Annotated in this window: 49 protein-coding genes and 2 pseudogenes (2 of these 51 cut by a window edge); 27 read left to right on the top strand and 24 right to left on the bottom strand. The window is 68.1% G+C overall.

The features are described from left to right. From L0966_RS01620 to L0966_RS01585, 8 genes are all read right to left on the bottom strand, one after another. Window positions 1-448, bottom strand: partial view of an ABC transporter ATP-binding protein gene (locus L0966_RS01620; RefSeq protein ID WP_234050105.1) — the 5' end (the start) only. It extends 1340 nt beyond the left edge of the window; the window shows 448 of its 1788 coding nt (coding positions 1-448); it begins with the start codon at window positions 446-448; its stop codon lies off the left edge, out of view. A 10-nt stretch (window positions 449-458) separates the two neighbouring features. Beyond that, on the bottom strand, window positions 459-1541 hold the full coding sequence (locus tag L0966_RS01615; protein ID WP_234050103.1) for an ABC transporter permease: 1083 nt from the start codon (window positions 1539-1541) through the stop codon (window positions 459-461). A 54-nt stretch (window positions 1542-1595) separates the two neighbouring features. Continuing rightward, entirely contained in the window at window positions 1596-2981 is a 1386-nt protein-coding gene (locus L0966_RS01610; protein WP_234050102.1) for a CmpA/NrtA family ABC transporter substrate-binding protein, read from the bottom strand. A gap of 282 nt (window positions 2982-3263) precedes the next feature. Beyond that, window positions 3264-4502, bottom strand: coding sequence for a CmpA/NrtA family ABC transporter substrate-binding protein (locus L0966_RS01605; RefSeq protein ID WP_234050101.1), 1239 nt, complete (start codon window positions 4500-4502; stop codon window positions 3264-3266). Between the two features lie 2 nt (window positions 4503-4504). Further along, the gene (locus L0966_RS01600; RefSeq protein WP_234050794.1) at window positions 4505-5095 is read right to left on the bottom strand and encodes an ANTAR domain-containing response regulator; all 591 of its coding nucleotides are present in this window, start codon (window positions 5093-5095) and stop codon (window positions 4505-4507) included. A gap of 60 nt (window positions 5096-5155) precedes the next feature. Then, the gene (locus L0966_RS01595; RefSeq protein ID WP_234050100.1) at window positions 5156-9208 is read right to left on the bottom strand and encodes a bifunctional nitrate reductase/sulfite reductase flavoprotein subunit alpha; all 4053 of its coding nucleotides are present in this window, start codon (window positions 9206-9208) and stop codon (window positions 5156-5158) included. A 181-nt stretch (window positions 9209-9389) separates the two neighbouring features. Further along, window positions 9390-10034, bottom strand: coding sequence for a response regulator transcription factor (locus L0966_RS01590; RefSeq protein ID WP_234050099.1), 645 nt, complete (start codon window positions 10032-10034; stop codon window positions 9390-9392). Continuing rightward, window positions 10031-11524, bottom strand: a complete 1494-nt coding sequence (locus tag L0966_RS01585) for a histidine kinase (RefSeq protein ID WP_234050098.1) — start codon at window positions 11522-11524, stop codon at window positions 10031-10033. Before L0966_RS01585 ends, L0966_RS01590 begins: the two co-directional genes overlap by 4 nt. 625 nt (window positions 11525-12149) lie before the next feature. On the opposite strand from L0966_RS01585, the gene L0966_RS01580 reads away from it, so the two are divergent. From L0966_RS01580 to L0966_RS01525, 12 genes are all read left to right on the top strand, one after another. Beyond that, window positions 12150-14036 carry a methanol/ethanol family PQQ-dependent dehydrogenase gene (locus L0966_RS01580; RefSeq protein ID WP_234050097.1) on the top strand — a complete coding sequence of 629 codons (1887 nt, stop codon included), beginning with the start codon at window positions 12150-12152 and terminating at the stop codon, window positions 14034-14036. Between the two features lie 105 nt (window positions 14037-14141). Next, window positions 14142-15047 carry a methanol oxidation system protein MoxJ gene (gene moxJ / locus L0966_RS01575; protein ID WP_234050096.1) on the top strand — a complete coding sequence of 302 codons (906 nt, stop codon included), beginning with the start codon at window positions 14142-14144 and terminating at the stop codon, window positions 15045-15047. A gap of 43 nt (window positions 15048-15090) precedes the next feature. Then, the gene (gene moxG / locus L0966_RS01570; RefSeq protein WP_234050095.1) at window positions 15091-15720 is read left to right on the top strand and encodes a cytochrome c(L), periplasmic; all 630 of its coding nucleotides are present in this window, start codon (window positions 15091-15093) and stop codon (window positions 15718-15720) included. Continuing rightward, window positions 15717-16043, top strand: coding sequence for a methanol dehydrogenase [cytochrome c] subunit (locus L0966_RS01565; RefSeq protein ID WP_234050094.1), 327 nt, complete (start codon window positions 15717-15719; stop codon window positions 16041-16043). The genes moxG and L0966_RS01565 overlap by 4 nt, the downstream gene beginning before the upstream one ends. Window positions 16044-16226: 183 nt before the next feature. After that, the gene (locus L0966_RS01560) at window positions 16227-17258 is read left to right on the top strand and encodes a MoxR family ATPase (RefSeq protein WP_234050093.1); all 1032 of its coding nucleotides are present in this window, start codon (window positions 16227-16229) and stop codon (window positions 17256-17258) included. Beyond that, entirely contained in the window at window positions 17255-18139 is an 885-nt protein-coding gene (locus L0966_RS01555) for a hypothetical protein (RefSeq protein ID WP_234050092.1), read from the top strand. The genes L0966_RS01560 and L0966_RS01555 overlap by 4 nt, the downstream gene beginning before the upstream one ends. A gap of 4 nt (window positions 18140-18143) precedes the next feature. Beyond that, window positions 18144-19124 (top strand): nonribosomal peptide synthetase MxaA, encoded by a 981-nt coding sequence (locus tag L0966_RS01550; RefSeq protein ID WP_234050091.1) that lies wholly within the window; start codon window positions 18144-18146, stop codon window positions 19122-19124. After that, entirely contained in the window at window positions 19121-20197 is a 1077-nt protein-coding gene (locus L0966_RS01545) for a vWA domain-containing protein (RefSeq protein ID WP_234050090.1), read from the top strand. Before L0966_RS01550 ends, L0966_RS01545 begins: the two co-directional genes overlap by 4 nt. Next, window positions 20194-20784 (top strand): hypothetical protein, encoded by a 591-nt coding sequence (locus L0966_RS01540; RefSeq protein ID WP_234050089.1) that lies wholly within the window; start codon window positions 20194-20196, stop codon window positions 20782-20784. The genes L0966_RS01545 and L0966_RS01540 overlap by 4 nt, the downstream gene beginning before the upstream one ends. A 2-nt stretch (window positions 20785-20786) precedes the next feature. Further along, on the top strand, window positions 20787-21785 hold the full coding sequence (locus L0966_RS01535; protein WP_370640593.1) for a vWA domain-containing protein: 999 nt from the start codon (window positions 20787-20789) through the stop codon (window positions 21783-21785). Continuing rightward, window positions 21782-22354: an SRPBCC family protein gene (locus L0966_RS01530; RefSeq protein ID WP_234050087.1), complete on the top strand. Its 573-nt coding sequence runs from the start codon at window positions 21782-21784 to the stop codon at window positions 22352-22354. Before L0966_RS01535 ends, L0966_RS01530 begins: the two co-directional genes overlap by 4 nt. Beyond that, window positions 22351-23292, top strand: a complete 942-nt coding sequence (locus L0966_RS01525) for a YncE family protein (protein ID WP_234050086.1) — start codon at window positions 22351-22353, stop codon at window positions 23290-23292. Before L0966_RS01530 ends, L0966_RS01525 begins: the two co-directional genes overlap by 4 nt. A gap of 399 nt (window positions 23293-23691) precedes the next feature. Here the strand turns inward: L0966_RS01525 and L0966_RS01520 are convergent, their stop codons facing one another. The 6 genes and pseudogenes from L0966_RS01520 to L0966_RS01495 all read right to left on the bottom strand — a co-directional run bounded on the left by L0966_RS01520 (window position 23692) and on the right by L0966_RS01495 (window position 29383). After that, window positions 23692-23982 carry a chorismate mutase gene (locus L0966_RS01520; protein ID WP_234050085.1) on the bottom strand — a complete coding sequence of 97 codons (291 nt, stop codon included), beginning with the start codon at window positions 23980-23982 and terminating at the stop codon, window positions 23692-23694. Beyond that, complete coding sequence (gene gatA, locus L0966_RS01515; protein WP_234050084.1) at window positions 23970-25454, bottom strand: Asp-tRNA(Asn)/Glu-tRNA(Gln) amidotransferase subunit GatA; 1485 nt, start codon at window positions 25452-25454, stop codon at window positions 23970-23972. Before gatA ends, L0966_RS01520 begins: the two co-directional genes overlap by 13 nt. Continuing rightward, on the bottom strand, window positions 25451-25738 hold the full coding sequence (gene gatC / locus L0966_RS01510) for an Asp-tRNA(Asn)/Glu-tRNA(Gln) amidotransferase subunit GatC (protein WP_234050082.1): 288 nt from the start codon (window positions 25736-25738) through the stop codon (window positions 25451-25453). The genes gatA and gatC overlap by 4 nt, the downstream gene beginning before the upstream one ends. Before the next feature lie 26 nt (window positions 25739-25764). After that, a pseudogene (locus tag L0966_RS01505) lies at window positions 25765-26076 on the bottom strand (type II toxin-antitoxin system RelE/ParE family toxin); the annotation flags it as partial. 467 nt (window positions 26077-26543) lie between these two features. Next, entirely contained in the window at window positions 26544-28385 is a 1842-nt protein-coding gene (gene recQ / locus L0966_RS01500) for a DNA helicase RecQ (RefSeq protein WP_234050081.1), read from the bottom strand. Between the two features lie 281 nt (window positions 28386-28666). Beyond that, window positions 28667-29383: a metal-dependent hydrolase gene (locus L0966_RS01495; protein WP_234050080.1), complete on the bottom strand. Its 717-nt coding sequence runs from the start codon at window positions 29381-29383 to the stop codon at window positions 28667-28669. A gap of 181 nt (window positions 29384-29564) precedes the next feature. Between L0966_RS01495 and ruvX the strand changes: the two genes are divergently transcribed. Then, window positions 29565-30089 (top strand): Holliday junction resolvase RuvX, encoded by a 525-nt coding sequence (ruvX, locus tag L0966_RS01490; protein ID WP_234050078.1) that lies wholly within the window; start codon window positions 29565-29567, stop codon window positions 30087-30089. Between the two features lie 81 nt (window positions 30090-30170). Here ruvX and L0966_RS01485 read toward each other — a convergent pair whose 3' ends face one another. Continuing rightward, the gene (locus L0966_RS01485) at window positions 30171-31643 is read right to left on the bottom strand and encodes a methyl-accepting chemotaxis protein (protein WP_234050077.1); all 1473 of its coding nucleotides are present in this window, start codon (window positions 31641-31643) and stop codon (window positions 30171-30173) included. Window positions 31644-31940: 297 nt separating this feature from the next. On the opposite strand from L0966_RS01485, the gene L0966_RS01480 reads away from it, so the two are divergent. Continuing rightward, on the top strand, window positions 31941-32879 hold the full coding sequence (locus L0966_RS01480; protein ID WP_234050075.1) for an AEC family transporter: 939 nt from the start codon (window positions 31941-31943) through the stop codon (window positions 32877-32879). Window positions 32880-32919: 40 nt separating this feature from the next. On the opposite strand, the gene L0966_RS01475 is transcribed toward L0966_RS01480, so the two are convergent. Then, window positions 32920-33339: a hypothetical protein gene (locus tag L0966_RS01475; protein WP_234050073.1), complete on the bottom strand. Its 420-nt coding sequence runs from the start codon at window positions 33337-33339 to the stop codon at window positions 32920-32922. Window positions 33340-33611: 272 nt separating this feature from the next. Between L0966_RS01475 and L0966_RS01470 the strand changes: the two genes are divergently transcribed. The 4 genes and pseudogenes from L0966_RS01470 (at window position 33612) to dprA (ending at window position 37708) form a co-directional block, all read left to right on the top strand. Further along, complete coding sequence (locus L0966_RS01470; protein ID WP_234050072.1) at window positions 33612-34574, top strand: aspartate carbamoyltransferase catalytic subunit; 963 nt, start codon at window positions 33612-33614, stop codon at window positions 34572-34574. Then, the gene (locus tag L0966_RS01465; protein WP_234050071.1) at window positions 34567-35883 is read left to right on the top strand and encodes a dihydroorotase; all 1317 of its coding nucleotides are present in this window, start codon (window positions 34567-34569) and stop codon (window positions 35881-35883) included. The genes L0966_RS01470 and L0966_RS01465 overlap by 8 nt, the downstream gene beginning before the upstream one ends. A 54-nt stretch (window positions 35884-35937) precedes the next feature. Then, complete coding sequence (plsY, locus tag L0966_RS01460) at window positions 35938-36546, top strand: glycerol-3-phosphate 1-O-acyltransferase PlsY (protein ID WP_234050070.1); 609 nt, start codon at window positions 35938-35940, stop codon at window positions 36544-36546. 8 nt (window positions 36547-36554) lie between these two features. Continuing rightward, window positions 36555-37708, top strand: a pseudogene (gene dprA / locus L0966_RS01455) (DNA-processing protein DprA). Between the two features lie 10 nt (window positions 37709-37718). Here the strand turns inward: dprA and L0966_RS01450 are convergent. Beyond that, window positions 37719-37958, bottom strand: a complete 240-nt coding sequence (locus L0966_RS01450; protein WP_234050069.1) for a hypothetical protein — start codon at window positions 37956-37958, stop codon at window positions 37719-37721. A gap of 377 nt (window positions 37959-38335) precedes the next feature. On the opposite strand from L0966_RS01450, the gene topA reads away from it, so the two are divergent. Beyond that, on the top strand, window positions 38336-41104 hold the full coding sequence (topA, locus tag L0966_RS01445) for a type I DNA topoisomerase (RefSeq protein ID WP_234050068.1): 2769 nt from the start codon (window positions 38336-38338) through the stop codon (window positions 41102-41104). A gap of 120 nt (window positions 41105-41224) precedes the next feature. Here the strand turns inward: topA and L0966_RS01440 are convergent, their stop codons facing one another. After that, a complete protein-coding gene (locus tag L0966_RS01440) occupies window positions 41225-42418 on the bottom strand; it encodes a putative zinc-binding metallopeptidase (protein ID WP_234050067.1) in 1194 nt (397 codons plus the stop codon). 213 nt (window positions 42419-42631) lie between these two features. On the opposite strand from L0966_RS01440, the gene L0966_RS01435 reads away from it, so the two are divergent. Continuing rightward, window positions 42632-43090, top strand: coding sequence for a DUF488 family protein (locus L0966_RS01435; protein ID WP_234050066.1), 459 nt, complete (start codon window positions 42632-42634; stop codon window positions 43088-43090). Between the two features lie 1087 nt (window positions 43091-44177). On the opposite strand, the gene L0966_RS01430 is transcribed toward L0966_RS01435, so the two are convergent. The 3 genes from L0966_RS01430 to L0966_RS01420 all read right to left on the bottom strand — a co-directional run bounded on the left by L0966_RS01430 (window position 44178) and on the right by L0966_RS01420 (window position 46974). Then, window positions 44178-45830: a molybdopterin-binding/glycosyltransferase family 2 protein gene (locus tag L0966_RS01430; RefSeq protein ID WP_234050065.1), complete on the bottom strand. Its 1653-nt coding sequence runs from the start codon at window positions 45828-45830 to the stop codon at window positions 44178-44180. Beyond that, a complete protein-coding gene (locus L0966_RS01425) occupies window positions 45827-46528 on the bottom strand; it encodes an XdhC family protein (protein ID WP_234050064.1) in 702 nt (233 codons plus the stop codon). The genes L0966_RS01430 and L0966_RS01425 overlap by 4 nt, the downstream gene beginning before the upstream one ends. Window positions 46529-46650: 122 nt before the next feature. Continuing rightward, a complete protein-coding gene (locus L0966_RS01420; protein ID WP_234050063.1) occupies window positions 46651-46974 on the bottom strand; it encodes an XdhC family protein in 324 nt (107 codons plus the stop codon). A gap of 161 nt (window positions 46975-47135) precedes the next feature. On the opposite strand from L0966_RS01420, the gene L0966_RS01415 reads away from it, so the two are divergent. The 6 genes from L0966_RS01415 (at window position 47136) to L0966_RS01390 (ending at window position 54291) form a co-directional block, all read left to right on the top strand. Then, window positions 47136-48281 (top strand): lysine-2,3-aminomutase-like protein, encoded by a 1146-nt coding sequence (locus L0966_RS01415; RefSeq protein ID WP_234050062.1) that lies wholly within the window; start codon window positions 47136-47138, stop codon window positions 48279-48281. Between the two features lie 138 nt (window positions 48282-48419). After that, window positions 48420-49547, top strand: a complete 1128-nt coding sequence (locus L0966_RS01410; protein ID WP_234050061.1) for an NAD(P)-dependent alcohol dehydrogenase — start codon at window positions 48420-48422, stop codon at window positions 49545-49547. A 224-nt stretch (window positions 49548-49771) separates the two neighbouring features. Continuing rightward, the gene (locus L0966_RS01405; RefSeq protein WP_234050060.1) at window positions 49772-50656 is read left to right on the top strand and encodes a hypothetical protein; all 885 of its coding nucleotides are present in this window, start codon (window positions 49772-49774) and stop codon (window positions 50654-50656) included. Window positions 50657-50663: 7 nt separating this feature from the next. Continuing rightward, complete coding sequence (locus tag L0966_RS01400; protein ID WP_234050059.1) at window positions 50664-51137, top strand: hypothetical protein; 474 nt, start codon at window positions 50664-50666, stop codon at window positions 51135-51137. Between the two features lie 167 nt (window positions 51138-51304). Further along, window positions 51305-52915 carry an AAA family ATPase gene (locus L0966_RS01395; protein ID WP_234050058.1) on the top strand — a complete coding sequence of 537 codons (1611 nt, stop codon included), beginning with the start codon at window positions 51305-51307 and terminating at the stop codon, window positions 52913-52915. Window positions 52916-53541: 626 nt separating this feature from the next. After that, window positions 53542-54291, top strand: coding sequence for a tetratricopeptide repeat protein (locus L0966_RS01390; RefSeq protein WP_370640630.1), 750 nt, complete (start codon window positions 53542-53544; stop codon window positions 54289-54291). Between the two features lie 672 nt (window positions 54292-54963). Here the strand turns inward: L0966_RS01390 and L0966_RS01385 are convergent. From L0966_RS01385 to L0966_RS01375, 3 genes are all read right to left on the bottom strand, one after another. Beyond that, window positions 54964-55869, bottom strand: coding sequence for a group III truncated hemoglobin (locus L0966_RS01385; protein ID WP_234050056.1), 906 nt, complete (start codon window positions 55867-55869; stop codon window positions 54964-54966). 29 nt (window positions 55870-55898) lie between these two features. Further along, window positions 55899-56069, bottom strand: coding sequence for a hypothetical protein (locus L0966_RS01380; RefSeq protein WP_234050055.1), 171 nt, complete (start codon window positions 56067-56069; stop codon window positions 55899-55901). A 233-nt stretch (window positions 56070-56302) separates the two neighbouring features. Next, window positions 56303-56689, bottom strand: coding sequence for a hypothetical protein (locus L0966_RS01375; protein ID WP_234050054.1), 387 nt, complete (start codon window positions 56687-56689; stop codon window positions 56303-56305). A gap of 249 nt (window positions 56690-56938) precedes the next feature. On the opposite strand from L0966_RS01375, the gene L0966_RS01370 reads away from it, so the two are divergent. Beyond that, window positions 56939-57521, top strand: the 5' portion of a protein-coding gene (locus L0966_RS01370; protein ID WP_234050053.1) for a cytochrome b/b6 domain-containing protein. 146 nt of this gene lie beyond the right edge of the window; 583 of the gene's 729 nt are visible here — the first part of the coding sequence; the start codon lies at window positions 56939-56941; its stop codon lies beyond the right edge, outside the window.

Genomic DNA, 57521 nt, shown 5'->3' with positions numbered 1-57521 from the left:
TGCCGCCGGAAAGCTCCGCCGGCTTGCGCTCCTTGGCGTGGGAGAGGCCCACCATGTCGATGGTGCTCGCGACGATGTCGCGCCGCTGCGCCTTGGGCAGGCTCTTATGCACGGCGTCCACCGCCAGCGACACATTAGCTTCCACCGAGAGCCACGGCATGAGCGCGTAATTCTGGAACACCACGCCGCGCTCCGGGGCGGGACCCGTCACGCGCTCGCCCTTGAAGCGCACCTCGCCGGCATCCGGCTGGGACAGGCCGCTCAAAAGGGAGATGAGCGTCGACTTGCCCGAGCCGGAGAAGCCCACGATGGCGATGAACTCGCCCTCGTGCACATCGAGATCGATCTGGCCCAGCACCGCATTGCGGGCCTCCCCCATTCCGAACCCCTTGGCAACGCCGCGGGCTTCCAGAATAGGCGTGTTGGGACGGGGCTGAAGCGCGCTCATGACCCTGCCCTCAACGGTTCGTGGAGAAGGTGAAGGCGGACTGGAGGGCGAACATCACCCGATCCAGCACAAAGCCGATGATGCCAATGGTGAACACCGCAACCATGATGCGCGCCAGGGAGGAGGAAGAGCCGTTCTGGAACTCGTCCCACACGAACTTTCCAAGGCCCGGATTCTGCGCCAGCATCTCGGCCGCGATCAGCACCATCCAGCCCACGCCCAGGGACAGCCGCAGCCCGGTGAAGATCAGCGGCAGCGCCGAGGGCAGCACCAGCTTGCGGATGGTGGTGAAGGTGGAGAGCTGCAGCACCTTGCCCACATTCACCAGGTCCTTGTCGATGGAGGCGACGCCCAGGGCCGTATTGATGATTGTGGGCCACAGGGAGCACAAGGTCACCGTCACCGCCGAGATCACCATGGACTTGGGCAGCCAGTCGGACGGATTGAGATACACTGCCGACACCACCATGGTGACGATGGGCAGCCAGGCCAGCGGCGACACCGGCTTGAAGATCTGGATGAGCGGATTGATCGCCCCGTTGAAGGTCTTCGACAGGCCGGAGGCAATGCCCACCGGAATGGCGATGACCGTGCCGATGATGAAGCCCAGCCCCACGGTGATGAGCGACGTGTAGATCTGGTCGATATAGGTCGGCTTGCCCGTATAAGAGCGCACCTTTACCTGATCGGCCTTGCCTTCAGCCACAAGGGCAGCGTTGCGCGCGTCCTGCCGGGCATAGAAGGCCTCCGCTTTCTTGCGCTCGGCCACATGGTCGGCGAACAGCGCGCCGGCCTGCTCCACCACCGCCGCCGGGCCGGGAATGGCGCCGAGCGAGGTCTGCACCTTGGGCGCCAGGAACGCCCACACGGCCAGGAACACCAGGATGCCCGCCAGCGGCACCAGCAACACCCGCTTCAATTCCCCCAGCTGCTCGGCAACATTGTCGCCGGCCGCGATCTTCATCAGCGGGACCAGGAAGCCGAGACCCAACACATTGAGCCAGCCGGCCGCCCGGTTGATGCCGCAGAAGACTTTCTCCCGGCGCGCCGCCTTGGCCGCTGCGCCATCGAAGGTGTCGGAAACGTTGGACATGAGAAAAGTCCTCGCCTTGCGTATCTTGACGTACCGGTATTCGGCCGCCGGTGTTCAGCCGCCGGTGATCTGGTTGCCTTCGACCTTCTGGTGGTCCTTCAGGCCGATGGGCAGGGCGTCGATGTAGGCGTTGGGTGTCTTGCCGTCGAAGGTGACACCGTCGATGAATTCATTGGTGGCCGGCTTGTAGCCATCGGTACCAAAGGGGAATTCATCCTTCTTCGCCTTGCCCTCTTCAATGAGCAGCTCGGCCGCCTTCATGTAGATATCGGGCTTGTACACGTCTTTGGCGGTCTGGGCGTACCAGGCGTCGGACTTATATTCGGGGATCTGCCCCCACCGGCGCATCTGGGTCAGATACCACACCGCGTCCGAGTAATACGGATAGGTGGCGTTGTAACGGAAGAAGACATTGAAGTCCGGTACGTCGCGCTTGTCGCCCTTCTCGTATTCGAAGGTGCCGGTCATGGAATTAGCGATGACCTTGGCATCCGCACCCACATATTCGGGCTTGGACAGGATCTTCACCGCTTCGGCGCGATTGGCGTCATTGTTCTCATCCAGCCACTTGGCGGCGCGGATGAGGGCCTTGGTGAGCGCCAGGGTGGTGTTCGGGTATTTTTGGGTGAATTCCTTCGTGAGGCCGAAGACCTTCTCGGGATTATTCTTCCAGATCTCGTAATCGGTCACCACCGGCACGCCGATGCCCTTGAACACGGCGGCCTGGTTCCAGGGCTCGCCCACGCAATAGCCCTCGATGGTGCCAGCCTCCAGGGTGGAGGGCATCTGCGGCGGCGGCGTCACGGACAGAAGAGCATCGGCCTTAATCTGGCCGGACACGTCGCTGGGCGAGTAATAGCCGGGATTGATGCCGCCCGCCGCCAGCCAATACCGCAGCTCGTAATTGTGGGTGGAGACGGGGAAGACCATGCCGAGATTAAACGGCTTGCCTTCCGCCTTATACTTCTCCACCACCGGCTTCAACGCATCCGCCTTGATGGGGTGCTGGGGCTTGCCGTCCGGCCCCGTGGGGATCTTCGCCTTCATCTGCTGCCACACCGCATTGGACACGGTGATCGCATTGCCGTTGAGGTCCATTGAGAAGGGCGTGACGATGTCGGCCTTGGTGCCGAAGCCGATGGTGGCGGCCAAAGGCTGGCCGGCCAGCATGTGGGCGCCGTCGAGCTCGCCGGTGATGACGCGGTCCAGCAGCACCTTCCAATTGGCCTGCGGCTCCAGCGTCACATAAAGCCCCTCATCTTCGAAGAAGCCCTTCTCCTTGGCGATGGCGAGCGGCGCCATGTCGGTGAGCTTGATGAAGCCGAGCTTCAGTTCGTCCTTCTCCACCGGCAGCGCGCCCGCAAACGCGGGAGCCGAAAGGCCCACCAGCACGGCCACGGCGGAGAGCAGGAAGGAACGCTTCGTTACGGCATCAGTCATGGGCGCCAATCTCGAAGTTTGGGGAAGGTCCCCGTGGAGGCTGTGGCCCGCGAAAGCGGGGGCGAAAACGCAAAAAAGCCGCGAAACCGTTTCCAGGCCCCGGGTGGGACTGAACGGTTTGGCGGCTTTGCCAGGGTGCCCGCCATTGGGCACCGAATATTGGGATGAGCTACTGAAACACGCTTATTCTAATTCTGCAACAGACTTTCTTGTGCGATGCGCCATTTGCTGACTATTTCACTCGCCTGCCCAAATTCTAGACACTTAACGCGCAACTCCAGGTCATCCAGACACGCGCTCGTCCATCTGGGATCGGATGTAATCGTCGATCTGATCGGGGTCGAAGATGTGGCCGTCAAAGAAGCCGTCGGGCCCCAGCACCAGGCTGGAATTGGCCGCGCCAACCAGTGTGGGGGCCACCAGCGCGCCTTCCACCTTCAGGTTTGCCCCCGGCAATGGCGCGCCAAGCCCCCGCAACGCGCGCCGGTAGAGGTCGGGCCGGTAGGAATCGCGGGCGATCAGAGTGTTGTGCGGGGAATGGCTGCAGAAGCCCCAGCGCACCATCTGGCTGTAGAACCACAAAGCGTGGCTCTGCCAGGGGAAGGTGGCGGCCTTGCCGGCGGTGAGGAAGAAGTCGTCCACCTGAACGGTGCGCCCCGGGGCCACTTCCATGGCCCCGGTGAGGCCGGTCATCAACAGGGCGGGGTCGACATTGATGAAGCGCGGCGAAGCCAGGATGCGCGCCAGTTCCTCATGATTCGCCCTGTCGGCGCACCACAGGGCCGCGCGGTAGAGGGCGCGCAAAAAGGCATCGAGGGCCGCCGCATTCTCCTGTGCCCAGGGGCGGGAAACCCCCAGCACCTTTTCCGGGCTGGAACGCCAGATCTTCGCCTTCACCGTCGCGATGGCGCCCGCGCCCGCCCGCACCGCCGCCGTGTTCCATGGCTCGCCGGCGCAGAAACCGTCGATCAGCCCCTCTGCGAGGGCGCCCGGCATCTGCGGCGGCGGCAGCACCACGATCTGCACGTCGCGGTCCGGATCGATGCCGCAGGCAGCCAGCCAGAAGCGCAGCTCAAAATTGTGCCCGGAGAAGGAGTAGACGACACCGAACTTCAGCGGCGCCAGCCCCCGCGCGCGGCGGGCCACCACCACGTCGCGCAAGGCCCGCCCCACCACGCCGGCGTCGAGCGTGTCGCCCGCCCCCGCGTCCCGCAGCTCCCCCGCCACGGCGTTGGAAACCGTCACCGCATTGCCGCCGAGGCCCATGGCGATGGGCGCGATGAGGGAGGGTGAGAGCGGGAACAGGCCCAGATTGGCCGCAATGGGCATGGGCGCCAGGATGTGGGCGGCATCGAGCGCCCCCACGGCCAGGCGATCGCGGATGCTGGCCCAGGACGGCTCCCGCCGCAGCGCCACCACCAGCCCTTCCTCGCGGGTGAAGCCCTTCACCACCGCGCTCACCAGGATGGCGCTGTCGAGCAGCGGCACGAAGCCCACGCGGATATCGGCTTCCTCGGTCATGCCTAGCCCTCCAGCAATCCAGCGGCCATGACGAGGCTCTGGGCGATGTCGGCAATCTTTCGGTTCTGGTTCATGGCGGTGCTACGCAGGAGCTTGTAGGCGGCATCTTCCGAAAGCCCGCGGGATTTCATGAGGATGGCCTTTGCCCGATCGACGATCTTGCGGCTCTCCAGCTCAGTGCGCGCCTCTTCCAGCTCCCGCGCCATGCGGGAGAAGGCGTTGAAGCGGCTGATGGCCATGTCGAGGATGGGCTTGACCCGCTCCTGCTTCAGCCCGTCCACCACATAGGCCGAAACCCCCGCCTCCACCGCCGCCTCGATGGCGGCCTTGTCGGAGCGGTCCACGAACATGGCAATGGGCCGCTGCACGGAGCGCGACAACAGGAACATGCTTTCCAGCATGTCGCGATTGGGGTTTTCGAGGTCGATCACGATCACGTCCGGCGAAACGCGCTCGATGGTTCGCGCCACACCCTGGATTTCGTGCACCACTGTCACCCGCGCATGGCCGGCCGCGCGCAGGCCTTCCTCGATGATCTGCGCGCGAATGGCGTTTTCGTCGATGACGAGAATGGAAAGGTCCGCGTCGCGCATCACGCCTTCAAGCCCGAGCTTCGCAAGCCCCGCCACGCAAGCACGATTGGGCGCTCTTCATCAATACACATCACGGACATAACGCTTGGCGGTCCCCATCTGTGCCACATACTCCCGCGCCGCATCGGCATCACGCGCGCCATGGGTGGCGACGATCTCCACCAGGGCGGCGTCCACGTCCTTCGCCATGCGCGAGGCATCGCCGCAGACATAAAAATGCGCCCCCTCCTCCAGCCAGCGCCACAGCTCCGCGCCCGCCTGCCGCATCCGGTCCTGCACATAGATCTTCTCGGCCTGGTCGCGCGAGAAGGCGGTGTCGAGCCGGGTGAGATGGCCGCTCACCCGCCACGCCTCCAGCTCATCGCGATAATAGAAATCGCTGGCGGCATGCTGCTCGCCGAAGAACAGCCAGTTGCGACCCCCAGCGCCCGTTAGCTCGCGCTGTTGCAGGAAGGCGCGGAAGGGCGCGATCCCCGTGCCCGGCCCCACCATCACCATGGGCGCATCCCCCGTCTTGGGCACCCGGAAATGGGCGGAAGGCTGCACGAACACCGGCACATCCCCCGCCCGGTCCGCCAGGAAGGTGGAGGCCACACCGCCCCGCCGCCGCCCGTCGCACCCATAGCGAACGGTGGAAATGGTGAGATCCACCTCTCCCGGCGCCGTCAGGGGGCTTGAGGCGATGGAATAGAGGCGCGGCTGCAAGCGCTTGAGCACGCTTATGAACTCTTCCGCCGCCACCTTTCCTGGCCGGCGCCGCAGCAGGTCCGCCATCTGCCGACCCCAGAGCCATCGGTCCAAAGCGGCACGCTCGCCGGCCAGAAGCCCTCTCAGCTCCGTGTCGCACGACACCTGCGCCCACCATCGCAGGAAATCGGGATGGGGCCGGGCAATCTCATAATGCCGCTCCAGCGCGTCCTGCAGGCGGACCTCGCCTTCCGCACCCAGCTCCACGGGACTTTCTGCGTCGAGCTGCAGCAGGTCCATGATCTCCGCGACCAGGGCGGGATCATTGCGCGGCACCACGCCCAGGGCATCGCCGGCCTCGTAAGCCAATTCGCCGATGGCCAGGCCGATCTGGCGCACCTCCTTGCCACTGCCAGGGGCGTTCAGCAGGCGGTTGCGCAGAAGCCGCGCGGGAAAGGGATGGCGCCGGCTGAAGGCCGGCCGCACCTCGCCCCGTGACCGGGCCGGCGGCACCGGTCCCGTGCAAAGCAGCTGCGCCACGCCACGCTGCCACGCGGCGGCCTCCTCCTCCCCATCCGGCTCGCAATCCAGCCGCTCCACAAGGCGCTGCGCCCCAAGCTCGGCCAGGCGCCCATCCAGCTTGCGGCCGAAACCGCAGAACTGGGCATAGGTGCTGTCGCCGAAGGCCAGCACGGCGAACCGCAGCCCGCCGAGGTCCGGGGCCTGCTCTTCGTTCAGGCGCGACCAGAAGGCGCCCGCATTGTCCGGCGGGTCGCCATCACCGAAGGTGCTTGCCACGAAAACGGCGGCGCCGGCGCGCGACAGGTCTTCCCGCGACAGATCGTCAAGAGCGGCAAGACGCACGCCGCGCCCGCCTTCGCGCAGCATCTCCGCCAGCGCACCCGCCGCCGCCTCCGCGCGGCCGGTCTGGGAGGCGAAGGCAACCAGGACAGCGGGCCCCTCCTGGGAGGACAACAGCGGCAGGCGGGAGAAGAGGCCCGCGAACAGGCCATTCACCGCAAGGCGGGTCGCCTCCGCAACCGGAGCGGTGGGCGGCAGCACCGGCACCTCGCGCCCTTCCGCCACCGGCTGCGCCTGCAGCCCGGTCAAAAAGCCGGTGAGGTAGATCCGCTCCTCGCGCGTAAGGGAAAGATCAAGGCTTGGAGCCGTTTCCAGCAGCCCAACGAAGGCCGACAGAGCGCCGGCCGATGGACCGGGCGAGGGTGATGCGGCCGCCATCTGTTGCGCCTCCCGTTCCGGCGCGGCACCGACCCGGGTGAGGGCGACCGCGGCAATCTTCAATTCCGGCTGCTGGGACACGGGGTCGACGGCATCGCTGGTCACCGCATTGACGGCGATGCCGTCGCCGAACACGTCGGCCCAGTGGAAGGGGGCAAAGCAGTTGCCCTCCTTCACCCGGTCGCTGAGGCGCGCGGGCAGCACCGCCTTGCCCCGGCGCGAGCGCACCTCCACCCGGTCCCCCTCATCGATCCCCATCCGCGCCGCCTCGACCGGGTGCAGTTCCAGGAATGGCGCGGGGTTCAGCTTGTTGAGGGTCGGCACTTTCCCGGTCTTGGTCAGGGTGTGCCACTGGTGTTGCAGCCGGCCGGTATTGAGAACCAAGGGATAGTCCGCGTCCGCCCATTCCCCCGGCGGCACATGGGGCGAGGGCACGAAGCGCGCGCGCCCGTCCGGGGTCGCGAAGCGCAGGCCCGGACGGTGACCATCCGCCTCGACCATCAGCGGCATGTGGCGCCCGTCATTGAGATAGCGGACGGGATTGCGCGCCTCTCCATCCGCCGCCACCGGCCATTGCAGCGGCCCCGCGCGCAGGCGCGCATGGCTGGCACCGCTGAGGTCATAGCCCGTGAGCGGATTGGAAAAGCCCGCAATCTCCGCAAACACCTCGCCGGCATCGGCATAGGCGAAGGCATCCCCATGCCCCAGGGCGCGTCCCACATCGGCGATGAGCCTCCAGTCGGCCCGCGCTTCACCGGGCGGCTCCACCGCCCCGGCGGCCAGCGTCAGGGTACGCTCGGAATTGACGAACACGCCGTCCCCCTCCGCCCACAGCGCGCCGGGGAGCAGCACATCGGCATAAGGCGTGGTCTCCGTGTCCAGGAAGGCATCCTGCACCACCACCAGCTCGGCGGTTTTCAGCGCGTCGATGACCACTTGGCGGTTGGCCACCGAGGCAACCGGATTGGTGCAGATGATCCAGCAGGCCTTGATGCGGCCCGCTTTCATCTCCTCGAACATGGCCAGCGTGCCAGCCCCGGCATCGGCACGGATGGTGCCCGCCGGCAGGCCCCAGCGGCTCTCGGCGAAGGCGCGATCCTCCGCCGAACTCACACTGCGCTGTCCCGGCAGACCCGGACCCATATAGCCCATCTCGCGCCCGCCCATGGCATTGGGCTGGCCGGTGAGCGAAAAGGGCCCCGCCCCTGGTCGGCAGATCTGGCCGGTGGCCAGATGCAGGTTGCAGATGGCGGTGGTGTTGGCTGTGCCGTGGCTGCTCTGGTTAAGGCCCATGGTCCAGCACGTGGTCCAGGCCTTCGCCTCACCCAAGAGCCGCGCCGCCTGGCGCAGGTCCGCCTCCGCGATCCCGGTCAGCTCCGCCACCCGCTCCGGCGGATAATCGGCAAGCTGCGCCTCCACCTGCGCCCATCCGGAGGTGTGGCGGGCGATGAAGTCCGGGTCGGTGTGCCGGTTCGCCGCCAGCAGATGGAGCAGGCCGTTGAGAAAGGCGAGATCGGTGCCCGGACGGATCTGAAGGAACAGGTCCGCCTTGTCCGCCGTGGCGGTGCGGCGCGGGTCCACCACGATGAGCTTGGCGCCGGCCTTCACCCGGTCCATGAGGCGAAGAAACAGGATGGGATGGCAATCGGCCATGTTGGCGCCGATGACGAGGAACAGGTCCGCCGCGTCGAAATCGTCATACGAGCCGGGCGGCGCGTCGGCACCGAAGGAGAGCTTGTAGCCGCTGCCGGCGCTGGCCATGCACAGGCGCGAATTGGATTCGATGTGGCGCGTGCGGATGAAGCCCTTCGCGAGCTTGTTGGCCAGGTATTGCGCCTCAATGGACATCTGTCCGGAAACGTAGAAGGCAAAGGCGTCGGGCCCATCGCGATCAATGATCTCCCGCAGCCGCCGCGCCGTGTGGGCCACCGCGTCGTCCACCGATGCCGGGCATTGTTCGTCGCTGCGGCGCTCGCGCACGAAAGCGCCCTTCAGGCGGCCCCGTCCCAGCGGCTCGGCGCAGGTGGCGCCCTTGGTGCACAGACGGCCGGCATTCACCGGATGGGCCTTGTCGCCCGCGACCTTCACCACCTCGCCGCCCCGCACATGGAGCTCGATGCCACAGCCGACCCCGCAATAGGGGCACACGCTCCTCACCTTGTCCGTCGCCTGCGTCGCGCTGCTCATGCCGGCCCCAAAACGAAAAAAGCCGCCACCGACGCTTCCAATGCGGAAGCGCAGGTGGCGGCTTTGCCACGGAGGATCTTGTCCTCAGCCGCATGGCCCCAACGCGAGGCCCGGCGGCGATTTCAAACGAATACAATCAGTAAAACGGAAGCGCAGGCCAAAGGCAAGCCCCCGATCCACCCTATCGCGCCGCCGGGGCGGCCGACACATAGCGGATGGCGCGGTGAATCAGCTCCGCCAGATTGCCGGCGCCGAGCTTCGTCTTCAGCTGTGAGCAGGTGTTGGCCACCGTCTTGTAGCTCACCCCCAGCTCATCCGCGATCTGGCCATAGGCCTTGCCTTCCGCCAGCAGCGCGAGGGCCTGAAGCTCGCGCGGGGTGAGGTCGGCCATGGTGCCCGGGCGGGCGCGGCTGCTCATCATGGCCACCTCGAGCGCCAGCTCGTGACCGATATAAGGCTGGCCGCGCCGCACCTTGTCGAAGGCCGCCAGCAGGTCGCCGGCGGACGTGTCCTTCACCAGATAGCCGGTCGCGCCGGCCTCCAGCGCGCGACTGGCAATGACGGGGTCCGCATGCATGGAAAACACCAGGATCGGCAACCGGGCCGCCTGCGCCCGCAGACGCCGCACCAAGGAGAGGCCGGCGAGGCCGCTGCCGCTGAGGGCGAGATCCACGATCACCACATCCGGTTGCTTGCGCCGGAACAGACGATAGCCGGCCAGGGCGGTCGCCGCCTCCATCAGCTCGCAGACGCCCGCCTCTTCGAGAATATAGCGGCAGCCCTGCGCAACGATGGGATGGTCGTCGATCAGCAACACCTTGGTCATGACTTCGCCTCTTCCGCGAACGGCATCGCGGCCGTCGCCCCCGCAAGGGGAAGTTCCACCGTCAGCCCCGCGCCGCCGCAATTGCCATCGGCCAGCGCGCACCATCCACCCAACGCGCGCACGCGCTCGCGCATGCCCGCAAGGCCCAGCCCCTCCCGCACCTGCGGCGGCAGTCCCGTGCCGTCATCACGCACCAAGAGGCGCAGGCGCGTACCCCCCGCCCCATCCCGCTGCTCGCGCAGTGCCACCGCCACCGTGCGGGCATCCCCATGGCGCAATGCATTGGTCACGCCCTCCTGCACGCAGCGATAGAGGGTGGCATCGGTGGCAGCACCGTAGCCGGCGCGCAGCGGGCCGAGCTCCAGATGGAAATGCCGTTCCGGATCGTGCTGCCGGAAGTCGGCGACGAGGCCGGAAATGACGTCCGCCAGCGGAACATGGCCGAGCGACGCCGGGCGCAGGCGCCGCAGCAGGCGCCGGTTCGCCCCCTGCATGCGCTCCACGATATCCACGAGATTGCCCGCCCGCGCCGAGAGCTTCTCCGCCAGATCCGGCGGCCCCTGGGCGGCCATGCGCGCCAGCGAATCTGCACCCGCCTTCAGCCCGAACATGAGCGGACCCAGCTCGTCGTGCAGCTCGCCGGCGATCCGCCTGCGCTCGTCCTCCTCCAGGCTGACGAGCTGCGCGCTGAGGCGCGCATTCTCCCACCGGGCGGCGCCCAGGGCTTCAGCCAGGGCATTCACCCCATCGGCTGCCGCCGCCAGCTCGCGGATGCGCGGCGGCGCCAAAGGGTGGCTGAGGTCCGCATGCTCCAGCTCGCCGAGGGCGGCGCGGAACTCCGCCAGGTCCCGCCGCACCCGGCCCAGCGCCACGTAAAGCGCGAGCAGGATCGCCGCATTCACACCGATGGCGACCGAGGCGAAATCCGTCACATCGTCCCAAACCTCGGCCAATTCGTCGTCGGGAACCCCCTCCACCTGCACCCGCGCGACCGTTGCGCCGGCAGCTGTGATCGCGACCTCGCGCTCCATCTTCTCAACCCCGATGAGCCGGCCGAACCACTCCGGCACCGCGCTGTCGGCACGGTGCTGCGGGATTGGAAGAGCAAAGCTCAGCGGCCGGCCGGCGGCATCGGAGAGGGAGAGCCGGACATGGCGCAGATGGCGCAAATGGCCGGGCAGCGCATCTTCCAGCGCCTGCGGATCGGCGGCGAAGCGCTCCGCCGCCTCCCGGACCATCTGCTCGGCCATCTCCACCGAGGCCGCCATTTCGCTGCGGGTGGCCGCACGGGCGTTGAGCACCACGACCCAGCCCGCGACCAGCGCCGCGACCGCATTGATGGCCAGCACAACCCCCAGCACCTGGGCGCGCAGCGTCAGCGACCGGCCGCGGGGCCTCAACGCCCGTTCGCACACCGGCGCAGCGGCGCGCAGCATATCCGCCACGCTCATGTCGCCGCGCGCAAGCACACGCCAGACGGAAAACGACACATGGCACCCTCCCCCTTCAACACGCCGCCGCCCGCCGGGACCGACGGCCGGCGCGCCGATTCTTGTGCCCCGTTCTTGTGTCCCGCCCCGCGCGTCACGTGAAATGACGGGCGGCACTACAGAAACGGCTCTAATGAAACTCTTATTATATTTCTCAAAACATGCGGGCGCCCTGGAAGACTACCACATTATACCAGGGAGACACGACACCTTGGGCCGGGCACCCCACCTTTGCCGCCGCACGCCGCCCGCCCCGAATTTCTCCCGGCTCCCGAAGGCGTTGCCAAGCTCCCCCGCGATGGATTGCCAATAGTTCCCGGCCGCAATTGCACAAACATCGCGAGACAGCGGGCCCGCAAAAATCCCAACATCCTGACACGAACTGAAACAAAACTAATAAGATCATAAGAAATCACAAAGACTGCTCGCGATCGGAGGGCGACAGTATTTAAAACCACCCCATGTCCGCGTCCCGCGCCTTCCCGACAGCCGGGGATGGCGTGCGGCAACGCGCAAAAGCGATCGCATTCAAGCCTTCGCAATAAAGGCGGCCGCCTGGCATGCGCGCCGTTGGGGCGTCAACGCCCAAAAACAAGCTGACCGAGGAAACCCAAGGACACGCCAGATGAACAGACTTTTGTCTTCAGCATCCCTGATGGCCGTCACCCTCGCCCTCGCCGCGGGCGGTGTCGTCGCCTCCGGCGCCGCCCGGGCCAATGACAAGCTCGTGGAGCTCGCCAAGAGCGACGAGAATTGGCCGATGACGGGCAAGAATTACAGCGCCAACAATTTCAGCCCGCAAAAGCAGATCAACAAGGACAACGTGGCGAAGCTGCGCCCCGCCTGGTCCTTCTCCACTGGTGTTCTTTCGGGCCACGAAGGCACGCCGCTGGTGGTGGATGGCGTGATGTATGTGCACTCGCCCTTCCCCAACACCACCTTCGCGCTGGGGCTGGATGATCCCGGCCACATCCTGTGGCAGCACAAGCCCAAGCAGAACCCCACCGCCCGCGCCGTCGCCTGCTGCGACGTGGTCAATCGCGGCCTTGCCTACTGGCCGGGCGACGACAAGACCGGCCCCCTCATCATCAAGACCCAGCTCGACGGCAATGTGGTGGCCCTGAAGGCCGACACCGGCGAGGAATACTGGAAGCTTGAGAATTCCGACATCAAGGTGGGCTCCACCCTCACCATCGCGCCCTATGTGGTGAAGGACACGGTGCTGGTCGGCTCCTCCGGCGCCGAGCTCGGCGTGCGCGGCTACGTCACCGCCTACGACGTGAAGACCGGCGCCCAGAAGTGGCGCGCCTACGCCACCGGCCCCGACGAGCAGGTGATGCTGGCCAACGACTTCAACAAGGCCAATCCGCAATATGGCCAGAAGGGCCTCGGTACCCAGACCTGGGAAGGCGACGCCTGGAAGATCGGCGGCGGCACCAACTGGGGCTGGTACGCCTTCGACCCCGCCACCAACATGATCTACTACGGCTCCGGCAACCCGGCGCCGTGGAACGAGACCATGCGTCCCGGCGACAACAAGTGGACCATGACCATCTGGGGTCGCGACATCGACACCGGAGAGGCCCATTTCGGCTACCAGAAGACGCCCCATGACGAGTGGGACTATGCCGGCGTCAACGTGATGATGCTGTCCGAGCAGAAGGACAAGACCGGCAAGATGCGCAAGCTTCTGACGCATCCGGACCGCAACGGCATCGTCTACACCCTCGACCGCACCGACGGCACCCTGGTTTCCGCCGACAAGATCGACGACACGGTGAACTGGGTGAAGAAGGTGGACCTGAAAACCGGCCTGCCCGAGCGCGACCCCGAATACGGCACGCGCATGGACCATGTGGCGCGTGATGTGTGCCCCTCGGCCATGGGCTACCACAACCAGGGCCATGACAGCTACGACCCCGAGCGGCAGAGCTTCTTCATGGGCATCAACCACATCTGCATGGATTGGGAGCCCTTCATGCTGCCCTATCGGGCGGGCCAGTTCTTCGTCGGCGCGACGCTGAACATGTATCCCGGCCCCAAGGGCGACCGGCAGGCGGCCCTCGGCCTGGGCCAGGTGAAGGCGTATGACGCCATCAACAACAAGTACAAGTGGGAAGTGATGGAGCGCTTCGCGGCCTGGGGCGGCACCCTCGCCACCGCCGGCGGCGTGATGTTCTATGGCACCCTCGACGGCTTCATCAAGGCGCGCGACAGCGATACCGGCAAGCTGCTTTGGAAGTTCAAGCTGCCGTCGGGCGTCATCGGCCATCCCATGACCTATACCCACAAGGGCGTGCAATACGTCGCCATCTACTACGGCGTCGGCGGCTGGCCGGGCGTGGGCCTCGTGTTCGACCTGAACGATCCCACCGCCGGCCTCGGCTCCGTGGGCGCGTTCAAGAACCTCCAGCACTACACCCAGATGGGTGGCGGCGTGATGGTGTTCTCGCTCGACGGTCAGGGCCCGTACAGCGACCCGAACGTGGGTGAATACGCCTCCGGCGGCTGATGCCCCCGCCGGCCGCCGCTCACCCCTCGGCGGCGGCCGGCCCCTCATGTGAACCCAACCGCGTGCCGGTCCCCGGCACGAGCGAACCTCACGAGGAGGCGTCCCATGCCCCGTATCGCATCTTCCGCCGGCACCGCGCTCGCCGCCTTCGTGTTCGGCACTGCTTTGATCTCCACCGGCGCTTCAGCCGCCCAGTTCGCCCCCTCGAAAGGGGCGGCGGACGCTCCGGCGCCGCAAGCCACCGCCGCCGCGCCGGGCACCCTTCGGGTGTGTGCCTCCGAAGTGGAGGCGCCCTTCTCCCAGAAGGACGGGCAGGGCTTTGAAAACCGCATCGCGAAGGTGCTGGCCAGCGCCATGGGCCGCGAGGCCGTGTTCGTATGGTCCGGCAAGCCGGCCATCTACCAGGTGCGCGACGGCCTCGACAAAAACCTCTGCGACGTGGTGATGGGCGTCGATACGGGGGATGCGCGCGTGCTCTCCTCCAAGCCCTATTACCGCACCAGCTATGTGTTCGTGACGAAGACTGACCGGAACATCACCACAGGCGACTGGCAAGACCAGCAGATCAAGGATCTCGGTCGTTTCGTCATCCGCTTCTACTCGCCCGGTGAGACCATGCTGAAGAAGCTGGGCAAGTATGAGGACAATGCGGCCTATCTCTACAGCCTCGTGAACTTCAAATCACCGCGCAACCAGTATGTGGAAGTGCCGGGTGAGCGCATGGTGAGCGAAGTCGGTACGGGCGAAGCCGACATTGCCTTCGCGTTCGCACCCGAGGTGGCGCGCTATGTGAAGGGCTCCGGCGTGCCGCTGCGCATGACGGTTGCGACCAGCGACCTCACCCGCTTCGACGGCACGCCCATCCCGCTCCATTACGACCAGTCGGTGGCCGTGCGCAAAGGCGATGCGGCGCTGATGCAGGAGATCGACGCCGCCCTCGTGAAGGCGCGGCCCGAGATCGACGCCATCCTTATTGAGGAGGGCATTCCGCTGCTCAAGCCCAACAGCTGAGCGCCAGCCCTCCTGCCCCCCACACAGATTTGGTCATTGAGTCATGCTAGATTTCTGCTGGATCAAGTTCGCCACCCGCGGCCTCATCGCGACCATCGCGGTGCTCGGCTGCGCGCTGACCGCCCAGGCCACGCTCAATTTCACCCACACGGTCACCGGCCAGCCTCTCGACCTTTCGGAAGCGCCGGAGGAAGGGCGGGATACGGAAGCGGTGAAGGTGTTCCTCGCCTCCGGCAAGAACATCTACCTGGAAAATGTGAGCTGCCTGCCCAAGGGCAAGGATCTGTTCCTGTCCATGTGCTCGGGCTGCCACGGGCATTATGGCGAGGGCAAGATCGGCCCCGGCCTCAACGACGCCTATTGGACATATCCCAAGAACATGACCGACCAGGGCCTGTTCGAGACCATCTTCGGCGGCGCGCAGGGACAGATGGGGCCCATGTATGGCGCCCTCACCTTGGATGACATGCTGCTGGTGATGGCCTGGGTGCGCCATTTCTACAAGGACGATCCGAAGGAGGCCACCTGGCTCACCCCCGCCCAGCGCGCGAACTTCAAGCCCTTCGACGGCCATAACGATCACACCCCGCCCGTGGAAGAGGCGCCGGTGTGCAAGGCGACAGCCGCCACCGCGGCCAGCCTCAATTCAGAAACGGGAGGAACCAAGCAGTGAGCCATTTCGCGTCCATCCGCCGTCCCCTCGCTCATGCCGTCGTCGCGGCCGGCCTCGCCACCGGCGCCGCCCTCTTCGCGGCCACGGGCGCGCTTGCCTATGACGGCACCAATTGCCGCGCGCCGGGCAATTGCTGGGAGCCCAAGCCCGGTTATCCGGACAAGGTGGCCGGCTCCAAATACGACCCCAAGCACAACCCCACGGAGCTGAACAAGCAGTCCCAGTCCATCGCAGCGATGGAGGAGCGCAACAAGAAGCGCGTGGAGTATTTCCAGAAGACCGGCAAGTTCGTCTACGACGTGAAGAAGATCCCCACGGAGTGATGACGAGAGCCTCAAAGGACCCCACCAGCAGGGCAGAAGCCTAAACCTTTTATTCTGCCGGGCAATCCTCCGATGGATGGTGGGCTAACTGGCGCGGCCCGCCGGGTTGCGGGGGCTCATGGCCCCTGCCCCGGTCGGCTGCGCCCTTCTTCGCCGCTGCGGAGCCAACACACGAGGACGGGCATGGATGTGAGCACTGGTGCGGATTGCGACCTTGCGCTCTGGCGCGAGCAGGCCCTCGCCTTTGAGCGCGAGGTGGGCAAGGTCGTGCTGGGCCAGGAGCGGGTCATCCGCCTGCTGACCATCGCCGTGTTCGCCCGCGGCCATGTTCTTCTGGAAGGGGACGTGGGGGTGGGCAAGACCACCCTGCTCAAGGCGATGGCGCGCGCCATCGGCGGCGCCTATGCCCGCGTCGAGGGCACCATCGACCTCATGCCCACCGACCTCGTCTATGACGCGCGTATTGCCGATGACGGCCGGCCTCGCATTGATCCGGGTCCGCTGCTGAAGCGGGGCGGCGACCTGTCCATCTTCTTCTTCAACGAGATCAATCGCGCCCGCCCGCAGGTGCATTCGCTGCTGCTGCGTCTGATGGCGGAGGGCACTGTCTCCGCCTTCGGCCGGGAGGAGCACTTTCCCCACCTCCAGCTGTTCGCCGACCGCAACCGCGTGGAGCGGGAGGAAACCTTCGAGCTCCCCGCCGCCGCGCGCGACCGCTTCTTCATGGAAGTGCAGGTTGCGACCCCGGCGGACCGCGAGGCGCGCCGCGCCCTCATCTTCGACCCGCGCTTTCATGATACGGAACGCCTCATCAGCGAGGTGGCGGAAGGGCTTCTCGATCACCGGCGGCTGGGTGAGATCGCCCGGCGCATCCAGGAGGCCATTCACGCGAGCCCCACCATCGCCGACTACACCATTGCCCTCTGGGATGCGGTGCGCGCGCCGCACAAGGCCGGCATCACCCTTCCGGACGTGCGGATGGAACGGCTGGTGCAAGGCGGGGCGAGCCCGCGCGGCCTCTCCTTCCTGGTGCGCGCGGCGCGGGTGCGGGCGTGGCTGGAAGGGCGCGACATGATCGTGCCGGAAGACCTGCGCGCCGTGTTCCCGGAGGTGATGGCCCACCGCATCTTCCTCGACCCGGTCTACGAGATGCGCCGCGACACCCTGGCACCGGCGCTTTGCCGCGCGGCCTTCGACACGGTGCCGGTGCCATGAGCGGGCACGAAGAGGCCGCGCACCTCGCCCTGCGGCAGGACGAGCCCCCCATTCCGGTGCTGCCCTATGCCCTCCATTGGCGCGCGGGCGGACTGAAGCCGGGGGCGCATGCCGCCTCCGGCAGCGGCGGTGAAGGCGCGTTTCGGGGCGTTGTCCCCCTGCTTGCCCATGCCGACCCGCGCCGCATCGATGTACGATCGAGCATTCGCGACCCGTTCGAGGCGATCAAGGTGCGCACCTTCGCGCCCCGGCGGGCCATCACGGTGGCGGTGATGGTGGACCTCTCGGGCTCCATGGGCTTTGCCAATCTCAAGGCGGAAGCGGCGCAGCTGGCCGCCGCCATCGCGGCCTCGGCCCATGCGGCGGGCGATTCCTTCGCCCTGGTGGCGGCCGACCGTGCCCCGCGCCCCGACCTTTACTTGCCCCCGAGCCGACGGCGCGGGCTCGCCCGCGAGGTGCGCGCGCGGCTAGAGGCGGCACCCTGCGCCGGCGACAGCGCCCGCGGCCTTGCCGCCGCAGCCGAGGACCTGCCGGGCACCCGCTGCCTGCTCTTCCTGGTCTCCGACTTCCTGATGCCCGAGGCGGACATGGCGGTGATTCTCGATGCCCTGTTCCGCCACGATGTGATTCCGGTCGTGGTGCGCGACAGCCGGGCCGAGGGCGACCTGCCCCGCTTCGGACTGCTCGACATGATCGATGCGGAAAGCGGGCGCCGCCGGCTCGTCCTCATGCGGCCCGACCTGCGGGACCGCTGGCGGGCCCGGGCCACCGCCCGCGCCAAGGCGCGCGATTCCCTGTTCGCCGCACGCGGCATGCGGCCCTTCCACCTCACCGACCGGTTTGACCCCGATGCGCTGCTCGACCATCTCGCGCGCCGCTAGGCTGGTGTTACGCGCGTCCTTCGCGCGAGCCGGTGCCCGCTTCGCCCAGCGGCACTCCACGGCCTTCGCGCTCGCCCTGCTTCTCGCCATGCCCGCGGCCGAAGCCAGCGAAGTGCAGCTCCAGGCGCCGCGGGCGTTCGGGTATGTGGTCGGGGATACGCTGACCCTGGAAGCCGACATCCGCCTCGATCCCGGTGCCCGTCTCGATCCCGCCAGCCTGCCGCAGCCGCGCAAGGTGTCCAGCTGGCTCGATCTCGTGTCGGTCGAGATCACACCGCCCCTCGGCGCAGTCCCGGCCGGCGCCTACCGGCTGCGGATGACCTATCAGAGCTTCTTTTCGGCGCTGGAGCCGCGCAGCCTCGAAATTCCGCCATGGCCGCTCACCATTCGCGATGGCGAGGCCCGGCGCACCCTTTCGGTGCCGGCCTTCCGTTTCGTCGTCTCGCCCCTGCGCGAACTGGTGCCGAGCCACGGCGGCAACCCCATGGCGCTGCAGCCGGACATTCTGCCCGCCCCCGCGCCCCTGGGACCGGACATGAAGAAAGCCGGCCTCTCCGCCGCCGTCGCGGCCCTCGCCGCGCTCGGCCTGGCGCTGGCCCAGGGTTGGCGACCGTTCGCCAGCGGCCGCCGGCCGCTGGCGGCCGCGGCGCGCGAGATCCAGCGCCGCCGGGCCGAGGAGACGCCGCAGGCCTATCGCGATGCCCTGGTGACCCTTCACCGCGCGTTCGACGCCAGCGCCGGCCGGCGGCTGCTGAAGGAGGATCTCGGCGCTTTCCTGGAAGAGGCCCCGGCTCTCGCGCCGGAACGTGAGGACATCGAGCGGCTGTTCGGCGCCTCCCGCACCGCCTTCTTCGGAGCCGGGATCCCCGCCGCCCGCAGCGAGCTCCCTTATGCCGATCTGGTCGCCCTCTCCGGCCGCCTCGCCCGCGCGGAACGGCAGATGCCGCGCGCCGCGCTGCAAGGAACGGTGGAGGAGGCGCCATGACGCTGCCGTTCGATCTCGGCCTCGACCATCCCTTGGCGCTGCTCCTGCTGGCCCTGTGCCTGCTGCCCCTTTTCGCGACGCCATTCCAGGGCACGCGGGCGCCCTCTCTCGCGCTCGCCCCCGAGGACGGCGCCTCCACGGCCCTTGCCGTCGGCGTGCGAGCGGTAGCCGTCGTCGCCATCGCGGCGCTGGTGCTTGGGCTCGCTGGGCTGCACCGCCGCAGCGAGAGCATCACGCGCCTGGGCACCGGGTCCCACCTGATGCTGTTGCTCGACCGGTCCGCCAGCATGGACAACACCTTCGCCAATCGCCAGCCAGGGCGGGGGGAGGAATCCAAATCCGCCGCCGCCAAGCGCCTGCTGATGGAGTTCCTGGCGCGCCGGCCCAATGACCAGATCGGCGTTGCCGCCTTCTCCACCTCCCCCATTCCCGTCCTGCCCCTCAGCGACCATGGCGACGCCGTCGCGGCGGCCGTCGCCGCCATCGACCGGCCGGGCCTTGCCTTGACCGATGTGGGCCGGGGCCTGGCCCTCGCCATCGAGGCGTTCGCGGACGATCCCGCCGAAGGCAGCGGCGCCGTGCTGCTGGTGTCCGATGGCGCCGCCCTCATCGATCCCCATGTGCAGGCCGCGCTGCGTGATGCGCTGGGGCGGCGGCCGGTGCGGCTCTATTGGCTGTTCCTGCGCAGCGCCGGCTCACGCGGCATCTTCGACAAGCCCGAGGCACCGGGAGACGACATTCCCCAGGTCATGCCCGAGCGCCATCTGAACCTGTTCCTGGCCAGCCTGGGCGTGCCGTATCGCGCGTTCGAGGCCGGCAGCCCCCAGGCCGTGGCCGACGCCATCGCCGAGATCGACCGCCAGGAAAGCAAGCCCCAGCTCTTCACCGAGCGCATCGCCCGCCGTGATCTGGACCGGGTCTGCTATGCCATCGCGGCCCTCGCCCTGGCGCTGCTGACGGCCGCCAAGCTCGCCGAGCGGCGGATGGATGACAATGCAAGGCCACTCCCCCGCTCCACCCGTGTCGCGCCGAACGCACAAGCACGCCCCCTTTCAGCGCGGGAGGCGGCATGAGTCACACCCGATCCTTCTCCAGAGCCCGGTTCGCACGCCGCGCCGTCACCGCGCTGCTCGCCATTGTGGTGCTCGGCGCCCTGGCCTGCCTCATCGTCCAAGGCGTGCGTCTTGCGGCGCTGGCGCGTGACAATGCCACCATCGCCGCCCTCGCCGCCGGCCGCGACCTGCCGGTGGCGGTGGATGCCAGCGCGCGCGTGCTGCTCGCACGTGCCCATTTCCTGATGGTGCGCGACCGGCTCGACGAGGCCCACCCGCTGGTGGAACTGCTGGCGCGGAAGGGTGATCCCGCACAGGCGGCGGCCGGCTGGTATGACCTGGGCAATGCGCGCCTCGCCCGTGCCCTCTCCCACCTGGAGCGCACGCAGATCGACCCCGCCGTGCCTCAGGTGCGCCTGGCCAAGGCGGCCTATCGCGCCGCCCTCACCCTCGACCCACAATTCTGGGACGCGAAATACAATCTGGACGTGGCGCTCCGCCTTGTGCGCGACTTTCCCGAGGTGGAACGGGACGTGAAGGAGGAGCCGCAGGAGGCCCCCAAACGGGTGTGGACCGATCTGCCCGGCCTGCCCAAGGGATTGCCCTGACCATGGCGACCCCGATCATGGCGCCCCTCAGGCCGCCGGCGCTGCTCCGTCATCCGCGCGCCGTTGTGCTCATCCTTGCGCTGCTGCTCGCGCTCGCGGCCGTGTTCGCGCCGCACCTGCGCGGCGAGCGGGCGGCCTACCGGCTGCTTGCCGTGGTGGACGTGACGGGCTCCATGAACGTGCGGGACTTCGGCCGCGAGGGGCACCCGTCATCCCGCCTGGATGCGGTGAAGACGTCCCTCCGGGAGCTGGCGGCGCGGCTGCCGTGCGGCTCGCGCATGGGGCTCGGCATCTTCACCGAGCGCCGCAGCTTCCTGCTGTTCGAGCCCATCGACACCTGCGCCGACTTTGCCCCCCTCGACGGCGCCATTGCCGCCCTGGACTGGCGCATGGCCTGGGAGGGCGACAGCTATGTGGCGCGCGGCCTTTACTCGGCCATCGACCTTGCCGCGCCCCTCGACGCCGACCTTCTCTTCTTCACCGATGGGCAGGAAGCCCCGCCCCTGCCCCACGGCGGCATGCCGCCTTTCGCCGGTGAGAAGGGCAAGGTGCGCGGCCTGATCGTCGGCGTCGGGGAGACCATAGCCTCCCCCATCCCCAAGTTCGACAGCTTCGGCCACGAAATCGGCTTCTATGGCGCCGCCGACGTACCCCAGGAGAACCGCCACGGGCCACCGCCGGAAGATGCCGTCGGCCGCGAGGGCTGGCATCCGCGCAACGCACCCTGGGGCGCGGAAATGGCGCAGGGCGAAGAGCATCTGAGCGCCATGCGCGCGGAGCACCTGCAGGCTCTGGCAGCGGCCACGGGCCTCGGCTTCACCCGGCTCGGCCCGGCCACCGCGCTGAGCGAGGCGCTCGCCACCAGCGCCCGTGGCCGCCCGGCACCCGGCGGGCGCGACACCGCCCCCATTCCCGCGACGCTCGCCCTGGCGCTGCTGTGCGGCCTGTACGCGGCGCCTCTCCTTCTCTCCCTTCGCCACAAAAGGACTGCCGCTCCATGACCTTCGCCCTTTCCCGCCGAGCCGTGATCGCCGCCGCGTTTGCCGGCGCCCTCCTGAGCGGCCCCGCTTTCGCGCACGGCCCGACGCCCCAGAAGGCGGAAGCCGAAGTGGTGATCAACGCGCCGGTGGAAACCGTGTGGAAGCTGGTGAGCGACTTCGGCGCCATCGGCGGCTGGCATCCCGACGTGAAATCCGTGAGCGCCACCGGCGAGGGGCCGGGGGCCGAGCGGGTGCTGGTTCTGGAGAAGGGCGAGATCACCGACGGCCTCGATGAGGTGGTACCGGCCGAACACCACATTGCCTACCGCCTCTCCAAGGAAAACGTGGAGGCCTTTCCGGTGAGCTTCTACACCGCCACCCTCACCGTGACCGATGCCGGAGCCGGCAAGAGCAAGGTGCAGTGGGCCGCGCGGCTCTATCGCGGCGACACCAGCAACTTTCCGCCCGATGAGCTGAACGACGAGGCCGCGACCACCGCCATGACCGGCTTCTTCGAAGACGGCCTGAAGGGACTGAAGGCGAAAGCCGAAGGACATTCGGTGGATGGCAAGGCCCCGGTGGGGCAATGAAGCGCGCCTTCGCCCGCTGGGGTACGGCGGTGCTGATGCTCACCATGTCGGCCGTGCCGGCCTTGGCGGGCGCGGTGGTCGTCGTGTGCCAAGGCGGAAACGAGATCGGGGTCGTGGACACCGCGCGGCTGGCCCTCACCGCCCGCATCGCGGTGCCGCCCGCCCCGGCGGGCATCGCCCTCGCGCCCGATGGCAGGAGCGTGTACGTCACCCATCCCGATGCCGGCATGCTCACGCGCATCGACACCGCGCGCGGGCAGGCCGGCGCCGGGGTCGCCATCGGCGGCCAACCCTTCGGCATCGCGGTCGATCCGGATGGCGGCGCCCTCTATGTGAGCGACTGGAGCGCGGATCGCGTGCGCAGGCTGGATGCCGAGACCTTCGCGGAAACCGGAAGCGTCACGGTGGGCCATGCGCCAGCGGGCCTCGCGCTGGATCCCCGCCGCCGCGAGCTCTACAGCGCCGACCGCGAGGCGGGCGCCGTCAGCATCATCGAGCTGGGCACGTTCAAGCGGGTGGCGTCCTTACCCGTTGGCGAAGGGCCGTACAGCTTCGATACGTCGGACGCGCCGCGCCGCCTGCTGGTGGTGAATGTGCGCAGCGGAGACGTGGGCGCAATCGACAAGGCCAGCCGGGAGGTGAGCCGCCATGGCGTCGGCAAGATGCCCTATGGGGTGGCGAGCGCCCCAACGGGCGAGGCCCTGGTGGCGAACCAGCAATCGGGCAGCCTCACCCTGCTGCCCGCCGAGAATGGCGACGCGCGAACGCTGCGCGTGGGCGGTTCACCTGAAGCGGTGCGGCTCGATCCGCAGCGGCGCCTGGCCTATGTGACGGACTGGTTCTCCGATCAGCTGCTGGTGATCGATCTCGACGCCTTCCGCGTCGCAGCCCGGGTGGCGGTGTGCAAGGGGCCCCGCAGCCTCATCCTCATGCCCTGACGGATCCCGGGCCTCGCCCCTGCCTTGGGCGAAAGCGGGCACGCGGACCACTTATGCCTGCGGGCGATCGAGAGCGGCGATGGCGATCATCATGACCACGCCGATCAGGATGATGGTGACCACCGTCTGCATCGCAACCCCTCCTCCATTCTTCAGTTCAGAGAAGAAGGATAGATCAGGGGATCGAAATGCTGCAGTGCACAAAACGCCAACCGGCTCCGCACGGAGCGCAGGCCGTGGCGGTAGCATCGCGCCCCGGGCAGCTCCCGGAGCGCACAGGGCACGATGCATGGGATGTCTAGCCTGCTTCAGTCTTCGTGGAGGAGCTGAATCAGTCTATCCTTTTGTTTTTACGCACCTTCTTCACCCGAGCGGGTTCCCGATTGGCTCGCCCGGGCCCTAAAGGTGGCTGTCCTCATAGGCGATGGTTTCGTTGATGAGCACCCGCCACAAAGCGGTCGCCACGCCCTCGGGCACGCCCTGGCGGCGGGCCAGAGCCTCCACATTGGCCAGCACCTCGTCCACGCGGTCCTGAAGCAAAGCGGGGATGCCCGCCTCACGCTTCACGCGGACCACCCCCTCCACCACGCCGAAGCGCTCCGCCAACAGGGCGATGAGGCGCGCGTCGATCTCGTCGATGCGGCGGCGCGCCTCCTTCAAAGCGGGGGGGGCGTCGTTCAGCCCCGCCACCACAGGTCCTCCACCGGGAAGCGGCCGGCCGCCTCCTCAATGACCTCCGCGAGGGAGAACAGGGTCGTCTCCTCGAACGGGCGGCCGATGAGTTGGAGGCCCAACGGCAGCCCGTCCGCCGAAAGGCCGGCGGGAACGGAGATGCCCGGCAAGCCGGCCATGTTCACGGTCACGGTGAAGACGTCGTTGAGATACATCTCCACCGGATCCGCCTTCACCTTCTCGCCGATGCCGAAGGCGGGCGAAGGGGTGGCGGGGGTGAGCACGGCGTCGACGCCGGCCGCGAACGCCTGGTCAAAGTCGCGCTTGATGAGGGTGCGCACCTTCTGGGCACGCAGGTAATAGGCGTCGTAATAGCCGGCGGAGAGCACATAGGTGCCGATCATGATGCGCCGGCGCACCTCCGGGCCGAAGCCGGCGGCGCGGGTGTTCTCATACATCTCCACCACGTCCTTGCCCGGCACGCGCACGCCGTAGCGCACGCCGTCGTAACGGGCGAGGTTGGAGGAGGCTTCCGCCGGGGCCACGATGTAGTAAGCCGGCAAAGCGTACTTGGTGTGCGGCAGGGAGATGTCGACGATCTCAGCGCCGGCCTCCTCAAGCCACTTGGCGCCTTCCTTCCAGAGGGCGTCGATCTCGTCCGACATGCCGTCCATGCGATATTCGCGCGGAATGCCGATCTTCTTGCCCTTGATGGAGGCACCCACCGCCTGCTGATAGTCCGGCACGGGCCGATCCACGCAGGTGGAATCCTTCGCGTCATAGCCGGCCATGGAGCGCAGCAGCAGCGCCGCGTCGTTCACCGAGCGGGCGAACGGGCCGGCCTGGTCCAGCGACGAGGCGAAGGCCACGATGCCCCAGCGCGAGCAGCGCCCATAGGTGGGCTTGATGCCCACGGTGCCGGTGAAGGCCGCCGGCTGGCGGATGGAGCCGCCGGTGTCGGTGCCCGTGGCGCCCGCGCACAGATAGGCCGCCACCGCCGCCGCCGAGCCGCCGGACGAGCCGCCGGGCACCAGCGGCGCCTGGTCGCCATCGCGCCGCCAGGGCGACACCACGGCGCCGAAGGCGGACGTCTCGTTGGACGAGCCCATGGCGAACTCGTCATTATTGAGCTTGCCCAGCAGCACCGCGCCATCGCGCCACAGATTGGCGGTGACGGCGGATTCGTACTGCGGCACGAAGTTCTCGAGGATCTTCGAGCAGGCGGTGGTGCGCACGCCCTGGGTGCAGAACATGTCCTTGATGCCGAGGGGGATGCCCTCCAGCCGGCCGGCGTCGCCGCTGGCGATGCGAGCGTCGCTCTCCTTCGCCATTTTCAGGGCGAGCTCGGGCGTCTCGAGAACATAGGCGTTGAGGTGGCGCGCGTCCGCCATGGCCTTGAGATAGGCCTCGGTGAGCTCGACGGAGGTGAATTCGCCCTCGGCCAGCCCCTCGCGGGCCTCGGTGAGGGTGAGCTGGGTCAGATTGGTCATTCCACCACCTTCGGCACGGTGAAGAAGCCGCCCTCGGCATCCGGCGCGTTGGCGAGCACCTTTTCGGGATAGTGGCCGTCGGTGACCACGTCGTCGCGCATGGGCAGCTCCATGGGCACCACGCCGGTCAGCGGCTCCACGCCGGAGACGTCGAGGTCCGCCAGCTGCTCCACGAATTCGAGGATGGCGTTGAGTTCATTCTGGAGATGACCCAGCTCCTCGTCGCGCACCGCGATGCGCGCAAGATGGGCCACCCGGCGGACGGTCGCCTGATCGACGGACATATGACGCTCCCAAAAGCTGAGGGCCGCTATAGCAAGGGGGGACGCAAGGTGGAAGGGTGAAGGCCCCGGCCGGTCACATCCCGCGCCCCCGCGTCCATGCGCCGGGCCACGATGCGCATCACCACGAGGGGCGCTGCCTGCGGCCGGCGATGGAACACCACATGATCCCCAAAAGGATACCGGAAGTCGCCGCCGCGCACCTCCCCGTTCGCCCGCCGCCCCACATCCAGCCCGGCGGCGAGATCAGCCAGGGTGTCGGCCATTTCGCGCACAATGCGCTCGGCCGGCCCCTCGCCCCAGCTCGCCGGAGCATGGTGCCGGATTGATTCGAGATCGGCGGGGGCGCGGGGGCGCGAGCAGGCGGGTGCCGCTTATGAGACAACTTTTGGGCCGTGCCGGCCGCTTCTCCGCGCCAAACGATTCGACATTGAAAGCCTGCGGCACGCCTCTGACCTCGCCGTCCGCCACGGTGGCCGGCAGGGCGCGGAGACGGGGCCCCATGCTCCGAACGGAGACGCAAAGCGGCGCGCGCCACCTCGGCGGCGGAGCCATGGCCGGGACGCCCTTTGGCATCTGGACGCCCCTGGCGGCCCCGGAATTCCGCGAGATGATCGGCGAACGATGGCGATGCTGCCCGCCATGACGGCCTGGTGAGCTTTGCGGAACAGCCGGAGCGCGGCCGTCATGCCGGACCGCCGCTGAAATCGGGTTTCGAGCACCCACTCGGCCCGCGGAATACGGGACATGCGCCAGCCTATCGAGCGGACGCGCCTTTCAGGCAAAGCCGCGCTGCGTATCGCCAGCCCTATGCCTCGCGCACCACATCCAGGAACTGCGCCCCGTAGCGGGTGAGCTTGGCCTCGCCCACGCCGGAAATGGCGCCGAAATCCCCCATGGAGCGCGGGCGGGCGCGGACGATCTCCATCAGCGTCGCATCATGGAAGATCACATAAGGCGGCACCCCCTGGGCGCGCGCCAGCTCCAGCCGCAGGGCCTTGAGGCGCTGGAACAGATCCTCGTCCCCCGGATCGGACAACGCTGCCCGGGGCGGCCGCTGGCCCGCGGCGGCGCGTGCGGCCTTGGCCGCCTTGGCGCGCACCTCGGCCTTCAGCTCCACCCGCTCGGCCCCGCGCAGCACCGGCCGGCACTTGTCGGTGAGGTGCAGGGAGCCGTGGCCTTCCACGTCCACCGACAACAGCCCCATGGCCACCAGCTGACGCACGATGGCCCGCCACTCGTCCCGCGAGAAATCCTTGCCGATGCCGAAGGTGGACAGCTGGTCGTGGCCGAACTTCACCACCTTCTCATTGGCCTGCCCCAGCAGCACGTCGATGACGTGGCCGGCGCCGAACCGCTCGCCGGTGCGGTAGACGCAGGACAGCAGCTTCTGCGCCGCCTCGGTGCCATCGAAGGTCTTGGGAGGATCGAGGCAGGTGTCGCAATTGCCGCAGGGCTCGGCCAGCTCCTCATCGAAATAGGAGAGCAGCACCTGACGCCGGCATTGCGCCGTCTCGCACAGGCCCAGCAGCGCATCGAGCTTCTGCCGCTCCACGAACTTGCGCGCCTCGGGCGCATCGGAGGATGAGACGAACTGGATGAGCTTGGCCACATCCTCCACGCCATAGAGCATCAGCGTTTCGGAAGGCAGCCCGTCACGCCCCGCGCGGCCGGTCTCCTGGTAATAGGCCTCGATGCTCTTGGGCAGATCGAGATGGACCACGAAGCGCACGTCCGGCTTGTCGATGCCCATGCCGAAAGCGACGGTCGCCACCATCACCACACCTTCTTCCTTCAGGAAGCGGTCCTGGTGGCGGGCGCGGGTGTCTGCGTCGAGGCCCGCATGGTAGGGCAGCGCGGTGAGGCCCTGGGTGGCCAGCATCTCGGCCGTCGCCTCCACCTTGGCGCGGCTCATGCAGTAGACAACCCCCGCTTCCCCCTCATGCTCCTTCAGGAAGGCATGAAGCTGGGCCTTGGGATTGGCCTTCGGCACGATGCGGTAGCGGATGTTCGGCCGATCGAAGGAGGACAGGAACTCCTCGCCGCCCTCCAGCGCCAGCCGCTCCACGATCTCGCGGCGCGTCGGCCCGTCCGCCGTGGCGGTGAGCGCGATGCGCGGCACGCCGGGGAAGCGCTCGTGCAGGACCGTGAGCTGGCGATATTCAGGCCGGAAATCGTGCCCCCACTGGGACACGCAATGGGCCTCGTCGATGGCGAACAGGGCGATGTGCGCGCCGGAGAGCAGATTCAGGAACGACTCGGTCAGGAGCCGCTCGGGCGCCACATAGAGAAGGTCGAGGTCGCCCGAGGCCAGATCGCGCTCCACCTGCCGCGCCTCACCGGGCGGCAAAGCGGAATTGAGCGCCGCCGCCTTCACCCCGAGCTGCCGCAGCGCCTGCACCTGGTCGTGCATCAGCGCGATGAGCGGCGAAACGACGATGCCCGTGCCCGGCCGCACCAGCGCCGGCACCTGGTAGCACAGGGATTTGCCGCCGCCCGTGGGCATCAGCACCAGCGCGTCGCCACCGGCAACGACGTGATCCACGATCTCCCGCTGGCGCCCGCGGAAGGCATCGTAGCCGAAGACCTGGCGCAGGACGTGGAGCGGGTCCGGCAGGGACGTGTTTGGCGACGTATCGGGCTTGGCCATGGCCGAGTTATAGGAGCCGCGCCGAACAGCGCAATGGGCGCGCTTGCATGGACGCCCGGACGGAACACGCCTCAGGGATGGGAGAGCACCATCCTCACCCGCACGCACGCCGAGCCCTCACCCGCCCGGCGGAGAGTTGGGAGGAGGCGGGCGCGATGCGCACACCCCATCCCAAGGGGCGGAAGGCCCCGGCGCTTATCGCGCAGGCAGCGGCACGCCCGACCGTTCAGTCCCTCCCCCGCGGCGGGAGAGGAAGAGCGCGGCCTTGTCGCGTAACGACCTCAGACCTCGAACGAATCGCCGCTGACCGGCACCACCACCTTCACCGGGTGGTTCTCCAGCGCCGCCACAAAGGCCGAGGCGTCCTGAGCCAGAATGGGGAAGGTGCCGTAGTGCATGGGCACCACCACCTCGACCCCCGGCAGGAAGCGCTTCACGGCCAGCGCCGCCACTTCGGGGCCCATGGTGAAGCGGTCGCCGATGGGCAGGAACACCACCTTGGGCGCGTGGATCTCACACATCAGCGCCATGTCGGAGAAGATGTCCGTATCGCCCATGTGCCACACGGTGGGCTCGCCCGGCGCCTTCACGATGAGGCCGGTGGGGTTGCCCAGATATTCGGAGGGCGCGCCGGGCCCGCCCGAGGAATGGTCCGCCCGCACCATGGTCACGGTGAAGCCGCCCATGTCCACGGTGCCACCGGTGTTCATCATCACATTGGTGCCGCCGCAGCCCTTGGAGGCGAGGAAGGCGCAGATCTCCGGATTGGTCACCACCGGAATCTCGGTGCCCGCGTCCGCCGCATCCTCCACGATGGAGATGGTGTCGCCGATATGGTCAGAATGACCGTGGGTGAGCAGGATGTGCGAGGCGCCGCGAGTGGCGTTCTCGATGCCGAAATTGAAGGACGGGTTGCCCGTGTAGAACGGGTCGATGAGCACGCCCTTGCCCGCGAAATCGAGCCGGAAAGCCGCGTGGCCGAACCAGGTGATCTTCATAGATATCGTGCCCTTTGGAATTGCGCTCTTGGCTGCGCCCCCTCATGCGGCGGCCCAGCGCTTGGCCGGCCGTCGCGGATCGAGCCGGAGTATCCGGGAAGGCCGTCGCCCGCGCAACGGCCCCGTGGGGCACCGTGAGGCATGCCATGGCCGCGCGCGGCGGCCCATGCTAGCCAGAGGCATGAGCGAACCTTCCCCTTCCGCCGCCATCGGCCCGCTGTCCGAAATCGCCGCCCTGCTGCCGGAGCGCGGCAGCCTGCTGGGCCTCGATCTCGGCACCAAGACCATCGGCGTCGCCACCTGCGATCCCGACCGCCGACTGGCCACGGCGGTGGAAACCGTGCGGCGCACCAAGTTCACGCCCGATGCGCAGCGCGTGCTGGCGCTCGCCGCCGAACGGCGCGCCGTGGCCTTCGTGCTGGGCCTGCCGCTCAACATGGATGGCACCGAGGGCCCGCGCGCCCAGGCGACCCGCGCTTTCGCCCGCAATTTCGCGAAGCTGACTCCGCTGCCCATCGCCCTTTGGGACGAGCGCCTGTCCACCGCCGCCGTCCAGCGCGTGCTGATCTCCGCCGATGTGAGCCGCGCCAAGCGCGCCCAGGTGGTGGACCAGCACGCCGCGCTGTTCATCCTCCAGGGCGCCCTGGATTTCCTGTCCCGCCAGACCCTTACCGGGAACGAAGACGGATCATCGGCCTCGGAGTGATTCGGACCCGGTCCGTACCGCGCCTGTTCCGCCACCGCGCCGGCGGCGTCCCATTGCGGGACGCACCGGTGCGCCGGCGCGCTACTTCTTCAGAAGCGCCGCGACTTCATTGTTGAGCTTGGCCGCGAAGCCGCCGACCTCGCCGGCCACCCGCCGCACCACCATGGCAGACTGGCGCGCCTCACCGGCCGCATCGGATACGCCCGAAATCATCTGGCTCACCGAACGATTGGTGGCGGCCTGCTCCTCCACGCCGGCCGAAACCAGCGTGAAGGCCTCACTGAGCTGGCGCACCTTGGAGGTGATGTCGGACACCGCGGTTGCGGCCGACTGGCTCTCCTCCTGCACGGCCCCGACCAGGCGGCGGATGTCCTGGGTGGCGTTGGCGGTCTGCACGGCCAGTTCCTTCACCTCCTGCGCCACCACAGCGAAGCCGCGCCCCAGCTCGCCCACCCGCGCCGCCTCGATGGTGGCGTTGAGGGCGAGCAGGTTGGTCTGCCGCGCGATGGTCGCGATGAGGGAGGTGACGTTGCCGATGCGCTCCATGCTGGCGGACAGGCCGGCGACGCGCTGATCCGCGTTCTGCGCCATGTCGGCCACCTCGCCGGAGAGCCCCGTCATGCCGCTGATCTGCCGCGTGATCTCGTCGAACGACGCCGACATCTCCACCGCCGCCGCCGACACCGAGGAGGAGGTCTGCTCGCTATTCTCGGTCAGCTCCAGCAGGCGGTCGCTGGAACGGAGCATCTCGTCGGAGGTGGAGCCCATGGCGCCCACCACCTCGGTCACCCGATCTGCCATCTTGAGGCGGTCCGTGGCCACCGACCAGGTGACCATGGGCCGGAGATAGCTGCCATCCTCGGTGCGGATGGCGGACATGCGCAGGTCCAGCACCTCCGGCCCCACATGGATCAGCGCGGCATGGGGCAGGTTCGACGGGTTGCCGAGCAGGTGGTGCTGGACATGCGGCTGCTTGTGGAAGACGTCGATGGCGGAGCCCACCACCGCGTCCGCCTTCACGGGCAGATAGCTTTCCACCTGCCGCAGCGTCTCCCGGCTCGCGCGGTTGATATAGTCGATGCGGAAGTCGTCGAGCGAGCAGGTCATCACGTTGACCGGCACTTCGTCCAGCATGCGGGCGAGCACGTCCGCCCGCTGCGCATGGCGCGCCTGCTCGGTCACCACGTCCCACGCGATCTGCACATGGGTCGGCTCGCCCTTCGGCCCGCGCGCGGCGCTCGGCTTCAGCTCCAGGGTTTCACCGCCAAGCTTCAGCACGATGCTGGCGGGAAGCTTCAACATATCCCCCAGCAGCGCCCGGGGCCTGCTCCCATGCTCGGCGAACAGGAGGTCAAGCGGCGCGCCGACAATATCCCGCGCCGCGCTCCCCAGGGCGGAAGCCAGCTGCTGCCAGAGCTCACGCGACGTGCGATTCGCATAGACGATAGTCAAACTCTGCGGATCGCAGAGGAGGACGCCGACAGCGAGATTGTCCAAAAACCGGGTCGCCTCCGCCTCCTTCGGCGCGGCGGACCTGTACGCAATGACTGACATGACGCCCCCTTCGCAGTCGTCCTGCGAGCACTTCAACGAAGGCGAGACGAAGCATGCCCCCCGGCGCAGCTTTCCATCGGAGGCGCTTGTCAGCAGCCCCCTCCGGCTTCTCCCTTTCCTGGCAGGAAAACCAGACGGAGCTTGTCCGGAGCTGGATCACGACAGGTATGCGAAGGTGGATTGGAGCCGCAGCGCCCGTCAAAGGACATGCTATTAAAGCCCTGGGTCGCCCCTGAATTTCAGGCGCGCCCCGCTCCGCCGGGCCCGTGGCGGAGTGCCCTCGCGATCTTCCCGGCCATGGCGACCATCCTCAGCGCACTTGCTCCCGTTTTCCTCATCATCGCCCTGGGCGTTGTTCTCCGTCGCGTGCTGCTGACGGAGCCGCTCCATTGGGTGGGCCTGGAAAAGCTCACTTATTTCGTGCTGTTTCCGGCTCTGCTGGTGGTTTCCGCCGCCAAGGCGGACCTTGCCAACGTCAACATCCTGGCCGTCGCCGGTTCGTTGATTGGGACGGTGCTGCTGCTGTCAGGGCTTATCGTCGCCTTCAACCGGCCGGTGCGCCGCCTGTTCGCCGCCGACGGGCCCGATTTCACCTCCTTCTACCAAGGGGCCGTGCGCTGGAATACCTATGTGGTTCTGGCGGTCGCTGGCGGCCTCTTCGGCGCGGAGGGAATCACCATCGCGGCCCTGGCGCTGGTCACCCTGATCCCGGTGGTGAACGTCAATGCGGTGCTGGTGCTGGCGGCCTTTGCCGGCCGGGAGCCGCCAACCGCCCGCTACATTCTCGCCCAGCTGGCGCGCAACCCTTACATCTCCGCCTGCCTGGTCGGTGCCGCGCTCAATGTTTTCCATGTCCCCATTCCCCGCGTGCTGCTGGAGTTCGGCGACATTCTGGGGCGGGCCTCGCTGGCGGTGGGGCTGCTGGTGGTGGGCGGCGGGCTTGCGCTGAACACCATTCTTCGCGTGAAGCCGCTGGTGCTGGCCTCGATGACGCTGAAGCTGGTGGTGAAGCCCGTCATCGCGGTCGGGCTGGGGCTGCTGGCGGGGCTCTCTGGCGTTGAACTGGTGGTGGTGGCCATCATTGCCGGCGTGCCTTCGGCACCGGCGGCCTATGTCCTGGCGCGCCAGATGGGCGGAAACGCCACGCTGGTGGCCGAGATCCTCACTCTTCAGATCATCGCGGCCGCGGTCACACTGCCCCTGGTGGTCACCTCGGCATCCGCCCTCGCGGGGTGAGACTCACCCCGCCGTCTGACCATCAAGTCAGCTTCGCCCTTCAGCAGGGCGAGGCCCAGAAGCCCGCGCCACCGGGGCTCGTCGTCACCCAGCAGCTGCGGGGTGTGCCCGGCGGCGGGGCAGCCAACGGCCCCACCGGGCCCTGCACGTTCACCTGCGGCACGGGGTAGAGGTACACGCGCGGCGGCTGCGCATAATAAACGGGCGGCGGCACCGCCCCCACCACCACCGGCGCGTTGGCGATGCCGATGGCAAACGGACCACCGGGGGCGGGAGCCGGCGCGGGGGCCTGCGCCGCGCAGTTGCCGCAGCCCTGATAGTCGCCGCCCGCAGGCGCCTTGGTCACGGGCTGGCGACCGTAAAGGTCGGCCGCATGTGCCGAAACAGCGATGCCGCAGGCCGCGCCCGCCAGCACGGCCAGCGCCGCGGCCCGGCCCCGTGCTCCGATCCTGGACCTCATGACTGCACTCCGTTGCCCTTAACCTTGCCCATCACTGACGCGTCGAGCTGGCGCCGGGCTTGCCGCAAGCGGAACCGGAGCCGAACGCGTGAACACATCCCGCGCGCCGGGCCCCGCTCTATCGGCCCGCAACCTGGCTCCTGCCGGCCATCGGAGCATTGCGCGCCGTCAAGGTGACGGGCGCCATCCCCCTGAAATTTCGCCGGCCGCGTGGCAAAGCGGCGTGTTCGGCTTGCCGGCCGGGCCGGGTGCGGATATGCCTGCGGCCTGCCATGTCATCCGCTCCCGCGTCATCCGCACCCGCCTTCACGCTCCGAGGCCGACACCTGCTCGGCATCGAGGGACTCACTGCCGGGGAGATTCACTCCCTGCTGGACCTTGCCGAGGAGTTCGTTGAACTCAACCGGCAGATCGAGAAGAAACGCTCGACCTTGCGTGGGCGGACCCAGATCAACCTCTTCTTCGAGGCTTCCACCCGCACCCAGTCCTCGTTCGAGATCGCCGGCAAGCGACTCGGCGCGGACGTGATGAACATGTCGGTGAGCTCGTCCTCGGTGAAGAAGGGCGAGACGCTGGTGGACACCGCCATCACGCTGAACGCCATGCACCCGGACATCCTGGTGGTGCGGCATCACGCGTCGGGCGCGGTGGCGCTGCTCTCCCGCAAGGTGGACTGCTGCGTGGTGAATGCCGGCGACGGCGCTCACGAGCACCCCACCCAGGCCCTGCTCGATGCCCTCACCATCCGCCGCAACAAGGGCCGGATCGAGGGGCTCACCGTCGCCATCTGCGGCGACGTGCTGCACTCCCGCGTGGCGCGTTCCAACATCCTGCTGCTCTCCACACTGGGCGCGCGGGTGCGCCTGGTGGCGCCCTCCACCCTGCTGCCGGCGGGCATCGACCATTTCGGCGTCGAGGTCTACCGCTCCATGGAAGCGGGCCTGGAGGGGGCGGACATCGTGATGATGCTGCGCCTGCAGCGCGAGCGCATGAGCGGCTCCTTCGTGCCCTCCGTGCGGGAGTACTTCCACTATTTCGGCCTGGACGAGGCCAAGCTGCGCTACGCCGCAAAGGACGCGCTGGTGATGCACCCCGGCCCCATGAATCGCGGCGTCGAGATCGACTCGGCGGTCGCCGACAGCCCCCGCTCCCTGATCCGGGAGCAGGTGGAGATGGGCGTTGCCGTGCGCATGGCGGTGCTCGACACTCTGGCCCGGAAGCTACCCAATGCGTGACGCCCGCATCTTCGCGCGCGAGCCGCGCCCCCTCCTGCTCGCCAATGCCCGCATCATCGACCCCTCGCGGGGCGCCGACTTCAAGGGCGACCTCTATCTCGCCGACGGCGTCATCAAGGACGCCGCCTTCGGCATCGCCGCCGCCGGCATCCCCGAGGGCGCCGAGGTGGTGGACTGCAAGGGCGCCGTTGCGGCCCCCGGCCTCGTGGACATGCGCGCCTTCGCCGGCGAGCCCGGCTTCGAGCACCTGGAGACCCTCGCCTCCGCCAGCCATGCGGCGGCGGCCGGCGGCGTCACCACCCTGGTATGCCAGCCGGACACCGACCCGGTGGTGGACGACCCCGCCATCGTCGACTTTATCCTGCGCCGCGCCCGTGACACGGCCGTGGTGCGCGTGCATCCCATGGCCGCCATCACCCGCGGCATGAAGGGCGAGGAGATGACGGAGGTGGGCCTGCTGAAGGCGGCCGGCGCCGTCGCCTTCACCGATGCCCACCATTCGGTGATGAACTCGCTGGTGCTGCGCCGCGCCCTCTCCTATGCGCGGGATTTTGACGCGCTGATCGTGCATCACACCGAGGATGCCACCCTCTCCAAGGGCGCCATGAACGAGGGCGAGTTCGCCTCGCGCATGGGCCTGCCCGGCATTCCCAAGGCCGCGGAAACCATCGTTCTGGAGCGGGACCTGCGGCTCGTCGCCGGCGTGCGCGGGCGCTACCACGCGGCCGCCCTCACCTGCGCCGAATCGCTGGAGGTGCTGGAGCGCGCGAAGGAAGCCGGCCTGCCGGTGACCGCCTCCGTCACGGTGAATCACCTCTCCTTCAACGAGCTCGACGTTTCCGGCTACCGCACCTATTTCCGGCTGCAGCCGCCGTTGCGTGCGGAAGAGGACCGGCAGGCGCTCATTCACGCCCTGTCCTCCGGCCTCATCGACGTGGTGGTGTCCGACCATGTGCCGCAGGATGTGGAAGGCAAGCGCCTGCCCTTCTCCGAGGCGGAGCCGGGTGCTATCGGCCTGGAAACCCTGCTGCCGGCCGCGCTGCGGCTCGTGCACGCCGACACGGTGGACCTGGTGACGCTGCTGGCCTCCCTTTCCACGCGGCCGGCGCAGATCCTGGGCCTCAAGGGCGGCACCCTGAAGCCGGGCGCGCCGGCGGACGTGGTGGTGTTCGATCCGGACATGCCGTTCGTGCTGGAGCCGGGCTCGCTCAAGTCGCGCTCGCGCAACACGCCGTTCGACGAGGCGCGCCTCACCGGCCGGGTGCTGCGCACCATCGTTGCCGGCGAGGTCGTGTACGAATACGTTTGACACTCCCACGTGTGACGCCCACGCCTCATCCGCCCTCCCCGCTCCGGGTCCGCCATGCTCGCTGAACTTCCGCCGTCGCTCCTGCACCCCCTGGCGCTGGTCCTCGGCTATCTTCTGGGGTCCATCCCCTTCGGCCTGCTGCTGACCCGCCGCGCGGGCACCAAGGACATCCGCTCCATCGGCTCCGGCAATATCGGCGCCACCAACGTGCTGCGCACAGGCCGCAAGGACCTTGCCGTCCTGACCCTGCTGGGCGACGCGCTGAAGGGGACGATCGCGGTTCTGGTGGCGCGCGAGCTGGCCGGCGAAACCGCGGCGCTGGTGGCGGCGCTGGGCGCCTTCCTGGGCCACATCTTCCCGGTATGGCTGAAGTTCAAGGGCGGCAAGGGCGTCGCCACCTTCCTCGGCGTGATCCTGGGGCTGGCCTGGCCGGTGGCGGTGGTGTTCTGCCTGGTGTGGCTGACGGTGGCCTATTTCAGCCGCTACTCATCCCTGGCCGCGCTCACCGCCTCAGTGGCCTCGGTGGCGCTGGTGTTCTGGAAGGGCGACGACAAGATGGCCCTGCTACTGGCTGTGCTCACGCTCCTGTTGTGGATCAAGCATCGCCAGAACATCCAGCGCCTGGCCAACGGCACTGAGGGCAAGATCGGCGCGAAGGGCTAAGCGCGCCGGTGCCTCCCAAGCGCTCATCCAGCCCCAAAGGCGGCCCACGCAAGGGCGAGCTGCTGAGCGCCGAGCAGCGCCGGGACTGGCTGCGCCTGATCCGCACGGAGAATGTGGGCCCCCGCACCTTCCGCACCCTCATCAACCAGTTCGGCGGCGCAGCGGCCGCCCTGGAGGCGCTGCCGACCCTCGCCCGCCGCGGCGGGCGCCTGCTGCCGCCCCGCATTCCCAGCCTTGCCGAGGCCGAGGCGGAAATGGCTGCCCTCGAGCGCGGCAAGGCGCGGCTGGTGGCGCTGGGTGAAGCCGACTATCCCTTCGCCCTGCGCAGCCTGGATGACGCGCCCCCGCTGCTCGCGGTGCGCGGGCGCAGCGAGGTGCTGCGCAGCCCCATGGTCGGCATCGTCGGCGCCCGCAACGCATCGGCTGCAGGGCGCACCTTCGCCCAGCAGCTGGCGCGGGACCTGGGCGCCGCGGGCTATGTGGTGGCATCCGGCCTTGCCCGCGGCATCGATGCCGCCGCCCACGAGGCCAGCCTGGAACGGGGAACCGTAGGTGTTTTCGCGGTGGCCTCGCGCGGCCCTATCCTCCGGAAAACCTGAAGCTCATCGAGCGGGTGGCGGACCTCGGGGCCGTGGTGTCCGAGATGCCGCTGACCTGGGAGCCCCGCGCGCGCGACTTTCCGCGGCGCAATCGCCTCGTTTCCGGCATGGCTCTAGGGGTCGTGGTGGTGGAGGCGGCGGAACGCTCCGGCTCGCTCATCACCGCCCGCCTCGCCGGCGAGCAGGGGCGCGAGGTCTTTGCCGTTCCGGGCTCGCCGCTCGATCCGCGCTCCGGCGGCACCAACCGGCTGCTGAAGCAGGGCGCCACGCTGGTGACCGAGGCCGCCGACATCACCGATGTCTTGGCCCCCATCCTGGGGCGGCCTGCCGACACCAACCTGGAAGCGGAGCAGCCCTCGAGCGGCCACAGCCTTGGTCCCACCGAGCCGGCCGATGACGCGCGCGCCCGCATCGTGGAACTGCTCGGCCCGACACCCGCCGCCATCGATGATCTCGTGCGTCTGTCGGGTTGCGCGGTGACGGAGGTTCAAATCGTGCTGCTGGAACTGGATCTGGCCGGTCGCCTGGACCGCCCCGGCCCCGGCCTGGTGGCGCTGCGCTGAGCCGACCGCCTCAGCGCCGGTTGTTGTCCTCGCCCCGCGCAATCGTGATATCGCGCGCTTCGAGGCGGGCCATCTCAAGGATATAAGCCAGGGTCGTCAGGCCATTGCCCCGCGCAAGGCGCGACAGCTCCTCGCTCAGCGCGCCGATATAGGCAGCCGCAGCGGCCGGATCACCCACGATGGGCAGCTCCGCTCCACGCGGCCCGGACGCGGCATCCCGAGGGGTTCCATCGCCTGCAGTCTTGTCCATGAGGTGATCCTGTCGCGTGCCGTCCAACCGGTCCGGCACAGGTCTTACAGGTTGATTTACATATTTAAACACACCTATGGTTGCATTCAACAAAGGGGCCCGACTCTGGCGTCCGGCAACCTTGCCATTTGACAGGCGCCCCCGGCGTGCCCATCTTGCAGCCGCCTTTGGAGCGCCCGGCGCACGCTGATGCTGTTTCCCCTGTGAAATGAGCATCGTGGCCCGAGAGTTCCGGCTTTGGGGGAACACCGGCGCAATGAGGCGCGACCCGCGATGGGGGGTGCGACAAGCACCATGCCCCGCGCCGGAGCGTCTTGCGCAGGCCTTTCCCAAGGGTCCGCGCAATGGGGCCACGGACCAGAGAGAGACTTTGGGTCATGCAGGTCGTCATCGTCGAATCGCCGGCCAAAGCGAAGACGATCAACAAATATCTGGGTCCGGGCTACGAGGTCATCGCCTCCTACGGCCATGTTCGTGACCTGCCCTCCAAGGACGGTTCGGTTGATCCCGACGCCGACTTCCACATGCTTTGGGAGGTGGATCCCAAGGCACAGAAGCGGCTCAATGAGATCGCCACCGCCGTGAAGGGCGCCGACGCCCTCATCCTCGCCACCGACCCGGATCGCGAAGGTGAGGCCATCTCCTGGCACGTGCTGGAGGTGCTGCGGCAGAAGAAGGCCATCAAGCACCAGAAGGTCGAGCGGGTGGTGTTCAACGCCATCACCAAGCAGGCCGTGCTCGACGCCATGAAGGCGCCCCGCGCCATCGACGTGGCGCTGGTGGATGCCTATCTCGCCCGCCGCGCGCTGGACTATCTGGTGGGCTTCACCCTTTCCCCGGTGCTGTGGCGCAAGCTGCCCGGCGCCCGCTCGGCCGGCCGCGTGCAATCGGTGGCGCTGCGCCTCGTCTGCGACCGCGAGCGGGAGATCGAGACCTTCGTCCCCAAGGAATACTGGTCCATCGTCGCCCGACTCGCCACGCCGCGCGCTGACGAGTTCGAAGCGCGGCTGGTGGGCGCCGACGGCAAGAAGATCACCCGCCTGTCGGTGGGCACGGCGGATGAGGCCAAGGCCTTCCGCGCCGCCCTGGACAGCGCCCAGTTCCGCGTGCGCTCGGTGGAAGCCAAGCCGGTGAAGCGGCATCCGCAGCCGCCTTTCACCACCTCCACCCTGCAGCAGGAAGCCAGCCGCAAGCTCGGCCTCGCCCCGGCCCGCACCATGCAGATCGCCCAGCGCCTTTATGAAGGCGTGGACCTGGGCGGAGAGACGGTGGGCCTCATCACCTATATGCGTACCGACGGCGTGGACATGGCCCCGGAAGCCATCTCCGCCACCCGCAGCGCCATCGGCAAGCAGTTCGGCCCGCGCTATCTGCCCGGCGTGCCGCGCAAATACACGGTGAAGGCGAAGAACGCCCAGGAGGCCCACGAGGCCATTCGCCCCACCGATCCCGGCCGCCTGCCCAAGGAGGTGGCGCGGCACCTGGATGCCGAACAGGCCCGGCTCTATGAGCTCATCTGGACCCGCACCATCGCCAGCCAGATGGAATCGGCCGAGCTGGAGCGCACCACCGCCGACATCGAGGCCAAGGCCGGCGCCCGCACCCTCGACCTGTCCGCCACCGGCACGGTGGTGAAGTTCGACGGCTTCCTCACCCTCTATCGCGAGGGCAAGGACGACGAGGACGAGGACGAGGAGGGTCGCCGCCTGCCCGCGATGAGCGCGGGCGAAGGCCTCGACAAGCGCGAGATCCAGACCGCCCAGCACTTCACCGAGCCGCCGCCGCGTTATTCGGAAGCCTCGCTGGTGAAACGCATGGAAGAGCTGGGCATCGGCCGCCCCTCCACCTATGCCGCCGTGCTCGCGGTGCTGCGCGACCGTGAATATGTGAAGCTGGAAAAGAAGAGGCTGGTGGCCGAGGACAAGGGCCGGCTGGTCACCGCCTTCCTCGAGAGCTTCTTCAAGCGCTATGTGGAGTATGATTTCACCGCCGATCTCGAGGAGAAGCTCGACGAGATCTCGGCGGCGCAGATCGACTGGAAGCAGGTGCTGCGCGACTTCTGGAAGGATTTCCACGCCGCCATCGGCGCCACCAAGGAATTGCGTGTTTCCCAGGTGCTCGATGCCCTGGACGAGATGCTCACCGCCCACATCTTCCCGCCGCGGGAAGACGGCTCCGATCCGCGCCTGTGCCCCACCTGCGGCAATGGACGGCTGTCGCTGAAGATGGGCAAGTTCGGCGCCTTCATCGGCTGCTCGAACTATCCGGAATGCCGCCACACCCAGCCCCTCACCGGCGACGGCTCGCCGGAGGGCGACGGCAAGCGCGTGCTCGGCCTCGACCCGGAAAGCGGGGATGAGGTGACGGTGCGCGTCGGCCGGTTCGGCACCTATCTCCAGCTCGGCGAAGCCAAGGATGGGGAGAAGCCCAAGCGCTCTTCCCTGCCCAAGGGCCTTGCCGCCGCCGATGTGGACCTCGACACCGCGCTGAAGCTGCTCGCTTTGCCGCGCGAGGTGGGCAAGCATCCGGATGACGGCGAGCCCATCCTCGCCAGCATCGGCCGCTACGGCCCCTATGTGCAGCATGGCCGCACCTACGCGAACCTGGAAAACGGCGACGACGTGCTGAATATCGGCCTCAACCGGGCCGTCACGCTGATCGCGGAAAAGCAGACCAAGGGACGCGGCCCGCGCAATGCGGCGCCCGCCGGCCGCACGCTGGGTGATCATCCCACCCTCGGCGGGCCGATCACCGTGCGCGCCGGACGCTTCGGGCCTTATGTGAACCATGGCAAGGTGAACGCCACCCTGCCCAAGTCCACGGATCCGGAAGCCCTCACCCTGGCTGACGCGGTCGCCCTCATCGACGCCAAGGCTGCGAGCGCCCCCGCCAAGGCCCCGCGCAAGACCGCCACCAAGGCTGCGGGCACCAAGTCGACGAGCGCGAAGTCGACGGGCACCAAAACCAAGGCCGCAGCGAAGACCACCGCGAAGGCCGAGGGCGACGACGGCGAAGCCGCGCCCGCGAAAAAGACCGCGGCCAAAAAGGCACCGGCCAAGGCGACCACCGGAAAGACCGCCACCAAGGCCGCTTCGGCGGAAAAAGCCCCGGCGAAGAAAACCGGAAAGGCAGCCTCCGCCGAATAGGCGGAGGCCCTCACGCGGTGCAGTAGCGTGGCCGCGCTTGCGCGTGGCACATGCCGCTTCGCATCAGGAAAATGCACCACCCCCCTAAGCTTGCCCCCGCTCCGCGAAGCGGGGCGATGCTCAGGCCGCCGTGCCAGCGGCCTCGCGCGGTGGAGCTTCCTCGCCGAGCGGCGCCAGGGGTGCGGCCGCCGGTGGGCTCGCGGCAAGGCACTGCTCGCCCCCGCTCGCAGGTGCGTCCATGGCGCCGTCGGCATCGGCCGGCACCATCTGATGCACGAGTTGGTGCACAAAGCCGAGCTTGGCGATGACCCCCGGCGTCAGGATGAAGGGGTAGGCATCGGCCATGCCCAGGCACCGGTTCAGGCTGTTGAGCGCGAAGGCGATGGGCAGCCAGACATTCACCATGCCCTGGATGGCGCCCGATCCGTAAGGATTGAAATCCACATGCGAGTGGAGCTCGCCGGTGGCATCCAGCATGGGGTCCACCTGCATGCCGAAGGCGCCTGCCATCTCCAGCGTATCCACGATGTGGATGTAGTGCTTGAAGGTTTCGGCGAAATCCTCCCAAGGATGCGCGGTCGCATAAGCGGAAACATGGTTCGCCTGCCAATTCTGCGGCGGCCCGGCATCGTAATAGAGGTTCAGCGCCTGGGCGTAATCCACGCTCTCGTCGCCGAATACCGCACGGAACGCCTGGATGCGGCCGGCATCGCGCACCAGGAGATCCCAGTAATAGTGCCCCACCTCGTGCCGGAAATGGCCGAGAAGGGTGCGATACAGCTCGCCCATGTCATTGCGGCGCTGCTCGCGCTCCGCATCATCCGCCTCCGTGAGAGCGATGGTGATGAGGCCGCTGTCATGCCCGGTCATCACCTTGGGCAAGCCCGCCTCGGGGGGATCGGCCAGGAAGTCGAAGCAGAGCCCCCCCTCACGATCCTTGTTGCTTTCGAGCGGTAATTGGAGCTGGAGCAGCGAATAGATCAGCCGATGCTTGGCCATCTCGATCCGCCGCCATTTCTTCAGGTAAGCGGGGTTCGTCAGGTCCGGCACGGTACGGTTGTGGCGGCAGGCGAGGCAGAATTCTTCGTGCTGGTCTTCAGGAACGAGCCAATTGCAGGTGTCGTGCTCCGCGTTGGCGCAGAAGCGATAGCGCTGCTCGTTCATGCCCACGGCGCGCACCCCGTCCCCATCGGGAACCACCGCAACCAGCTTGTTCAGCCCCGGCAGATAGCCGAGGCGATGGCCACAATGCTCGCAATGCCGATTTTCAAAATAAAGAAGCTGCCCGCAAACTTCACATTGGAAGAGGCGCATCGTGCTGCCCTCCTGTCACTTGTACACCCGCATTTTCAGGAAATATCCCGCAAAAGCGAACGATACTCCATTGCCAAGACAGCAATGCACATTATTTGAACGCAACAGATGGATGATGCTACCATAGGCACGGACACATGCGTGCGATTGCAAGAGCACGAGGCGAATATTTTGCGTCGCAGCGGAAGAGCAGATCCAATTGGTGATGAGGCCATGAGCAAGACCACCGCACTCTTCACCGTGGGCTATGAGCAGACCACCCCCTCCGCGTTCCAGGGCACGCTGGCGGAGGCGGGTGTTGATCTGGTGGTGGACGTGCGCGCCGTGGCGGCATCCCGCCGCCCCGGCTTTTCAAAGACGGCGCTGGCGGCGGGCGTCGGCGAACACAGCATCGGCTATGTGCATCTGCGCGCGCTGGGCACGCCCAAGGAAGGGCGGCTGGCCGCCCGCACCGGCGATCACGCAACCCTCATGCGCATCTATGACGCGCACCTGGAAACCCCGGCGGCAAAGGCCGCGCTGGACGAGCTCACCGACCTCGCCAAGGGCCGCCACATCTGCCTTTTGTGCTACGAGCGCCACGTGGAAGGCTGCCACCGCCTGCGATTGGCACAGCTGCTGTGCGAGCGGCTGGATCTCCCGGTCACGCACCTGATCGCCGCCCCCTTCTGAAAGCCCGCCCAGCCGCCGCTCGCCCGGATGCCCGCCAAACGCGCCTGCGGACGCCCATCCCCCGCGTCGGCGGGGAGCTTCATCATCCTCGGGTTTTGTGGTGACCCTGCCCTGACCCCATCCCCGCATAGGCGGGGGAGCCACTGCTTTCGCGGCCTTGCCGAGATCGTCGAGGGGGCCATCCCCCGCGTAGCTGGGGGAACGCCACGGCGATTGCAGTGACATGGAACACGCAAGGTCCATCCCCGCGTAGGCGGGGGCCGCGGCGCAAAACCCGCGACGTTTCACTGAAACCGGTCCATCCCCGAATAGGCGGGGGAGCCTGTTGCTCTTAAGGCTTTGACGATACAGCACTATCAAAAAGTGAAATGCGGCAGGCAGACCGACCACGCCGAAAGCACAACCCCGCGAAGCCGGTCAGTCCTGGCGGCGGGGCACGCGGGCGCGGACGAGGCCAGCGCAAACGACCTCCAAGATCGACGAGGTCATCGCGGAGATCACTACCATCTCCATCAACATCTTCGCCGCCACACCCCCCGCAGCGGGCACTGAGGCAGGACATCGTCCGCCGCGCCCAGAGGCTGCTGCCGGCACCGTGCGAGTGAGCGGCGCCAGCCTGCTGAGCGGCACCCAGCAGGAGACAGTACCAACGGACCGACGCCAGATGACCGACACTGGGTGACCGGTAACATCCCCCCCTGTGCGCCACGGCGTCACCCTGTGAGCTCCACCCCACGCCATCGGGGGCGGCCCGGCGAAGGCCCGGAACGGGCCGACGACATGCGCCCGCCGGTTGAACACCGCCCCGCCGCCAGCCGCCCCGCCCGAGGCGCCGCGCATGGGGATGCCACGGCAGCTGGCGCGCGCCGTCATGCGCCCCCGTCATGCGCCCCCGTCATGCGCGCGCCGACGTCCCACCTTGGGGCATACTGAAACACAGCGCGGTCTTGCCAGGCCCCCGTCGCGCGGAGCACTCAAGGGGCGAGAAACTGCGCGGCGACATCGGCGGCGCCTTCGAGGGGGACGCTCGGCGCGGCTCGCCTTTCAAATGCCACCTTAGCCAGAGCCGCCACGGCCGCGCGCCCGCCTATCGCGAGGGCGCCGCCTCGCTGGCGATGTCCTTGGCGGCGGCCAGGGCTTCCGGCGTGTCGACGTCGAGAAAGGCGCCCGCGTCGCCCGCCTCGATATGCGCCACCGCGTCCTGGTGCTCCACCAGCAGGTGGCGCGCACCCACATCGCCTTCCAGGGCGGCGAGTTCCGCGAAATAGCGCCGCGACCACAGCACGGGATGCCCGCGCGCGGCGCCGGAAATCGGTACCACCACCAGCCGCCCTTCATCGGGCGCATAGGCATCCATGAGGCGATCCAGCAGGCTGCCCTTCAGCAGCGGCATATCCCCCAGCACCACCAGCGCGCCGGCGACGCCCTGCGGCACGGCGGCAATGCCGGCCTTCAGCGAAGAGGCCATGCCGGTCGCATAATCCGCATTGTGCACCAAGTGCACCGGGAGGCCCGCAAGGGCAGCTTCCACCCGCTCGTGCTCATGCCCCGTCACCACCAGCACCGGCCGCGCGCGGGAGGACAAGGCAGCCTCGACCACGCGGCGGATCACCGGCACCCCGCCCACGGGGGCCAGCAGCTTGTTCACCCCGTCGCCCATGCGCGAGCTGCGGCCAGCCGCCAGCACCACCGCCGCGAACCCCTCCTGCCCGGCGCTCGCCCCTTCGTCACGGGGAAAGGGCCGGGTCGCGATATCGGCCAGCAGGCCGCCGGCCCCCAGCCGCGCAATGTCGGCCGAGGTGACCTCGATGCCGGCCAGAAGGCGCGTCAGCACCCAATCAAAGCCATTTTCCTTGGGGCTGCGCGCGCAGCCCGGCGCACCAATCACCGGAACATCGCCGAGCCGCCCCAGCAGCAGCAGATTGCCCGGGTCCACCGGCATGCCAAGGCGGATCAGCCGCCCGCCCGCCTCCGCGAGGGCGGCGGGCACCACGTCGCGCCGATCGGCAATGGCCGATGCACCAAAGACAATGACCAGCTCGGCGCCTTCCGCCACCACGTCCCGCAGCAGGTCCCGCAGGGGCGCGATCTCGTGGGAGCATGACGCCGCCCGGCAGATGTCCGCTCCCATGGGCGCGAGGCGGGCCCGTGTCACCGCCAGGGTCTTCATGGTCACCTTCTCGGCGAAGCCCGGGAGAATGGTGGAAATCACCGCCACCCGGCGCAGGTGAAAGGGCGTCACCGCCATCAGCCCGGCGCGCGCGCCATCCGAAGGGCCGCAGGCCAGCGCCGCCGCCTCCGCCACCATCGGCTCGGGCACCGCATAGGGGATCACCTTCACAGTGCCGATGAGCTCCCCTTCATGGACCATCTTCATGTCCGCCACGGTGGCGAGGGTCATGGCCTCGTCGACACCATTGAAGGCATCAACCGCTTCGCGCGGCGCACGCAGGACGCCACCGCAGGCGGCATAAAGATTCGCGCGGCCGGTGAAGGGGCGGTCCGCCCGCACGCCCGCCCCGGCGATCGCATCCGCCAGGATGAGGGCCGCCGTGTCCTCCGGCACGTCCCCATCCTCCAGGCGCGCCGCCACCACCTCGCGATAGCCCGCCGCGCGCAGGGAGGCGATTTCGGCCACCCCGAGCTTCGTCCCCTTCTTGATGATGGTATCTTCGACCCGGACCGAATGGGCCGCGATGGCGCCATCCGCCTCTTCGAGCGCCAGGGAGCCGAACTTCACGCCGCCGCTCCTTCCGCCCTCACGCGAGCGGGGCGGCGCAGGGCGCAGATGATCTCGCCCAGAACCGCAACCGCGATCTCCGCCGGACTCGCTGCGCCGATCGAAAGGCCGATGGGGGCATGGATGCGCTCCAGCGCCTCGGGGGAAAAACCGCGCGCCGCCAGCCGGTCCAGCCGCTTGGCATGGGTGCGCCGCGAGCCGAGGGCGCCGATATAGAAGCACCGCGCGGCAAGCGCCGCCTCCAGCGCCGGGTCGTCCACCTTGGGGTCGTGGGTCAGCGCCGCGACGGCGGTAAAGGCATCAAGGCCATAGGCCGGTAGCGCCAGGTCCGGCCACTCGGCAAGCAGCCTCACCTGCGGAAAGCGCTCGGGCGTGGCGAAGGCCGTGCGCGGATCGAGAATCGTGGTGTCGAAGCCCGTGATCTGCGCCATGGGCGCCAGCGCCTGGGAAATGTGCACCGCACCCACCAGCAACAGGCGCGGGGCCGGAATATTCACGGAAACGAAGGCCGCGCCGTCAGCCGCCAGCCCGCTGCGCCCCTGCGCCAGCGCCTCCCGCAGGACGGGGGCCAGGGGGTCGCCGCCGATCTCCGTCGCCCTCACCAGCCGCTGCTCGCCACTGGCCAATTCCGTCACCACCAGGCAGGCGCGGCGCGCGGCGCGTTCGGCATTGAGGGTGGCGAGCAAATCGAGACGCATCACAAAAGACCTTCACGGCCATGCGCCGCATGGGGAATGGAATCGCACGGCCCATGCTGCACCGCAAGAGTCTTCTTCCCCGCTGGATATAACGCAATCCATTGCTACATTTGCCGCAAGGCTCAGCTGACGGGCTCCACATAGACCGCGATGCGCCCGCCGCAGGAGAGCCCGACGGTCCACGCCGCCTCGTCCGCCACGCCGAATTCGAGCCGACGGGGAATGCCCGAGGCAATCACCTCCTGCGCCTCGGTCACAACCGCGCCTTCCACGCAGCCGCCGGAAACCGAGCCGAGGAAATGGCCCGCATCGTCGATCACCAGATGGCTACCCACCGGGCGCGGCGCCGATCCCCAGGTTTCGAGCACGGTGGCGAGCGCCACCCCGCGCCCCTCGCGCCGCCAGAGCTCCGCGGCCTCCAGAACATCGTCTTCGCGCGCGAACACGGCCCACTCCTCCGGTTTCCGTCTGCACCGAGGCGGGCGACCCGGTGGCCCCCGCCTGTGCGCGACTATATAGATGCATCCGCAGCCGGGCACTTGCCAGTCCGCGCCGCCGGTTTCCGCGCATCGGGCCCGAGCCCACGTGGACCGATCGAGAGATGCAGATGTCCCAGGCCCATTCGGTAAACGCCCCTTCGCCCCAGCCTCCGTCATCCCAGCTTAAGGCCGCGGCCGATCCCGCCGTGCGGCCGCTTCATGCGCCCACGCTGCGCACGCCCGAGGAGCTGGCGGCCGCAGGGCTGGTGCGCGCGGGCGCCGGGCTGGAGGCGGTGGCCGAGCGCTATGCGGTGGCAGTGACGGCCCCGCTGGCCGGCCTGATCGACCCGCGGGATGCCGCCGACCCCATCGCCCGCCAGTTCATCCCCGATGCGCGCGAGCTGGAGGTGCGGCCGGAAGAGAGGGGCGATCCCATCGGCGACCACGCCCATTCGCCGGTGCCCGGCATCGTGCATCGCTATCCGGACCGGGCATTGCTGAAGATCGTGGGTGTCTGCGCCGTTTATTGCCGCTTCTGCTTCCGCCGCGAGATGGTCGGCCCCGGCGCCGAGACCACCCTTTCCCCCGCCGCTCTCGATACCGCCTTCGCCTATCTTTCCGATCATCCGGAAATCTGGGAGGTGATTCTCACCGGCGGCGACCCTTTCATGCTGTCGTCCCGGCGCATGGGCGAGGTGGTGCGGCGCCTGGCGGGCATTGCGCATGTGAAAATCGCCCGTTTCCACACGCGCGTGCCCATCGCGGCGCCCGAGCGCGTCACCGCCGACGTCGTGGCGGCGCTGCAGGCCCCCGGCATGACCTCCTATGTGGCCATTCACGCCAACCATCCGCGCGAGCTGACGCTGGAGTGTCGCGCCGCGCTCGCCCGCATGGCGGATGCAGGGCTGCCGCTGGTCTCACAAACAGTGCTGCTGCGCGGGGTCAACGATGATGCCGAAACGCTGGCGGCCCTGTTTCGCGGCCTCGTCGAATGCCGGGTGAAGCCTTATTACCTGCACCATCCGGACCTTGCCCCCGGCACCGGCCATTTTCGCCTGACCATCCGCGAGGGACAGGCGCTGATGCGGGCGCTGCGGGGCCGGCTCTCCGGGCTCGCCCTGCCCACTTATGTGCTGGATATTCCCGGCGGGGCGGGGAAGGTGCCTCTGCTGCCCGACCATCTGGACGAATTGACCGCCGGCCCGGACGACGGCGAGCGCTTCCGCGTGACCGATAATTGCGGCGGCGTGCACCTCTACCCACCGGAAGGCTGAGACGTGCCGGAACGCTCGCGCGCCACGGGCGTTGTCCCGCCAGGGCAAGGGGTGGGGTGGTAAGCGGTTGACCAGCGTCAATGCAACGTTGCACGCGCCCCATATTGTTCGACACATAACCACAGGGAGCTGAAGGCCATGTCGGAGACCCTCGAGCAGCCGGCCGCCACGTCCAAGCGTCCGTCTCCGCAGACGCCGAAGATGAAGGCGGCGATCTTCGTCGAGAAGAATCGCATCGTCCTCGAAGACAAGCCCATCCCCGACGTGGGGCCGCTGGATGCGCTGATCCGCGTCACGACCACCACGATCTGCGGCACGGACATCCACATCCTCAAGGGTGAGTATCCGGTGGCCAAGGGCCTCACCATCGGCCACGAGCCGGTGGGCATTATCGAGAAGCTCGGCTCTGCCGTCGAAGGCTTCGAGGAAGGCCAACGCGTCATTGCCGGCGCCATCACCCCCTCGGGCTACTCCAATGCCTGCCTGTGCGGCTGCGGCTCCCAGGATGGCCCGCGCATGAAGCACGGTTTCAAGCCCATGGGCGGCTGGCGCTTCGGCAACACCATCGACGGCGCCCAGGCCGAATACCTGCTGGTGCCCGACGCCATGGCCAATCTCGCCCCGGTGCCAGACCTGCTCTCGGACGAGCAGGTGCTCATGTGCCCGGACATCATGTCCACCGGCTTCTCGGGCGCCGAGCACGGCAAGATCAAGATCGGCGATACCGTGGTGGTGTTCGCGCAAGGCCCCATCGGCCTGTGCGCCACCGCCGGCGCCAAGCTCATGGGCGCCACGCGCATCATCGCGGTGGACCAGGTGCCGGCGCGCCTCGAGGTGGCCCGCGCCATGGGCGCCGACATGGTGGTGGACTTCTCCAAGGTCGATCCGGTGGAAGAGATCATGCGCCTCACCGACGGGCGCGGCGTGGATGTGGCCATCGAGGCGCTTGGCCGCCAGGCCACCTTCGAGGCGGCCCTTCGCGTGCTGCGGCCCGGCGGCACGCTCTCGTCCCTCGGCGTCTATTCCACCGACCTGAAGATCCCGCTGGATGCCTATTTCGCGGGCCTGGGCGACACCACCATCGTCAATTCCCTCTGCCCCGGCGGCAAGGAGCGCATGCGCCGGCTGATCGACGTGGTGGCCTCGGGCCGGGTGGATGCCCGCGCCCTCGTCACCCACCGCTTCAAGCTGGACGACATCGAGGCCGCCTACGACCTCTTCGGCCACCAGCGTGATGGCGTGCTGAAGGTCGCCATCACGCCGTAGTGCGCAAGCGGTGGTGCCGGAATGCCGGCTCCACCGCCGAAAAGAAGCGGCGATGATCACTTTAGAGTGTTTCGCCGTTTTCTTCCGGTGGGGAAACGTTCTAGGGTTTCTCCAAATATGCAACCTGATCCGGCCTCCCTCGCGATACTCCATCGGTGCCAACGGCGAGTGAAGGGCGAAGCGCCTTTTGCGCGGCTCGGGTGCGGTCATTGGGGTTGAATAGAATGCTTCCGTTTTTCCTTCTGCGGGGCGGCTTTCTGGTCGGTCTGGCCCTCGGCGCCGGAGCGGTGGCGGCCGGCCCCCGGCTGCTGCGCGCGGCACGGCCCGCGGCCAAGAACGCGGCCGAGGCCGGCAAGGCCGGCTATGATGCCACCGTCGCCGCCGCCTCCAAGACTGGCGAGGACGTGAAGGATCTGGTGGCCGATGCCGTGGATGGCGTGAAAACCGCCGCCGGCAAGGTCGCCGCGGCCGCCAGTGCTGCAGCCACCACCGCCCTGCGGAGCGCCGAGAGCTTCACCAAGCATTCCGAACCCGTCGCGGCAGGCGAGACGGATGAAGCCCTGCCGGCCACTCCGGCAGGCCGCGCCCCGGAAACCGTCCTGCGCAGCACGACCCGGCGTGCGCGGAGCACGCGCCGTGCCGCCACCCGCGCCAGCGAGCGCACCGCCGTCGCTGAAACCGCCGCACCCGCCAAAGCCTCGCGCACCGGGCGCACGGCCGGCGAGGATCAGCCCGCAGCGAAGGCATCGCGCACTCGCGCCGCCGCCCCTGCCACCGTCACGGCCGCGCCCAAGGCGGCAGCCGTGACAGCGAAGACCAAGGCCAAGAGCGCGGGCGCGACGAAGAGCGCGGGCGCCACAAAGAGCACGAGCGCGACAAAGAGCACAGGCTCAGCCAAGACGACGCGTGGCACGGCGGACACGGTGACCGCCAGCGCCGCGAAGCCGTCCGCCGCGGCCCAGCGCCCCACGAAAAGCACAGCCAAAGCTACCGCGAAGACCGCCACCAAGACCGTAGCAAAGCCTGTAGCCAAGCCTGCGGTAGCGGCCGCAACCCCCGAGACCCCGGCGCCCGCCACCCCGCCCGTGACCCCGGAAGCCGAAGGCTGAGGTTCGGATGTCCCAGCCCATTGAGGTGCGTATCGCCCACCACATCCCGGGGCGCACACGGCTCGCCGCCGCACACCCGCGGGGAGAGGCCGACCTCCAGGCCTGTGCCGCCCGGCTTTCCCAAGACGGACGCTTGGATGTTCAGGTGCGCGGCGGCAGCCTGATCCTCACCCACCACCTGTCGTCCGCCGAAGAGATCCGGCCCGCACTGGAGAAAGCGGGGCTTTCGCTGGTCCCGCCCTCCCCGCGCCATCCCATCGGCAAGACCTCTGTCGCCGTGAGCCGCATCAACGGCGCCCTCTCCGAAGCCAGCGGTGGAAGCCTGGATCTCCTGAACATCGCCTTCCTGGGGTTGGTCGCCGGCGGGTTCGTTCAGCTGGCGCGCGGCAACGTCGCCGGCCCGGCCCTGACCTTGTTCAGCCAGGCGCTGACCCTGGCCCTGCTGCACGCCAAGACGCAGGAGCAGCACGCCTCGACCTAGGCTGTTTCAGTTTCTCAAGGAAACGTTGAAACAGCCTGTCCCATCGTTGTTACGCTCCTCCTTCACACGGACCGGTTCCCGCTTCGCTCGAAAAAGCCATCTGCGCGCGTCCGGCTCGGCCAGGTGGCGCCGCTCATCTCCCGCCATCCACCCGCCAGGAGGCGGCTTTGGACCAGTCTCCACGCAACGGCAGCAACGGCCCTCAAGGCGCCGATCATGTGGTCGAGGATCAGGGCGCCATCTTCGCCTTCCTCGCCAGCCCGACAAGCCACGGCCTTGCCGCCGGCGAAAGCGTACGCCGCATCGACACGCACGGCGCCGTGGTGTTCCTGGCGGGGCCCTTCGCCTACAAGGTGAAGCGCGCGGTGTACTTCCCGTTCATGGACTTTTCGACCCTCGGCAAGCGCAAGGCCGCCTGCACGGCGGAGGTCGCCATCGGCCGCGCGAACGCGCCGAGCATCTATCTCGGCGTGGTGCCGATCACGCGCTCGCCGGAAGGCCTGGCCCTGGGCGGCTCCGGCAAGCCGGTTGAGTATGCGGTGAAGATGAGCCGCTTCGACCCGGCGGACACCCTGGACCAGGTCGCGGCCCGCGCGCCGCTGGAGCGGCCGCTGCTCACCGCCCTCGCCCAGGCCGTGGCCCGTGCGCATGAGCGGGCGGAGGTCCATTGCGGTCATGAGGTGCCCTCGCGGCTCGCCTCCTATCTGGCGGACAACCGCGAGGCTTTCCGCCAGCATGCGGACCTTTTCGACGCCGCGGAGGCTGAGGCGCTCGCGGCAGCGGCGGAAGCCGAGCTGGATCGCATCACGCCGCTGCTGCGAGCGCGATCCCAGGCGGGCTTCGTGCGCCGCTGCCACGGGGACCTGCACCTCGCCAACATCGTGCTGATCGACGGCGCTCCGGTGTTGTTCGACGCCATAGAGTTCAGCGATGACATCGCCATCTGCGATGTACTGTACGATCTCGCCTTCCTTCTCATGGATCTGTGGCAGCGCGGCCTCCATACCGCCGCCAACACCGTGCTCAACCGTTATCTGTGGGCCCAGCGGGACGATGCCACGCTCGACGGGCTGGACGCGCTACCCTTCTTCCTGGCGCTGCGGGCCTCCATCCGCGCGAAGGTCGAGGCCGCCGGGCGGGCCCATCTTTCCGGTGCGGTGCGGGAGCGCGCGGAGGCGCGCATTCGCCACCTCTTTTTCAGCGCGCGACAGTTTCTCGGGCTCGCGCCATCCGCCCCGGACACCGCGCCGTTGCCGGCTGACTTTCCCGCCGGCTTGAGGGAGCGCGCGCCGAGCCTCAGCGCCATCGGCGGCCTTTCCGGCACGGGCAAGACCACCCGCGCCCTGCGCTGGGCGCCCTTCATCGGCCGGCCGCCCGGCGCGGTGGTTCTGCGCAGCGATATCGAGCGCAAGCGCCTGTTCAACGTGGCCGAGACGGATCCTCTGCCCGAAGCCGCCTACGGCCCGGAGGTGACGCAGCAGGTCTATGCACGCCTGCGCACCCTCGCCGCCCGCGTGCTTGCCACCGGCCAGTCCGCCATGATCGACGCCGTTCACGCCCATGCTCAGGAGCGGAACGATGAAGAGGCGCTGGCCCGCACCCTCAAGGTGCCGTTTCATGGCATCTGGCTGGAAGCGCCGCTGGATATCCGCGTCGAGAGGGTGGAGCACCGCAAGACGGCGCACAAGGATGCCTCCGACGCCGATGGCGAAATTGCCCGGCGCCAGCAGGCCTACGATATCGGCGAGCTGAACTGGATCCGTGTCGGCAGCGGCTGAGCGCGTGGCCGCCGTCCATGACGGCTGGAGAATCCACCAAGCCGCGCCAAAGGAACGAATATTTCACTCACCTCGGGGACAATCACCTCGAATGTGACTTGAGATGATTCGCGCAATCTCCATTTGCGACTCTCAGGACCCACTTCAAGGCGGCGGTCCGGCCCTCATCGGGGCCAGGATTGCCGCTTGATCGTCCACATGCCGGGAACCAGCGCCGCAGGCGATGAGTCTCCCGCGCAGGTCCGAATGCGAGAGGAGGACATGACGCGCATTCCCACCCATCCCGCGATGATGGGGCGCCCCTGCGGCGTGCAGGGTGGCGCGCGCGTGTCCCGACCCTTCTTTGGGCCGAATTTTCCGTCCAGCGTCCCCATTCGCGTCGTCTTCGGCGGCGCCCCAGGAGACACCCCATGAGCTGGCTCGACCGCCTGAAAGGCAAGGGCGCCGAGGAAACCCAGACCGCCGAGGATCGCCCGATGTCCGACAGTGCCACCGCCCCCGAGGCCATCGAACCCGCCCCGGCGTCCGCCGAACCCACCGGCCCCACCATCGCCCCGGAGCCGGATGCGGAAGCCAAGGTGCCTGCGGAAGCCCAGTCCGAGGACTGGTCGGAACCCGAGGAACAGATGCGGCGGGCACTCGCGGCTGCCCAAAGCGGAGATTACGACAGCGCCCTCGCCATCTGGGAGCCCCTGGCGCGCGAGGGCCACGGCCGCGCTCAGAACAATATCGGCGCCTGCTTCATCGACGGGTTGGGCGTGGACCAGAATATGGAGCTGGCGCGCGAGTGGCTCGAACTGTCGGCTGAGGCTGGCGATCCGGTGGGCCAGCGCAATCTCGCCCGGCTCTACCTGAAGGGCCTGGGTGGCAATCGCGACAGCGCCCATGCGGTCGAGCTTTACCGCCAGGCCGCCGAGGCGGGCGACGCCCCGGCGCAGGACATGCTCAGCTTCCTGCTGTTCGAGGGCACCGGCACGGCCGCCAATATGGAGGAGGCCAAGCGCTGGGCCAAGGCAGCGGCCGAGCAGGGCGTTGCCTCCGCCATGACCCGCCTGGGCCTCATCTCCCATCTGGATGCCGTCAGCGCCGCACCCGGCGGCACCGACGAATCCGACGCCGCCACGTGGTGGCGCAAGGCGGCCGAAGCCGGCGACCCTGATGGACAGGCGCTGCTGGGCGCCGCGCACCATCTCGGCGTGGGCGTGCCGCGGGACCGGATCGCCGCGTTTGCTTGGCTGCTGCGCGCCAAATCCGGCAAAAGCCCCCTGGCGGACCGCTTCTTTGACGCCGTGCGCGCCACCCTTAGCCCGGAAGAGGAAGCCGCCGCCGAGCGCCGCGTGATGAAGGCGGAAGAAGGCGTCACGCCGGCGCCCTGAACCAGCGCTCCGCAGGCAGTCCCCTCGCGGCACGCCGCCCGCCATCCGGTGTCTTCCCTCTTCATGGAAGCGGGAAGACACGCCATCTGCCAAGCTGACGCGTTGTCCCGACGCGAAGCCATATGCCCATCACACAAGGGGCGCCCGGATCAGCGCTGGCGCGGTTTCGGACGCGGGGATCAGAGTCTCGATCGCGGTCCGGTGGGCGCGCCATGGCACCACGCGACGACACCACGGAGCTGCCCAATCGGGAGACGAAGCGCAGCCGCCCCCCACGCCTCCCTCGCCCCACCTGAGGGCCCGGAATGTGGCGGCACGAGAGATGCCCCCATCCGACCTCTGCGCTCTTTGCCCACGCTCTTCCCATCGTTAGCCGACGGACATCCTTCGCGACGTTGCGCGCCACCGGACACGAAACGACGATGTGGCGCATCACCGGAGCACGCCGAAAAAAGCGCGCGGCTCGACAACAACGGGCAGGATCCGGCGCGCGTCGAGAAAGGGCGTAGCGCCCTTTCCACCGGCGACCACACCGCCTCGGCCGGCAAAACACGATGCCCTGGCCTCTCTTCAGCGCCCACCCTGCCCCACGACAGACGGTTAACCCAAGGTCCCCGTCGCCTTCCGCCATCGGGTTCGCCGCCCCCTCACGCGGGCCCCGATTTCGTTGCGTCAGGCGTGGTGGGGTGCGCCATGCAGCCCGGGAAGCGCGGCGTGAGGATGCGCGCCGCCATTCACCGGAGGCAGAAACAGCCCAGCCTGGAAGCAGGTGCTCATGTGCTCCACCTTGGCGATGGCCCGGTCAGCAGCTGCCGGTTCCAGCACGCGGCGGGCAGTCTGCGTGAACAGCGCCACCCAGCGGGTGAAATGCTCTGGCTTCAGCTGCAGCGAGATGTGCGCGGAGAACGGATTGCCCGTATAGCGGCCGGTACCGAGCAATGCGCGGGACCAGAAGTTCTCGACAATCCGATAGTGCTCTTCCCAATCGGGAATGGCCCGGGCGAAAATGGGGCCCAGCTGCGGGTCCTGCCCAGCCGCCGCATAGAACTCCCGCACCAGCCGGTCGAGATCGGCCTCAGTGACGTGAATTTCGCTGGCCAGCTGCTCCCGCGCCCCATTCGGCCACACGTCCGCGCGATCGGCGATGAGGGCGGCCAGCTCAGGCGCGGCCGGGCCCTTGCGGCCCGTGGTGTTCAATGGCGGATCATACTTGCCCACCAAGTCATGAAGGGCATGGGCCCGCAGGCGCGCATTGGGACGCTCCATGTAGAACAGACCGTCCGTGACAGCGGTTTCCGCCGGCAATGCCGCTCGGACCGCCTCCTCCGCCAGCGCCATGTCCTCCGCCTCGCCGATATAAGCGGGATAGGCGAGGTCGCCGATGGAGCGGGTGAGAATGAAGATGCCAGGGCGCGCCGGCGCCTTAGGTGCGGCAACGAACGACACGCCGCCAAAATCCGCTTTCCCGGCGGACGCCGAGGGCAGATGGGGCCCAACACCGGTGGAAGATCCACGAGACTGGCCGGCGCCCAGCGGCACGGCCGAGGTCTGCAACGTGGGGGTGGACGATGTCGTCATGGGTCGCACTCCTGTTCCAACAGCCGCGATCAGTCCTTGGTCTCGGTCTTTGTCGGCTCGGGCGCACGGGCCACGAGACGCAGGCCGGCACGGGAGCGCGCCACGTCCTTGCCGGTCCTCTGCCAGGGCGCCGAAATGCGCACCGCCGTGCCGGGCACAAAGCGCACGGGAATGGGCGTCGAGCTCTTATCCGAGGCCATGCAACGTCCTCCTGGCCGAAACGGCCCCGCCGCGGCGACAAAAAGCGCTCGGCATGAAAATTATATAACGGACGGTAGGAGAGGCCGCCGCCCCACGCAAGCGGCAGCGACGGCGATATTGCTGTAATTTCGCGCGTGCCTAGAAATTAATCTGATACAACCGGCACAACCTCAGCGACAAAATGGCGCGAAACAGAGACCCGCAGCCCCTTCCCGAGGCCCGCGACGCCGCCTCAGACCGTCGGCGGCGCGGCGCTCTCGCCCACCGGAGCCGCGGCCATCATCAGCACCGAGATGAACGCATTGAGCCGGCTATAGGCTGCCACGCAGAGCTGGTCGGCCATGAGCAGCGCCCGCGCACTGGCCTGGGTATCTTGATTGATATGGCCGGTAAGGGCCGACACCAGCTCGCTCTGGCCGATAGCAAGGCTACGCAGGCCCAACAGCAGATGATCCAGGCCCTCGCGCGTCAGCAGCACTTTCAGCGGCACGCCCTCATCAAGGCTGGCCCAGCGGGCGATGGCCTCTTGCGACACCTGGATCTGCTCGGCGGGAAGCTCCTGTGCGGAGCCAGCATTTTCCGAAGGCCCCTGGGCGGCCCCCTCAACAATCTCAGCCATGGCAATCTCTCAATTCCGAAAAAATCCGCGCGGCAAAACACGCGTCACAAAGCGATCCGACTGAAAACCTCGGATCTGCCCCATGAGCTTACGATCTTCGCGCCGGCAATGTCACTGAAAGTGGCCGCGCGCGATCACGTTTTCATAAGGTGAGCTTCTACCGTTCACGGCGGGCCGCTAGAAGAAGCGCCAGCAGGCGCCCGCCGGCGTGTGAATGCCGGCCGGTCGCCCTTTGCAAGAGAGGACGCGATGACCGACACCCTTTTGCGCGACGGCGCCAACCCGCCCGCGGCCAGCGCGCGTGGCAAGACGATGGGCGGCGCCTGGCGCTGGATCAAGGTTTGGGATGCGCCGACGCGGCTGTTCCATTGGACACTGGTGGCGCTCGTGGCCACGTCCTACGTCACGGCACGCAATGGCTGGATCGACTGGCACTTCTATGCCGGCTACTCCATTCTCACCCTTGTGCTTTTCCGCATTCTCTGGGGTCTGTTCGGCAGCCAGACCTCGCGCTTTGCCTCCTTCGTGCGCAGCCCGGCGGCGGCCATCGACCACCTGCGCCACGTGCTGAAGCGCCAGCCCGAGCCGGAGACGGGGCACAATGCCGCCGGCGCCTATATGGTGGTCGCGCTGCTGGCCCTGTTGCTGTTCCAGACCGTTTCCGGCCTGTTCGCCAATGACGGACTGTTCACCAGCGGCCCCCTCGCCGACCTAGTGAGTGGCGAGCTGAGCGACCAGCTTACGGTGGCGCATGGCCTGTCGTTCGATCTCATCATGATCGCGGTGGCGCTGCATGTGCTCGCGATCATCGCCTATGCGGTGCTGCTGCGGC

This window comes from Xanthobacter sp. NM-59, from assembly GCF_021401125.1.
GTDB lineage: Bacteria > Pseudomonadota > Alphaproteobacteria > Rhizobiales > Xanthobacteraceae > Xanthobacter.
This window is presented reverse-complemented; position numbering and strand designations above follow the sequence as displayed.

Excerpts from the sequence above, each read along its gene's own strand:
- ruvX (WP_234050078.1), top strand. The coding sequence starts at position 29,565 with ATGAGCGAACCTTCCCCTTCCGCCGCCATCGGCCCGCTGTCCGAAATC.
- L0966_RS01410 (WP_234050061.1), top strand. The coding sequence starts at position 48,420 with ATGTCGGAGACCCTCGAGCAGCCGGCCGCCACGTCCAAGCGTCCGTCT.
- L0966_RS01540 (WP_234050089.1), top strand. The coding sequence starts at position 20,194 with ATGAGTCACACCCGATCCTTCTCCAGAGCCCGGTTCGCACGCCGCGCC.
- L0966_RS01615 (WP_234050103.1), bottom strand. The coding sequence starts at position 1,541 with ATGTCCAACGTTTCCGACACCTTCGATGGCGCAGCGGCCAAGGCGGCG.
- L0966_RS01560 (WP_234050093.1), top strand. The coding sequence starts at position 16,227 with ATGGATGTGAGCACTGGTGCGGATTGCGACCTTGCGCTCTGGCGCGAG.
- L0966_RS01415 (WP_234050062.1), top strand. The coding sequence starts at position 47,136 with ATGTCCCAGGCCCATTCGGTAAACGCCCCTTCGCCCCAGCCTCCGTCA.
- L0966_RS01425 (WP_234050064.1), bottom strand. The coding sequence starts at position 46,528 with ATGCGTCTCGATTTGCTCGCCACCCTCAATGCCGAACGCGCCGCGCGC.
- L0966_RS01610 (WP_234050102.1), bottom strand. The coding sequence starts at position 2,981 with ATGACTGATGCCGTAACGAAGCGTTCCTTCCTGCTCTCCGCCGTGGCC.
- L0966_RS01545 (WP_234050090.1), top strand. The coding sequence starts at position 19,121 with ATGACGCTGCCGTTCGATCTCGGCCTCGACCATCCCTTGGCGCTGCTC.
- topA (WP_234050068.1), top strand. The coding sequence starts at position 38,336 with ATGCAGGTCGTCATCGTCGAATCGCCGGCCAAAGCGAAGACGATCAAC.
- L0966_RS01375 (WP_234050054.1), bottom strand. The coding sequence starts at position 56,689 with ATGGCTGAGATTGTTGAGGGGGCCGCCCAGGGGCCTTCGGAAAATGCT.
- L0966_RS01605 (WP_234050101.1), bottom strand. The coding sequence starts at position 4,502 with ATGACCGAGGAAGCCGATATCCGCGTGGGCTTCGTGCCGCTGCTCGAC.
- moxJ (WP_234050096.1), top strand. The coding sequence starts at position 14,142 with ATGCCCCGTATCGCATCTTCCGCCGGCACCGCGCTCGCCGCCTTCGTG.
- L0966_RS01465 (WP_234050071.1), top strand. The coding sequence starts at position 34,567 with ATGCGTGACGCCCGCATCTTCGCGCGCGAGCCGCGCCCCCTCCTGCTC.
- L0966_RS01385 (WP_234050056.1), bottom strand. The coding sequence starts at position 55,869 with ATGACGACATCGTCCACCCCCACGTTGCAGACCTCGGCCGTGCCGCTG.
- L0966_RS01535 (WP_370640593.1), top strand. The coding sequence starts at position 20,787 with ATGGCGACCCCGATCATGGCGCCCCTCAGGCCGCCGGCGCTGCTCCGT.
- L0966_RS01440 (WP_234050067.1), bottom strand. The coding sequence starts at position 42,418 with ATGCGCCTCTTCCAATGTGAAGTTTGCGGGCAGCTTCTTTATTTTGAA.
- recQ (WP_234050081.1), bottom strand. The coding sequence starts at position 28,385 with ATGGCCAAGCCCGATACGTCGCCAAACACGTCCCTGCCGGACCCGCTC.
- gatA (WP_234050084.1), bottom strand. The coding sequence starts at position 25,454 with ATGACCAATCTGACCCAGCTCACCCTCACCGAGGCCCGCGAGGGGCTG.
- L0966_RS01595 (WP_234050100.1), bottom strand. The coding sequence starts at position 9,208 with ATGAGCAGCGCGACGCAGGCGACGGACAAGGTGAGGAGCGTGTGCCCC.
- L0966_RS01590 (WP_234050099.1), bottom strand. The coding sequence starts at position 10,034 with ATGACCAAGGTGTTGCTGATCGACGACCATCCCATCGTTGCGCAGGGC.
- plsY (WP_234050070.1), top strand. The coding sequence starts at position 35,938 with ATGCTCGCTGAACTTCCGCCGTCGCTCCTGCACCCCCTGGCGCTGGTC.
- L0966_RS01495 (WP_234050080.1), bottom strand. The coding sequence starts at position 29,383 with ATGAAGATCACCTGGTTCGGCCACGCGGCTTTCCGGCTCGATTTCGCG.
- L0966_RS01580 (WP_234050097.1), top strand. The coding sequence starts at position 12,150 with ATGAACAGACTTTTGTCTTCAGCATCCCTGATGGCCGTCACCCTCGCC.
- L0966_RS01555 (WP_234050092.1), top strand. The coding sequence starts at position 17,255 with ATGAGCGGGCACGAAGAGGCCGCGCACCTCGCCCTGCGGCAGGACGAG.
- L0966_RS01435 (WP_234050066.1), top strand. The coding sequence starts at position 42,632 with ATGAGCAAGACCACCGCACTCTTCACCGTGGGCTATGAGCAGACCACC.
- L0966_RS01475 (WP_234050073.1), bottom strand. The coding sequence starts at position 33,339 with ATGAGGTCCAGGATCGGAGCACGGGGCCGGGCCGCGGCGCTGGCCGTG.
- L0966_RS01450 (WP_234050069.1), bottom strand. The coding sequence starts at position 37,958 with ATGGACAAGACTGCAGGCGATGGAACCCCTCGGGATGCCGCGTCCGGG.
- L0966_RS01470 (WP_234050072.1), top strand. The coding sequence starts at position 33,612 with ATGTCATCCGCTCCCGCGTCATCCGCACCCGCCTTCACGCTCCGAGGC.
- L0966_RS01380 (WP_234050055.1), bottom strand. The coding sequence starts at position 56,069 with ATGGCCTCGGATAAGAGCTCGACGCCCATTCCCGTGCGCTTTGTGCCC.
- L0966_RS01530 (WP_234050087.1), top strand. The coding sequence starts at position 21,782 with ATGACCTTCGCCCTTTCCCGCCGAGCCGTGATCGCCGCCGCGTTTGCC.
- moxG (WP_234050095.1), top strand. The coding sequence starts at position 15,091 with ATGCTAGATTTCTGCTGGATCAAGTTCGCCACCCGCGGCCTCATCGCG.
- L0966_RS01405 (WP_234050060.1), top strand. The coding sequence starts at position 49,772 with ATGCTTCCGTTTTTCCTTCTGCGGGGCGGCTTTCTGGTCGGTCTGGCC.
- L0966_RS01600 (WP_234050794.1), bottom strand. The coding sequence starts at position 5,095 with ATGCGCGACGCGGACCTTTCCATTCTCGTCATCGACGAAAACGCCATT.
- L0966_RS01480 (WP_234050075.1), top strand. The coding sequence starts at position 31,941 with ATGGCGACCATCCTCAGCGCACTTGCTCCCGTTTTCCTCATCATCGCC.
- L0966_RS01400 (WP_234050059.1), top strand. The coding sequence starts at position 50,664 with ATGTCCCAGCCCATTGAGGTGCGTATCGCCCACCACATCCCGGGGCGC.
- L0966_RS01525 (WP_234050086.1), top strand. The coding sequence starts at position 22,351 with ATGAAGCGCGCCTTCGCCCGCTGGGGTACGGCGGTGCTGATGCTCACC.
- L0966_RS01485 (WP_234050077.1), bottom strand. The coding sequence starts at position 31,643 with ATGTCAGTCATTGCGTACAGGTCCGCCGCGCCGAAGGAGGCGGAGGCG.
- L0966_RS01390 (WP_370640630.1), top strand. The coding sequence starts at position 53,542 with ATGCGGCGGGCACTCGCGGCTGCCCAAAGCGGAGATTACGACAGCGCC.
- gatC (WP_234050082.1), bottom strand. The coding sequence starts at position 25,738 with ATGTCCGTCGATCAGGCGACCGTCCGCCGGGTGGCCCATCTTGCGCGC.